Raw genomic sequence first — 55,015 nt, 5'->3', positions numbered from 1 at the left:
AGCATGTCGTCGGTCTTTCGCTTGGCGCAGCAGCACCAATGCGCTTCCGGCGGCGGAATGAGCGAGGATTTGCCCGCCGCTCGGTATCACTGGAACCGCGCTCTATCTATCATCTCGCCGGCGAAGTGCGGCATGAGTGGGAACATAGTATTGCAGAACAGGAAGAGGCGCGCTGGTCCATCACCTTTCGCAGCCTCAAGCCCGGTCGATGACCAACCAACCGGCACTGACAAAATATCCTGTCACGCCTGACAGTCGCTATTTCGTCGTGCGGGGGCGCCTCTGGCGTCTGAGCAATCCCGCCCTTGCCGAAGGTGAGCGCACGCATCTGATCAAGGAATTGATGAACGCCCGGCAACATGTCGGCGAAGCAAAGCGCGCAGGCGATGGCGCTGCGGAACGTCACGCCCGCGACCTCGTCGATGCAGCCAAACGGCGGCTTGGCGAGCGCGGGCTGGTCTGGTGGAGCGATGGAGCACCCGACTATAATCGGCACCTTGCGCGCAACACGCCATATGCGCACTGGTTTGCAGCGCTCGGTCTTGAGGACGAATGACCCGGTTGCAAAAACTGCATTGACCGGCGTTTAATTCGCATTTGCGGGCGCACGGATCTGGCGCCATAGCGTCCCTGCCTTTCAGGCATCCTCTCCTAAAACTCAATAAGGTCGGCCCCGCGGGACCGGCCTTCTTTTTTGCTCGCTGCACCGGCGTTCGGCCTCAGTTCCCTTCCTCACCTTTATGATCGCCATGACCCGAAGCGAGCGCGTCATCACGATCACGCCGTGCCCTTTCCTGACCCTCTGCGATCTGCGCTTTTTCCTTGTCGCTGACAGGCTGAGGGCGTGGCGCGCCCTGTTCGTGAATAGTTGACTTAGCAGCGCCATTTTCTGCGTCGGGCTTCTGGCCCGGCCTTGGTTCTTCCATCGTCCACTCCTACCATTTCAAAGAGGCGCTGAACGTTGAACGGGGCGGTGTCCGCTTCGTTCCGGCAGAACCGCGATGTCCATCAGCTGATCTTCGTCCGTCTGCGCCGCCGGGCTTTCTCACCAAGCTCGATCCAGACTGGCGCATGGTCGCTTGTCTTCTCCCAGCCACGCGGCGCTGTATCGACCGCAGCGGCGATCAGCCGGGCTTTGGCCTTGGCGTTCAGCAGCAGGTGATCGATCCGCAACCCGGCATTGCGTTCGAAAGCGCCGCGCCAATATTTCCAGAAAGTGTAAATGGTCTCGTGCGGATGCAGGTGGCGGAGTGCGTCGGTCCACCCCTGATCGAGGATGCGCTGATAGGCAGCGCGGACCTCGGGCGCGAAAAGCGCGTCATCGAGCCAGCGATCAGGCGCGTAGACGTCCAGATCGGTAGGCATGACATTATAGTCTCCAGCGACCACCACCGGCGCGTCCAGATCGACAAGCGACGCAAGATGCTCGTGCAGGCGATCGAACCAGCGCAGCTTGAAGTCATATTTGGGACCGGGACGCGGATTGCCATTGGGGAGATAGAGACCGGCAATGAGCACACCGCCGACCGCCGCCTCGATATAGCGGCTCTGTTCGTCATGGGGATCGCCCGGAAGTCCGCGGCGCGTCTCATGGATTTCGCCAGCGCGGCTGAGTATCGCGACGCCGTTCCATCGGCTTTGACCATGCCAGATCGCGTCATAACCGGCATCGCGGAGGGCGCTCTCGGGGAAACTCTCCTGCGGGGCTTTCAATTCCTGTAGGCAAACGATGTCGGGTTCGGCTTCATGGAGCCAGCGAAGCAGCACCGGCAGCCTGCCATTAACGCCGTTCACATTATAGGTGGCGATCTTCATAGCTGGGGGCAATCTCAGATCCATGCCTTTGCAGGTGGCATCCACTATTACTCGCCGTGTGTTGCTCCTGTTCCGGTGCGCGCGTCGCGGCCGCTGTCCAGCGGTCTGAAGCGAAGTCGGACCTGGTTCGATTGCAGCTAACGAGCACGCCGGTTTTATCGGCGCGCAAGGAGTGATAGCCTTCCCTTGTGTGTAATCTTTATACAATCAGGAAGAGTGCCGCAGAGGTCGCCGCGCATTTTGGTGTCGCGGCCCCTGTCACGCCGTTCAATGCGCCTGAGGAGGTTTATCCCGGCTATCCAGGGATGGTGGTGCTGGAAGACCAAGGCGTTCGCACCTTGCAATCGATGGTCTGGGGCTGGCCTGTCCGTCTCAAGGGCATGAAGCCCGACTCCAGGCCCAAGCCAGTGAACAATATAGCCGACCTGCGAAAACCCTTCTGGCTGGGAGCCGCACGCAAGAATGAATGGCGCTGCCTCATTCCACTCACCCATTTCGCAGAAGCGGAAGGCCCCAAAGGCGGCAAGACTCGGACCTGGTTCTCGCTTCATGACCGCCCGATCTTTGCATGGGCGGGCCTTTGGCGGGACAGCGCCGAATGGGGCCCGGTTTATTCCGGCGTCATGACCGATTGCAATGACGCCATCCGCCCGGTGCATGACCGCATGCCCGTCCTCCTGCATGAGGATGAATATGACCGCTGGCTGCATGGCACCTTCGAAGACATTGTGGACTTTCAGGATCGATGTTTCCCGGACGATCTGATCGCCATGGAGCGGACCAGCGAGCCATGGAACAAACCACGGTCGTCATCGACCAGACCTGGTCTCCTATGACCGCTGAACAGGAACATTGGGCCGAGGCGCTCTGGGTCGAGAAGCGCTGGGGCGACAAAGCGGCCGAGCATATAGCCACGCGCGTGACCAGCCTCGCCATCGCAGGCGACGAAGCAGGCGTCGAGCGATGGATCGCGATAGCGAGCCGATATGATCAGCTCCAAATGGAGTGTCCTGGCCAAAAACACTGAGTCGGCGTTGCGGTTATCCTGTGCCCGGTCCGCAATCAGGTCATGCCCGCGACCGCCTCGATCAACGGGATGTCCGCAGCCCATCTATTGCCCGCCGGCTGAAGACATCGGCCCCGAACCGTTTTTGCAGATGAACTGCGACCAGGGCCGCATAGCGGCGTTGGCGGGCGCCGTTGGGGCTATGATAGATGCCCACCGCCTTCCAATAGCTGCCGCTCGTCCTCAAAGCATCGAGAAATATCCAGCGTGCCACCTCGGCGTTGAAGCAGGGATCAAATTGCAGCCAGCGACGAACCTCATTCTCGCGCCGCGACAGCAGCGCGGCGATCCTCGGCACCCACCAACTGTTGATCTGCAGCGGTCCCAGGTCATGGCTTTCGTTTTTGTTGAGGATCTCTGCACCGATCCAGCCGGCTTCCTGATCACGCAAGCCCCAGAGCGTTTTTTCAAGCCATAGCTGCCCACGCGCCGCTTGTCGGATGCAGCGCGCGACCTCGGGTTCTGCGGGCTGTGCCGCTGACGCGGTTTCGCACCATGACAACAGCGTCAGGAGAAGCGGAACCACACAGACGCGGCGGCGATCAGCGATCCAGGCCACGGCCGCCCTCCCTTTCATTGCCGCGGGTCTGCTGCTCGCGCGCAGGAGCAGGCGTGTCCCGATTTCGGTGACGGTCGCTCAGTAAAGAATGAAGATGGTGATCGAGCGCCTCAAAAACCTGGTGGACCCGACCAGCGAGTCTGTCCGCCACGCCTTTGGGTTTTGCATTGCGGGTCCAAAGCTCGCGCTTAAGCCGGCGATCGCTGCGCAAGAGTCGCTCCCTGTCCTGATCTTCCTTCAGTTGCCGGAGATGCGATCCTTGCCTGGCGGCCATTCGGTCGCGATGATCACGCTCCAGGCGCCCAAGGCCTTCAAGGCCTGACGTCTTCTCGCCCGATCGTTCTTCGAGCCTCTCGACCAGTTTTTTGGGATCCTGGGTCCAGAGCTTTACCCCAAATCGGGCGCGGGTAATGGCCGTGTAAAAATTCTGGGCGTTCACCAGCGGCGACCCGACAGGCGCCAGGACATAGACCCTGTCATAGGTCCTGGACTGTGCCGAATAGATGGTCTCGGCATAGCCATGATCCCAGGTCCTGTGAAGGGAGAGGTCGATCGTCTGAACCCGCTTGCCGCGATCCCAGCGGATCGTTGCCAGCGAGCCATCGAGCTTCTCGACCGTCCCCCTCTCCGCATTTTTGAGCTGAAGCTCCTTCGAGACCAGGCGCCACTGGATGCGGTCGCCTTCGCTGAGGTCTCTCTTCTCTTCCATGAAGACGTTGACCTGCGAGGCTTTGGTCGAGCGCGGATCCCACAGATGGACGCCGCCCTGCCCATCGACCAACCGGACCAGTTGCCGACCTCGACCGTCCCGGACCATCCCAGCGACGCGGTATTCGCTCGTCCGTCCTAATCCCGCTCCTGGCTGATCGCGGCCGAAGGTCACCACCTGTCCGCCTGAATAAAAGCGCGCCATGCGCTTTTCCTGATCGCTCAGCCCGCCGGGCGTCAGGACCGAAAGCCGGGTCTCCTCCGCCGCGACGACACCTTCGCGCTGGAGGACCTCCCTGATCTTGTAGTTCACGATCAGGCGCGAGGCATTGTCGAGAACAAGAATGTTGGTCGCAGCGCGGCTCCTGGGGCTGAGGCGCGTCCATTCCGCGACCACACCCGCAGCCAGCGTGGCGGCATCCTCACCGCCCACCACCTTGTCGAGCCGGCCAATCGAAGCCGCGTAATCCCCTGCCCGCGCATGCGCGACAGCCTGTCGCATCGCCTCGGTTTCCTGCCGGCGCGACTCGGTCAGTTCGGCCGTTTCCATGCCCAGTTTCTGCATGAGCCAGAAGGCCTTGCCCTGCTCGATCGCGCCGGTCTGCTTGTTGTCGCCAAGGAGAATGAGGCGAGCGCCAGTGGACCGGCTGATTTCCAGCACCCGCAAAGCCTGGCGGCTTCCCAACTGCCCCGCCTCGTCGAGAACCAGCACATGGTTGCCGCTGATCCCATAGCCACCGCCCGCAAGCAGGCTCGCGACCGTGCGCGACTCGATCTGCGCCTTCTCCCCCAGTTCGGCGGCGGCGGAAGATGTCGGCGCCAGGGCGATGAAGGTCCTACCCGGCTGCGCTGCATCTTTCAGCGATCGGACTAGCGTCGATTTTCCTGCACCCGCGACGCCGTGAAGGCCGGTAACCCGATCCCGCGAGGTTCCCATGTCCACCAGCGCCCGTTCCTGCGCCGGAGAAAGCCCAGCCTGCTCCAATATGGGAAGCAGGCGATCGGCGCTCGCCACGGGCCGACCGTCCCCGACTGCAAGCGCCAGATGCATGGCGAGCGACTGCTCCAGCCGCACAGTCTGCCGGGTGGTCCGGCCCCGTGTCAGTATCTCATCCCCAGTCTGGCCACGGGTAGCGAGGAGCTTGCGCCGTTCTTCATGCGCATCGATCAGGGGCCGCAGATCCTGAAACCGGACCTCCCCGACATGGGAGGCTAGCCCCGTGGTATAGAGAAGGCCAAGCGGGTTCACGGCCTCCTTCCCCTCCGATTGCCTTATCCCGAACAGAGCGGCCCGGGCGGCGTCGGCGCGGTCAACCGGGACGGGATGCTCGCCCACGTGAGCGGCGCGTTCCTTCACCGCTTCAAGCGGCCTTTCATGGGCTCCCAGCCGTCCACGCCACTGATCAAGTAGGGCTTCAATCCCGATCTTCACCTTGGCGCCGCGGGTCGCGTAAAAGGACTGGCGACGCGCCGCCTGACCGACAAGACCATGCTGCGCGGCATGGTCAGTGATCTGCTGTGCCCGCTGGGACATCTCCTCGAGGAGCGCCTTTGGGACGCCTCTGATTTCGAATAGACCCAGGCGCGGATCGAAGTCGATCTCATAGCCGAGCTCCCTCAGACCATGGGCAAGCTCATTGCGATAGATCTGTCCACTAGTCATCTGCTCGGCGTACATGGCGCGGGTTTCGAGACTCGCCATCGGATCGCCCGATTGCCGTTTGGTCATGTTGAGGACGACGACATGGGTGTGGAGGTGGGGATCGAGTTCGCGGCTGGCATATTCAGTGAACCGCGCCCACAGCAATCGGCCCGTCGTCTCGTGGACAATGTTGCCCTCCTCCCGTTTTCGCAGCTGGGCATGATCCTCAAGATAGGCGAGCGTCACATCGACCGCTCGTTCATGGAGCTGGACGATCCGCTCGTCGCCCATAGCCAGCGCCATCACCGAAACGGACTTGGGCGCGCTGATCGCGAAATCCCAGCCGGGATGATGCTCGATCCCCTCGTCCCGATGGCGGCCCAGCTGCTGGCCCGCGACCTTGCCAGCCAGCAGGGACCGAAACGTTTCGGCATCGACATCGCCCGATAGACCGAGTTCGCTTGCCAAGCCCCCGCCCCATGAGGACCGCTCCGCCTCACCTTTCGTGTAATAGTCGCCGATTGCATAGTAGCGGGCGATGTTCCCGGGCGAACCCTTCAGACGGCGCGGATGCATCATGCGGGCCTCGCATCATTACGGTCGCCCGATGCGCGCCCGTGTTGCCGAAGGCGGAAGCCGCTCGCCCTTCCAAGGAGCCTGGGCAGTCCGCTAGCCACATTTCCAATATCCCCCTCCGCAGGATTGGGCGAGGGGGCCTGCGGGCTGATCTCATCATCCTGGGGCATGCGCCCCTTTTCCGCTTCGAGGGGGAGTTCGGGCGCTTCCGCCGTCTTCGGCCGTCGCCGCTTGGGTGCCGATGCCAAAGGCTTGGAACCGGACTTGCCTTCCTCTTCCGGGTCAAGACGAATGGGCGGCACCAATCGCTCGACGAACGCGACCTGCGGGCTAGGTAGAACATTGTAGCTATCGGAGAACCGGACGACGGGAAGGTTCCGACCGAACCGAAGGAAGCCCGCGAGATTGGGAAGATTGGTGACCTCGGTGTGCATCACCAGCGGGCGGGTCACCTGCATCCGCGAGAGATTGACCCCGTCGCGCATATCGTTGACGCCATAGGACATGCCCTCATTGGCCTCGACCTGTTCGACCTGCCCGAGATTTTCCGAGACATGCTTCGCAGTGGGGGTGTCGTTGGCGCGCAACGCCACCCATGTCGAGCAATAACCGGTGATCGCCGCGGCATCCTGAATGCCATAGGTTGCCTCGAGTTGCGGGTAGGACTGGAACCCCAAAATTCCGCAGCCACCATATTTGCGCGCCCGGGCGAGGAAGTCGCTCAGCGATGGCAGTTTCTGAAGTGTGGGAAGCTCGTCGATCACGCAATAGAGACGCCGCTTGCGGGCGGGCGGCAGGCTCATGATGGCGCTGATCGCGATGTCGAGCCAGACGGTCACAAGGGGGCGCAAGGAAGGAAGCTGGTCCGCCTTCACTGTGATGAAGAGCCAGCTGTCATCCTCCTCATTGGCGACCCAGTCCCGGATCGAGAAGCCGTCGGCGGTGTCATCGAGATAGGAGAAGCTGCGCATCACCGAGGCCAGTTCAGCCCGGATACCCGCCGACGTACGGTCGCCTTCCATCGAGATGAAGGCTGCGGCATCGGTGCCTTCGGCAAAGCTTGCCAGCGTCTTCAGGGGACTGCGAAGCACGGTTTCCAGGAGCGCGGAAACCAGCGTCCGCTCATGCCGGGCAAGCTTGCGCAGGACCGCCACCAGCGTGCCGCGGGCCGCCTTCGCCCAGAAGGGATCGCCGCCTTTGTCTGGGATCGTCGACTCCGCGATCTGATCATAATGATAGTCACGCGGGACATCGACCCAGGGCGACCAGCAGTCGGCGCGGTCGTCCAGTGGATTGAGCAAAATGTCGTGCCCCGGCCGATAGAATTTCTCGACGAAGGTGCCGGCGGTATCATAGACGATCGCCCGCTTGCCTTGCTTTCGCATGCCGCTCAGCATCTTCACGATGATGTTGGTCTTGCCCGTGCCGGGTGCACCACAGATGAGGATATGCTCAGGCTCGAAGGCGTCGGGAACGGGCACGCCGCCGATCGCAAAGCTGCCCTTCCGGCTGCGCCACAATTGCCGCCGCAGTTGCCGCGCGGTGCCAAAGCGCGCGCCGCGCAGGAACTGATTGGAACCAAGACCCTTCCCCGTACGGGTGAAATAGAACCAGGCCCAGGCCAGCATCAGGAGGGCAAAGACGCCTGCAAGTGCCGCGCCGTACACCAGATGATGCTCCATCGTCTGCAGGGTCTTCCTGGCGATGCGGGAGCCGAGCAAGGCATCGGACGTCGTCCAATATTGGCGACCCGACGGGGTCCGAAAGAGCAGCGGCGCGCCGCCGGGCACGTCGCTTTTGAGCATCGCCTCGGTGATCTTGACGGCGACAAAGCGCTGATAGTCGGTGGACTTCTCCAGCACATACCAGGTGGCGCCGCCGACCCAGATGGCGATCCCCGCCAGCAGGGTCTGGAAGAAGACCTGCGTGGTCATGCGGACATTGTGGACAATGGCCTGCCCGCCCCTCGTCCAGGAGCCCAGTGTGTCGTTCCTGAAGATGCTCACTGGAGTACCTCCTCGGGATCGAGAAGGCCCCGCTCCAGAAGCAGGGCGCGCGCATCGTCCATGCCCTTCTCGAGAATATCGGGCCGGCGCTCGCTAACTGATGCGGCAAGGATGGCGAAGACCTGGATGAGGATCGCCTGCACTTCGTCGAAGCGGCCATGATAGCCCGCCGCGTCCATGCCTTCATAGCGGTTGAGAATGTCCCGGACATAGTCGGGTATGGTCGTGCCAGCCTCTTGAGCACCGACGACGAGACGCCCGAAGAGGGCGTCCTTGAACCTGATGGTAATTCTGGGCAAGCGCCGAACTCCTGTTCGTCGCCTGGCCAATCGTGATGAAGCGCGGCCCTTATAACCGGATTTCAGCTTGATCTCAATTGATTACATGTATTCAGAGTGGCAGCCAAACGGTGCCAAGGCAGATCAAGGACTTACCTACCTGGCCGTCCGAAACGACAGCCAAAGCGTGCCGGGTGGCGTCAATCAGTGCCATCAGCGTAAGACGTGTATTCGGCCGGAAACCCGCGCAAATGCTGGCGATTCGCGCCCGCAGCACCCGTGCGTACGGTGCATTACAAAACGCCCCCGGCGTGCGTCCCCTCCTCGCAGCGCGTTCGCGCGCTGCGCAGGCTTCGAGCCGGAAGGCGCGGGCCTCTTGGAAGAATGGCCATGGGGGCTCAATGTCCCCATGGCCCAGCCCCTGAACAAGCGAAAAGCCGGAGGGGCGCGCGACCCCTCCTGACCTTCAGATTTCATCGACCAGCCTTCCCGGTACGGTGTGGACGATCCGCTCGATGAGCGTCTCGGAAAGCGTCGAATAATCCCCCCCGCCGAGGCGTAGCGCCGTGCGGACCGGCCGGTCCGCATGACATGCGAGCGAGGCGGAAAGGCTCCCCCCTCAGGGATGTCACCCACAAGGACAGCAACAGTCGTCAATGCTGGTCAGCGTGCAGACGCCCGGCTCCTAGTCCGGCTCTTCCTCGCCATCGCCGTAACCGAACTCGGCGGCGATCCGCAGCGCCTTATCCCGCAGCGTGGTACCGACCGCAGCAAGAAGCGGTTCGGCTGCAAAGCCGGAGATAAAATTCATAGGACTGGCCCCAGCGGCTATTCGCGGCGGCGGCGACCTCCTCGAACCGCGCCCTTATTGCTGATAGCATTTTGCCGTCAGTGTGCCCCGTGCTGATGGAATTGTCGGTCATATCATCCCCCATGTTGGAGGCGGGATTGCCCGGTGCGATCCCGCCTCCGTGTCGTGTTCAGTCTATGGCCTTGCCGCTTTCGGGTTCGTCGGGGAGGTTCCCGGCGATGGCCCAGATGAGGGGTTGGGCCTGGATGATGGAACCTGCGACCCGCGCCGCGTCCGCCCAAAGGGACAGCGGAACAAGTCCGCTAAAGCCGATGTCCCGCTCGATCCGAAGCCCAAAGGGAAGGCGAAGGGCCGTGATCTCCGTGAGGCTGAAATAGCCCAGTTCAGGACAGCCAAAGCCAAGGTCAGCGAGCCCGAACATGGCGTCGCCACCCTCGCAAAGCTCGGTTACAAGCCATGTCGCCGCGCCCACGGGATTGAAGAATTTAACCACTGGCACCGGGTCCGGCTCCCTTTCGCCCTTCTCCTGCGCGGCACGGCGCGCGGCGGTGTTCGCCTGAAGGGCCGCGATATGCTGGGGTTCAAGGAGGATCATGCCGTCCTCCCCAGCCACGCGTCTGAGGAGGACCTCCCTTCGATGGTCATCGCTTCCTCGCCCGATTGCGCCGGGGGCAGGAAGCCCAGAAGAAAGTCGGCGGCCTTGCTCGCCTGACTGGCGGCGCGGAAAATGGCGCGGGCATCCTCGCGAAGGACGGAAAGCCACGATCCCAGATAGTCGCTATGGCGGACGGTCGGCACGATCCCCAATTCGGCGCAAAGGAAGGCGCTCCCCATTTCCGCGACCAGTTCCTCGCGGCCATAATCGGGGGTGCCGAATCCGGTCTTGGGCAGGCGGTCGAGGCGCGAGCGATGACCAGAAAAATGGGTCAGTTCATGGAGGACCGTCCGATACCAGTTGATGGGTTCATAATAGACTTCGGGCGGAGGAACGCAGATGTGGTCGGTGGCCGGGGCATAATAGGCGTCGCTCCCGCCGATGCGGATTTCCGCACCGGTCGCATCGATCAACGCTTGCGCGCGGGGGATCAGGACTGCCGCATTATGCGTGGTGCTGATCCGGGCGGGTTCCAAATCCACCCCCTCGATCTGGTCCAGATTGAAGACCGTGAAGCGCTTCAGGAAAGCGACCTGCCGGCCCTCGTCGCCGTCCCGTATCGGGTCGCCGTCCTTGGCCTTGGGCGTGAATTTGTCGGCATAGCAGACGGTCGTGCCCTGCTCGCCCTTGCGGACGTGCCCGCCAAGCGCGACCGCCTGCCGATAGGTAAGCCAGCCCTGCGACTGATAGCCCCGCTCGAAAAGGGTGCTCCAGAGAATGAGTATGTTTATGCCTAAATAGCGCCGTCCGGTTCCGGCGTTGCGCGGCAGGCCAAGCGCTGCCTTGCCATCATCCCAAGGCTTGACCCATGGCAGGGTTCCCGCCTCCAGATCGGCAATGATGCGCTCCGTCACTTCGGCGTAGAGGGTGGAACCAAAGCGCTGCGGCTGATCCTGATAACTCATCGTTCTTACTCCCTTCGCATCGCACCGGCCGCCGGAACGGCGGGGGTGGGCGGCAGGAGCGAACCGACAGGCCCGCCGTCAGAGGCGGGCGGCACCCGCAGGGCCGCAACGCAGTGGAGGAGTTGGGGCTTAAGCCCCGACTTGCGGCTCGCCGCGGTGGGCCTATAGGGCAGCGACGCCCACCCCCGCCTCCCCGGAGGCCGACCAAACCAACCGGCTAACATCACCGCGCCCGGGCGCGGTGGCCGCCCGACCTCTTCGCGCTGCGACCCGCAGCGCTCCGCATTCGCTGATCAAGGCATTGGAATGGACGAAGCGGCGCATCAGGGAAAAACCGTCGCGGGATGCACCTGCTCAAACACCGCCGGGCGGCCGAGCCGCCCGGCGCGATTTCCTCCCAGCATCAGCCCCCGCGATGCACGGCTTCGTCGAGATGGGCGAGCGCGGCAGCGAAATGTTCCTCGACGTCCCAGACCGAGCAGCCAAGACGGAAGGCGATTTCGGGGAAGGTGAAGTCGTCCTTCACGTGGAGATAATAGGTGATGCGGGGGAGATAGTTGAGGGTGGCGAGGCCGATGCGGAAGCGGTCGGCCATGCAGCCTTCGGGCCTGCGGGCAGCCATGAGACGGTTCCTTTCATGCAAAAAGGGCAGGCGGCGGAACGGACCGCCACCTGCCCTGTGGTGATCAGGCGGCCAGTTGCTCCGGCCCTTCGGCCTCGTCCGACACGGGATCGCTCGCCGCTTCAGCAGACGCGTCGGCGGGTTCGATCATATCGAGCGTCGCCTGCCCTTCGGGCTGATCGGGTGCCGGGGCCAGAGCCGCTTCCAGCGCCACCCATTGATCCACCGGCGCGACCCCGCCCCGGCTGGTATAAGCGCTCGGCGGGAAGCTCATCCAGCGTGGCACCCAGCCCTCGCGCTTCTCCCACCCCATCTGGCCATGGAGGCAGTTGAAGATGATCCCGCGCTGGACCTTGCCACTTTCCTTGGCGTTCGACGCCGCCACCTCGGCCCCGGCCACATCGGCAAGAAGATGACCGACAAGCGCCTTGTCGCGTAGCAGTTCGATAAAGGCATCGTCGGCCTCCCAGACCTGCGCCATATCGACCTCCAGCTGACTGCCCAGCAGTTCGATCAGCATGGTTCCCGACTGGAGCGACTCGGCCATCACCACCGCAAGCACGGCAAGAACGTCCTTGTCGGGCAGCGTCATGAGCCTTGCGAAGAGAGGCACGATGTCCGCATCGCAGCCGACAAGACTGGGTTCGTCCTCGTCCAGCGCCAGCATCGCCAGCGCATCGCGCCGAAAGAAATCGGTCGAACCTTCCGAGAGGCAGCTTTCGACGCTTTCGCTGGTCGCATCGTTCCGGCTCTTTTGCGACTGGCGCTCGACCCGCCACAAAGTGGAACCACAGATCGCATGGGCGACCATCAACCGCAGCGCGATGGCAGGAGTTTCCGCGACCTTCGCCGCCACCGCCGCATGACGATGGAGGTTCAGATATTCGGTGAGCGGGGCGCTGAGTTCCGGACGCGCCGGACGCTCGATGCTCTCCCCTTTCTCGATCTTGCGCGCTTCCTTGGTGGTGACATAGCCTTCATGGAAGCTGACGCTGCCGCGTTGGTCGATGCTGATATAGACCCGTCCGCCCTTCTTCTTGGGGCAATGCTCATGTTCCCAGCCATGGAAATAGGCCCCCGGCTCAAGAGTGATGACATCGGCCCAGCCAGCGTCCCGATAGCTGTCCGCCCTGGCCTCGATCGCGACGTTCTGCGCTTCCCAGAACTGGTCGGCGCTGGCGAAGAAACTATCCTCCCCGAACAGGTCCGCTACGATCTCGCCCCTATAGGCTTCGAGCGGGAAGATCGCCGCGCTGGTCGGAATGCTGGCCCCGCCGAACAGCCATTCCTTGAGACGGTGACCGACAGGGACATAGGCGTCCTCATCATCGAGCAGGGCGAGCCATGCCTTCTGCTGCGGCTTCGAGGCAAGGGTCAGATGCCGCACCGTGGTCGCGTCGATCTTCTCGGCGCGATAGAGTCCCCGGATGCGCGGCAGAAGGTTGCCGAGCGCGAGGGTCCGTTTCACCTGCAAGGCCGTAAGCCCAAAGGTGTTGGAAATATCCTCCGGCGTCCGCCCTTCCTTGACGAGGCGGGTGAAGGTTTCCCAGCGAGTCACCTCATCGGGGTCCAACCTCGCGATATTCTCGATGAGCGAGGCTTCGAGCGCGGCGGCGTCATCCCCCGCCGCGATGACGGCGCAGGGAAGCGGATCGATCCCGCCATTTTCCTCAGCGACGACAAGGGCGGCATGATAGCGCCGCTTGCCCGCGACGATCTCATAGGTTTCAGGGGTGCCGTTCTGCCGCACGATCAGCGGCACGAGAATCCCCCTCGCCCGGACGGAGGGCAGGATATTGGCGAGGTCGGGCGCCTTCTTCACGCCCCGCATATTGGCGGTCGAGACGGCAAGATTGGCGATGTCGATATGCTTGAGTTCCATGACGTGGTTCCTTCTCTTGACTAACACCACCGGCCCGGCCGAAGCGGGGTGGGCGGCAAGAGCGAACCGGCAAGGCCCGGCTCCAGAGGCGGGCGGCATCTGTCAGGACCGGAACGAAGTGGAGGAGCTGCGCCGTAGGCCGGCTTGCGGCCCGCCGCGACGGGCCTAGAGGGCAGCGGCGCCCACAGCGCTTTGGACTGGCCGGCTCAAACCGGCACCATCGCGCGCAGCGCGATGACCGCAGTGCGTCAGGGATCGCAGCCCGACGGGGCGAGACGGCGCAGACGGCTCGATGGAGCGGTACGCGGAGCAGAGCCCGGTCCCCGACAGGGAGACGCTCATACCCCTTGAAATCGTCCACGACCAAGCGGTCTAAATAATGGAAACCCCGACCTACGCCTTAAACGCGCTCATTCCCGCCGCCCCGAAAAAATGGGCGAAACCGGGCCGTGCCTCGGGAACGCCCCCCACAAACCTGGCAGGTTCGCACCGCCAGCCCTTGCTGTGCTGCTTGATCTCTCCGCGCGGCATCCACGCGATCAGCATCGGGGCACCGAGGCTTTGCGAGGTGAAATAGGGAATGGCCAGGATCATGTCATTGTGGAAGGCGGTGACGCGCCCGACATAGCCGTATCTCGCCTTGTCGGTCTTTTCGTCGGTTGAATATTTGCCCTTTACCTGAACCGGGCGGACTATCGTCGATCCGCCGGCCGGTCGGCTGACGATCATGTCGAACCCCTTGTCGCGGCGTGGGAAATAGACGTCCCAACCGGCATCGGCGAGTATGCCGGCAACATACATCTCGGCAAAATAGTCGCGGGTTTGCGGCGCGCCGCTCGATCCAGTTGCGTCCCCCATCAGCATAACCGCTGCATTTCCGTATCCCCGATCACAACAGCATCCCCTCAAGATCGGCCAATATGTCGCACGCCGGTATCCCGATGCCCATCGACCGATATTCCGGGAAAGCGACATCTACGAACACTATTGCCTCGCCAAGGACCTGGGAACGCACTTCGTCGTCCGCACCGTCGTTGACCGATTAGCAGGCAACGGCGATCACACCGTAAAGCGCGAAATGCGCGAAGAGCCGAGCGCCGGTACGCACAGCATCGAAGTCAGAGGCGATAACGATACGGTCGAACAGGTAACCCTCGACATCCAGTATAAACGGATTCTCGTGCGCCCGCTGATCGGGAAGCAGAAGCGGTACCCGGCACTCGATCTGACAGTGATCCATGCTTCGGAAGTCGGCACTCCGCCGGGTCGAAAGCCGGTCCGGTGGAAGCTGGTTACCGATCTGAAGGTCAGCAGTCTGGAAGAGGCGATCGAGAAAATCCGTTGGTACGCCATGCGGTGGAAGATCGAAGTCTTCCACAAGGTCCTGAAGTCTGGATGCCGTGCCGAAGACGCCAGGCTGCGCACGCCGATCGGCTTGCCAACCTAGTTGCGCTCTTCTCCACCGTCAGCTGGCGTGTATTATGGGTGACCATGATGGCTTGTGCAGCACCAGACGCCAGTCCGGCAATCGCGTTCACCACATCAGAAATCAACATCCTTGATCGTCTTGTTGCCGATAGCGGAAATCGCCGAGCAAAAGGGGCATGATCCAGCTCTATCTCACCAAACTGGCCCGTCTCGGCGGTTATCTCGCAAGAACTTCAGACCCGCCCCGGGTAACACCGTCGTCTGGCGCGGCCTACGTCGACTTGCCGACGCCCAGATTGGGGTGGGGCTCGAAACTTATGAGTAATCGTAAGCCTCACCGGAGCGATACCGCTTTCCTCAACCCTTATAAATTTCTTGATCCTATTGATCTGGCGAGCCCCGCCGGTTCGGCATCCGAATATCCTCCGAAGTGCCATTGCTTTCCTGTCTATGGGACCGCGGCATGAAGCGTTCGAACAGGAAAGCAGCAGACAGGAGAAAAAGCGCCAAGACTGTTCCGGCAAACACCAGAACATATTGTCCCGCTCCTGCCGTGATCCCTACTGCGGCGCCCATCCAAAGGCTGGCAGCCGTCGTCATGTTTCGAACGTCACCGCCGCGCACGAAGATAAGGCCGCCTGCGATGAAACCAATCGCCTGTGCCAGACCTTGCACGACCCTGACGGGGTCTCCTTCATTGTGCTGTTCAACCATTTCGAGCGCGGAAACGGTTAGCATCGCCGAACTGAGCGCGACGAGACCGTGGGTTCGCAAACCCGCATCATGGCCGCTTCGCTCACGTTCAAAGCCGAGTGCCAGACCGAGGACTGTTGCAACGCCCAATCGCGTCAACGTGGTGGGGAGATCATTCTCAAGCATAGCGACTACCTCCTCTCAGCAACGCGTCTCGCGCCGAAGAGATGCACGGCCTCGGGTTGCGCGCTCGCGGGGCAGCACTAGCTCTTTCGAATATGGCTCAGCTGAGCATTTCTATCCAACGAACCTTTTTTGTGCGGTGAGGGTTTCGACAGTTATCCGAAAAATATCACTTTGCAAAAGTGGAGGGGAGCATGGCTCCGCAACTGAAATTGCTATTCGTGGAGGACGAACCCGACATCTGCACGATCGTCGCGCTAGCTTTAGGGCGGGATTGTGACTTCTCCCTCACCACCTATGCCAGCGGTGTTGAAGCCCTGAAAGATATCGAAAGAAGCGGCCACTCATTTGATTTCGCCCTCCTTAACATGCGGCTGCCCTCCATGACAGGCATCGAGTTACACGAAAAATTACGGCAATTGCCCCAATTGTCTGGCTTGCGCACGGCCATCATCACCGCTGGAGTTCGACCTCATGAGGTTGAAGCCTATGAACGTCCCGGCATTGTGGGCGTTATCGCCAAACCGTTTGACCCGCACGGTCTTAGGGATCGAGTTCGTATGTTGGTAGCCGGTCGCTAACGACGGCTTGTCGATGGCACCTATCGGCATAAAGTGACTTAACCAGGTTAAAGCCTCTTGATCCCAAACATAATCAACGGAACCGCTTGTGGACGGTCTGGTTGTCAACCCTGTCTTATTTAACCGGCAAGGAGGGACACGGTGATCAAAGCGCGTGCCGATGGGATTGCGGATCGTGCCATTTCCAAGGCCACCGCTATTCCTAGGAGTGTTCAGAGCCCTTCCCTCCGCCTGACAATGAAGACATTCATCGAGTGTCCGACAATGGTTGGATCGGCCTTTCCAGCAAGCCACTGGCTCGTGAATCGAATGCTTGAACCAATCGACTGGCAGCGGATCCAGCTATTCGTCGAATTTGGACCGGGAACGGGGGCGTTTACAAGAGCAGTGCTGGCACGCTTGCCTCCCAGCGCAGTCCTTCTCGCGCTGGACACGAGTGAGGCCTTCGTCAATCATCTCAGAGCATCGATCGACGATCCTCGGTTCGAAGCCGTCTGTGAATCTGCGGCGAATGTCGCTGCCGTCCTGAGAGAACGCGGCCTGCCCTCTGCCGATGGCATACTCTCTGGCCTGCCATTCTCCACGCTCGAGCGATACGAAGCCGACTGCACGATGCGCGCCAGTCGCGCCGTTCTCGCATCAAACGGCATGTTTTGCGCCTATCAAATGCGCCGGACCATCGAGCCGCTGCTCGAAACATATATCGGCCCGATCCACTCTGCCTTTGAATGGCGCAACATCCCGCCATGTCATCTTTATTGGGCTGAGGCGGTTCCTAGAAACCAGACCGTAGGAGATCACCGATGAGCGAGCCGACAAACACGCCGTCACAGGCGGCGGAAACATCCATGGATAAAACACCGAGCCAGGGGCCCCTGGGTGACGTTCTACCACAGAAAGGTCCCGATCCCCGTACGCGGGGTGGGCAGCGCCAAGAGGATGTCAACGACCGTCCAGCCGTGGGGAAAGTCAAGCCGGAAGACTATCCAGAGGATCAACGTGCCAAAGGCGCATGAAGATAGGAGAGTGCCATGGAAGACGAAATGCATAGCGATCAATCCGTTCCAACCGCGAAAACCCGTCGTCCCAACATCTTCACCGAAAATCAGCCAGAGGGCGCAGCGCGACGGCCCAGCGATACGCTGGATCGCGAGCCGACGCGCGACCCGGTGAGCGGTGGCGCCATTACGTCCGATTACAATCCCGACACCATGACGAGGCGCGGTGAGGAAAACGACACGCGGGCGGGAGAAGAAATGCAGAAAAGAGGCAAATCATGATCGATGATGATGGTGTCGATCCCCGCTCCAGTGAGCCAGCGGAAGGAGGCGCGGGAACGCCCCCACCGGAACGAGGCTCGCCCACGCCTCCGGACGCAAAATCTGAAAAAGGCGGCGATGACGAACAGGCTGAACCTAAACCTGTGTCGAACCACAATCCGCTCGCGCCGCCTGTAAACATAGAGCCGGGAAGTTGAGCAACTGACGCGCTGGGAGACACGCGATGATTAAAACATACATGGTCGCAAGATGTGACCGAGCAGAGCGGCGCATCATCGTAAAGGCGCACCTCTGCAATCTGCAATGAGCATGCCGACATTCTATATCGATCGGGCGGGGGACAATTTCAGCGCCACGCAGCAACAGATCCTGGAGACGGCCAAGGATGAGTTGCGCACGGCGTTCAGCAAGGAGGAGCGCCATGCCCCGCGGTGATAAGTCGAGTTATACTGACAAACAAAAGCGCAAGGCCGAGCATATCGAGGACGGGTATGAGGATCGCGGCATTCCCAAAGATGAGGCTGAGCGCCGCGCATGGGCGACGGTGAACAAGGAGTCTGGCGGTGGCAAGAAATCCGGTTCGGGGCGAGGCAAGGCCGAGAACCACGCGTCATCGAGCAAAGGCGGGCGTGCCGGCGGAGCTAGCCAGACCAAGGAAGATCGATCCGCCGCTGCGAAGAAGGGGTGGGAAACTCGGCGCAGACAGTCGAAGGCCTAACGATACTCCAGGCCCTGACTGAACTTTAGGTGGCGGACATTGATCGCCATGCCCTGGGGAAATTGGCCTGAACATTCACGCCAATTGGTTGAAGGCGCATCGATCGAGAGCATCAGGATCGTAAAAAGGCGTGCCCCGGTGTCGTTCGTGACTTCCACCTATAGTCACGCCGATCCCAAAGTACAACCGGGTCATCGTGAATTACAGCACCGGAACGCAGCCTGTCGTGCCGCAGCTGCGTCCGGCACTTCAGTGGCTTTCCGGGTCAGAATGGCGCCCCGCATCAACGGTATGCGAGGCTCCCCCTTCCTCATTGGTAATGAATTTCAGATGAAGGGCCGCCCGCCTGTAACAGCGACCGTAGCACCCGTCGTATAACTAGATTCATCGCTTGCAAGCATCACATAGGCTGAAGCCAACTCGCGAGGCTGGCCGGCGCGACCGAACGGAGTATTTTTCCCGAAATTCTTCACGGCCTCCGGCGGCATGGTCGAAGGAATAAGCGGCGTCCAGATCGGTCCAGGCGCTACGCAATTTACCCGGATTTCCTTGTCGGCCAGCAACTGGGCAAGGCCCATCGTGAAATTCTGGATAGCGCCCTTCGTCGTTGCATAGGCAAGGAGATGGGCATTGGGCTGATCGGCATTGATCGACGTCGTATTGATGATCGAGGCCCCGGGGGCCAAGTGCGGCTCCGCCGCTTTGACAAGATAGAACATCGCATGAATGTTCGTGGCGAATGTCTGCTGCCATTCCTCGTCCGAAATGTCGCCGATCTTTTCGAAACTCGCCTGATGGGCGGCGTTGTTGACGAGGATATGCACACCGCCGAACTCTTCCAGAGCGCGATCGACAATCAATCGACAGTGGCCGGCATTGCTGATGTCACCAGGCACCAGCACCGCCTTGCGCCCAGCCTCTTCGACCCACTTCGCCGTTTCTCGGGCATCCTCTTCTTCATTGAGATAGGAAATAAGGATATCGGCACCCTCTCGCGCGAAAGCGATTGCAACGGCGCGCCCGATGCCGCTGTCGCCACCAGTTATAATCGCCGTCTTGCCGCTTAGCTTACCCGATCCCTGATAGCTCGTTTCGCCGTGGTCAGGGCGTGGATCCATAGGCTTGGTCAGCCCCGGCATCGCTTGCTGTTGCTCTGGTTGGGGCGGTCTTGGGTCGGCCATGGTGCGCTGTCCAGATTTGTTGAGATCAAGATTTCAACACGCAAATGCCCACTGAGTTCAACGCGAGCGATCCAACCCAATCTGACCTAAGCAGCGCTCATGCTGAAGCAGGAAGCTAGGCCCGCTCGATCCCAAGGACATTTGGTGTCGTCGCGTAATTGTATCGGCTTTCATGGCTCGGAGCGGTCGGTAGCGTCGGCGAACGCTGCTGCCAGTTCATCGAGCCAGACTGCTGCGGTTCCATCGGATGGTGCTCGCCAGTCTCCGCGCGGCGATAATGCCCCGCCGGATGAAACTTTGGGCCCGTTGGGGATTGCCGATCGCTTGAACTGGCTGATCGTGAAGAAGCGAAACAGGAAATTTTCAAGCCAATGCCGGATCGATGTTAGATCGTAAGAGATTTTGGCATCGTCAGGATAGCCGGGCGGCCATTCCCCCGCATCGGCGTCGCGCCAGGCCTGCCAAGCCAGAAATGCCACTTTGGAGGGCGGCAGTCCGACGCGCGCCACATGGTGAAGGAAGAAATCATTGAGGGCATAAGGTCCAACCTTGCTCTCCGTGCTCTGCAGTGCGCCGCTCGCATCGGCCGGGACAAGCTCTGGCGATATTTCAGTGCCGAGGATAGCAGTCAGGATCGCGTCCGTGGCGGAATCGAATTGTCCGGTGGACACGCACCAGCGTATCAAATATTGGATAAGCGTCTTGGGAACCCCGCCATTGACCGCGTAATGACTCATCTGGTCGCCCACACCATAGGTACACCAGCCCAGCGCCAATTCGGACAGGTCCCCGGTGCCGATGACGAAACCGCCGCGGTGGTTGGCGAGCCGAAACAGATAGTCGGTGCGCAGGCCCGCCTGCACATTTTCGAAAGTGATGTCGTATCGCGGCTCACCAGCGGCGAAGGGATGCTTCATGTCGGACAGCATCTGGTGCGCAGCGGGACGGATATCGATCTCCGTGGCCGTTATGCCAAGCGCGTTCATCAGCGCCCAGGCATTGGACCTGGTTTCTTCACCGGTCGCAAAGCCCGGCATGGTAAAACCAAGGATCGTCGAACGCGGGAGACCTAGCCGGTCGCATGCCTTGGCCGCCACGATCAGCGCATGTGTGGAATCGAGCCCGCCCGAAACGCCGATGATCAGATGCTTACCCGACGTAGCCCGGAAACGGGTGACCAGCCCTTCGACCTGGATGTTGAAGGCTTCGTAGCAGTCGGCATCCAGCGCCATCGCATCGGCGGGGACAAAGGGAAAGCGCCGTTGCGGGCGGTACAGGCCCGAACGATCCCCCTGCGCTGCCCACGAAAACTTTACGGGACGGAACCGCTGTTCGGGGTGGCCGCATGCCGTGACTGTATCGTTGAAGGTTCCGTTGCGCATCCTTTCGAGCCGCAGACGCTGAACATCGATATCGGCCATTGTAAGCTCCGGGTCGTCCCCGAAGCGCTTCGATTCTGCTAACAATTCGCCCAGTTCGTGCACCATTGCCTGGCCATCCCAGGCTAAGTCCGTCGTGCTTTCTCCAGGGCCTGCCGCAGAATAGGCATAAGCGGCCAGGCATCGCGCCGATTGAGAAGCCGACAACATATGCCGATCGCGCGATTTGCCGATGGTGATGTTCGACGCCGAGAGATTACAGAGGATCAACGCGCCCGCCAGCGCGCCCCTCGTCGAGGGGGGTAAGGGCGACCAGTAATCCTCGCAAATCTCGATATGAAAGATGAAGTCTGACTTCTCCTTTGCCGAAAAGATGAGGTCGGTCCCAAAGGGCGCCTGGCAGCCGGCAAGCTCGATATCGAGTTCGGTCAAGCCAGCACCGGACGCGAACCAGCGCTTCTCATAATATTCGCGATAATTGGGTAGGTAGCTTTTCGGGACGACGCCCAGGAGCTTCCCCCGACCGATGGCCAAGGCCGCATTATAGAGGCGCCCCGCACGTCGAACCGGAGCGCCAACGAGCAGGACAGGTAAGTCCCGGCTCGCCTCGATCAGCTTGCCGATTTCCATTTCCACGCGGTCGAGCAGCGCATCCTGCAGATGCAGATCATCGATCGCGTAGGACGACAGGCAGAGCTCTGGAAACAGGACGATGTCGGCGCCGACCGACGCCGCTTTCCGCGCTAAGTCTAGGATTGCATTGGAATTGGCTCCCACATCGCCGACGCTTGCAGTCGGCGTTGCGGCCGCAAGGCGGATCAATCCATGCCCATCGATCGAGGCAAAGCGATCAGGCGTCACGCACAGCGTCCATCATCATATCCAAAGCCACCGTTACGGCTGCGATCCGAATGGGTCCACGGCCTATGGCGCCGAGATGCTCCACCCTATGTCTTGTCGTTCTGCTTCTGCCCGTACAGGCAAAATGAACAAGCCCCTCCTCTCCCCCGTCGTTGGTGGGACCCGCATAGCCGGTGATCGCAAGGGCAATATCGGCGGCTGACTGCCGGATGGTGCCCTGCGCCATTGCAATAGCGACGTCACGACTGACGGCGCCGCACATATCAATCTGATTCCTCGCGATGCCAAGCAATTCACATTTGGATTCTTCGCTATAGACAATGAAGCCACGCTCGAAGGCGTGGCTCGCACCCTCCACGTCGGTAAGCAGAGAGGCGAGTAGACCACCCGTGCAACTTTCCGCCGTCGCGATCTTGAATCGGGCGTCACAACAGGCACGAAGGAGCTTGGAGGCTGCGTCTTCGACCGCAGTCGGCAAGACAGGGGACAGAGTTTCTGCCGGGCTATGAGACACGTTCCCACTCCGCTCACTTACTTGCGTCATTAACCACTTTGATAAAATTTCGTTCCTGTCGACATATGCGTTGGGGCGATCCCGGAGCCGCCGCAAGATTGCCGGGACAGAGTCGACTTCTACCTACGAATGGCGATCAGGTCTGCCCTTCCAAACGTTGGATCTTATACGCAAAATCCTCAGCAACGATGGGTTTGATGATCACCCCGACCACTCGGTCGGCATATAGATCCGCGATGTCCTGCTGGCCGGTTACGAATATCGACGGAATTCCACGTTCCTTGAGCCATGCAGCCGCATCGGGACCGGTGCGTCCATCGGCCAGATCGATATCCACAAGCGCGCCATCTATGTCGGACGCGGCAGCGTCAGCCTTCAGTTGGGAGAAGCTGTCGGCAAAACCCGCCAGAACATGGCCCGCGTCCTCAATCAGATGTTCGATATGAAACACGATCAGGGGATTGTCTTCGATGCAATAAATCCGCAGTGGCTTGCGAACGCCAATTGTGTCTGATGTCATAAGCCCAAAACGCTGTCCGGTGCCTCCGGGTTGCAGGCGACGCGCGCCAATGGCCCGTTAATCTTACATCGAAGGCCCTCGGTAGCGAACATGATGTTGGGCTTGGCACCGAACAGGCCACCGAGAGCCGCACGTAAATAGCGCGTGCCATAGCCGGAGCGCGACGGCGCGACGACAGCCGGTCCACCCATTTCCTGCCACGAGACAGACAGGTCAGGACCCTCGTCCGGCAGTATGTCCCAATGGAATATGACTTGGCCGTTCGGCACGGACAACGCGCCATATTTGATCGCGTTGGTCGTCAGTTCATGCAGGCAGAGCGCCAGCGTCGTTCCCGCCTCGCGTGTCAGCATGACTGACGGGCCGGAGGCATCGATCCGGCTGATCCCCATCTGCCGATAGGGATCGAACGTGAGCTGTGCGATCTCGGCGATCGAGATTGCTTCTCCCTTGGCTTCGAATACCGCGGAATGCACATTGGACAGTGCGGTCAGGCGAGCACCGAAATCGTCTGCAAGCGCCGCCACACTCGTCGCGCCGTTGCGTGTCATTTCGAAGATCGAAAACACGCTGGCGAGGATATTCTTGACCCGGTGGTTCAGTTCCCGCCGAAGTTCGATCTCGCGCTCGATATGATCGCGCACTTCCCTCTGCCGCATTCGCGCCAGCAGCGCCGACTGGATGCCGCTGACCAATTCGACCTGGGTTAGCGGGCGCTGATAGAAAAGCTGGCGTGACCGTGGCCATGCAGTCGCCAACTGGCCACGGATCCGGCTATTCGGTGACGCGCGGTCAAGCAGGACCACAATCGGCATTTCGGACCATGGCGGCTGGGTGTTCAGATGCCGGGCGACGATATCAATGAGGGCCGGGGTCAATGCTTCATGGGTCGTTACGAACACGCCCGGCCCAGCCGCCAGATACCCCGTCAGTTCGTCCGCAGACACGCAGGTCACCACAGCCATGTCATATTCGGCGAGCAACTGACCCAGATAGGCCGCGTCCCGTCGATAGGGCGCTAGAATAAGGACCTGGTCCAGCGCACCCGGTTCGACCAGATCACCGCCACTCATGGCGTCGGCAGCGGATTGAACGGGACGACCCTGACGCCGTCGCTTTCGATCAACAGTTCATGAACATTCAGGTCATGGGGGCCATGGCGTTTCTTGACGACGGTGATGTTGCGTCGCAGACGGCCATCATCTTCAATGATCCGCAGCAGGAGTACGGTATCCCCCAGGAAGCTTACATCGACGTCGATTCCGACATTCTGGCCGAGCAGACCGTGCTGGGCGACGATCAGCATCGTCAGTACGCCCGACCGCGCCAGATATTTTAGGAGGGACTGAATGTCCCGCACCGCCTTCTCGCGGTGCGGCAACGAGTTGAGGTAGCCTGTGAAACTGTCGATGACCACGACGCGGGTCTTGAAATCCTTGACGATCGATTGGGCGATCTGGGCGAATTCGCCGGGCGATATCTCGTTAGGATTGAAGTCCCGGATGATCAGCTGACCGTCCTTATGAAACTGCCGCAAATCCATCCCGAGGCCTTCGGATCGCCGGAAGAAGGTCTCCAGGCGTTCCTCGAACAGGAATAGCGCGACTGCTTCGCCACGCTTGAGCGCTGCGGTTGCATAGAGCGAGGCCATGGTCGATTTGCCGGTCCCGGACTGGCCGATGACCAGAGTGGTTGTGCCCGATTCCTGGCCGCCGCCAAACATGTCGTCGAGCGCATCGACGCCCGATTTGATCAGCTGTGGCTTGCGGGTATCGACGGCTTCGCCCGGAATGATCCGGGGAAAAACAACAACGCCTTCGCCTTGCCGGATCGCCATGTCGTGATAGCCGTCGGCGATCGGCACGCCGCGCATCTTGCTGACCTCGATCCGCCGACGCACCGAGCCATAATCCTGTAACGACTTGTCGAACCGGATGACGCCATGCGCAATCCCTTCTACCTCTTCTCCGTTGGGCGCCGCCTCATTGGTCTGGGTGTCGAGTAGGAGCGCGACGACCTTGTGCTGCGCGAGAAACGCTTTGAAGCCGAGCAGTTCGCGGCGGAACCGGGGCGTATCACCCGTGATAAGCCGGATTTCCAGCAGCGAGTCGTATACCAGGCGATGCGGCTTATGCTCCTCGATCGCCAGCTCGATCGCCTGGCGCGTTTCGTCGAGCCGAAGTTCAGCGGTCTGGAAGATGGTCTGATCGGCGGCGCCGTTTACCGCGTCAGACGCCGACAGTTCCTCGATCCGAATCCCGTCCAACGTCCAGCCATGCGACAGGGCGATCGATTTCAGCTCCGCGGCTGTTTGGGAAAGACTTACGTAGATGCATCTTTCGCCAGCTTCTACGCCCGCACGCAAGAATTGCAGAGCGGCTGTCGTCTTGCCCGCGCCCGGCGCGCCCTGAAGCATGTAGAGGTTGGATGCGGGTAGGCCGCCGCGCAGGATTTCATCAAGTCCTGCCACACCCGTTGCAACCACAGGCTGGGCTTTACGCTTGCTCACAAATGTCTCCTCGTTTGGCATCGGATCGCACAATCACCCCCGCTTTGCCAGTACGATGGAGATCGGTTCTCGCGCCTTCGATTGGAATATGGAATTCTTGTCGCGTTAATCCGGCCGGGATCTCCTTGTCGTTATCCGACCCGGCGAGAAAAGAGATTTTGCGCGATAAAGGATAACCGTTATATCAGCCAGTTCGCCGCCTCTTCACGGGTCTCTACGATAGGGCTGATCCTCTATGTTTCGCCTTTCCGCCTTGACTTGTCCGCCTCATCGATCATCTCGCGCACCTTGCTGGCGACGGCTTCTATGCCAAAGGGTTTGGTGATGACCTGCATGTCGTGACCCAGCAGGCCGTTGCCGACCACGGCATTTTCCGCATATCCCGTGATGAACAAAATTTTAAGATGCGGTCGGCACACTCGCCCGGCGTCGGCGACCTGACGACCGTTCATTCCTCCGGGCAAACCAACATCGGTGATGAGAAGGTCGATACGCAAGTCGGACTGGAGCACTTTGAGGCCGCTCGGACCATCCGCCGCTTCGATAACATGATAGCCGCCATCGGTGAGGACATCGACGATAAGCGAGCGAACCGAAGCCTCGTCATCGATGACCAGCACCGTCTCGCCATGGCCACCAAGATCCACGCGTATCGACTCGCCTTCCTCCTCCGTTTCGGCCACGGTCCCGGAATGACGAGGTAGATAAAGGCATATGGTTGTGCCGACGCCCACCTCGGAATAGATTCGCACCTGGCCGCCCGATTGACGCGCGAAGCCATAAATCATTGAGAGCCCCAGGCCCGTGCCTTCGCCGAGCGGCTTGGTCGTGAAGAAGGGGTCGAACGCCCGGGCGATCACATCGGGCGCCATGCCGGTCCCGGTATCGCTCACGCAAAGCGATACATATTGACCTGGTGGTAACTCGCGTTCGCGCGCCATGCGATCGTCAAGCCACTTATTGGCCGTTTCAATCGTCAGCCGACCGCCGTCAGGCATGGCATCCCGCGCGTTGATGCACAGGTTCAACAACGCGTTTTCGAGCTGGTAGCGATCCACCAATGTCGTCCACAGCCCGCCCGATCCCACTACCTCAATTTCGACCGAAGGACCAACACTGCGGCGCAGCAGGTCTTCCAAGCCGGAGACCAGCCGATTTACATTGACGGGCGTAGGATCGAGCGTCTGTCGGCGCGAAAAGGCGAGCAGCCTTTGGGTTAGCGCCGCAGCGCGTTTTGCAGCTCCCTGAGCCGTCTCGAGATGGCGGCCGATCGCCTCCAACCGCCCTTGCGAGATGCGCAGCTCCAATAATTCGAGATTGCCCAGAATGCCCGCCAGCAGATTGTTGAAGTCATGCGCGATGCCGCCGGTCAACTGCCCTACCGCCTCCATCTTCTGGCTCTGGCGCAGCGCCTCTTCGGTCGCGGCGAGCGCCTCGGCCGCTTCGGTTTCAGCCGTGATATCCCGACCGAACAGATAAAGCAGGCCGCCCTCGGGCACGGTGGTCCAGGCGAAGCGATGGTGGCTGCCATCCTGCGCCCGAAAGACGCTCTGGGATTCTATGACAGCCGCGCCGGGCTGCGAAAGCTCCGCCAGTCGCTTGCGCACGGCCTCCTGCTCCTCGGCCACGAACTCCAGGATATTGCGGCCTACCGTATCAGCCTCGCTCCATCCGAGCACCTTCGTCCAGGATGGATTGACTGCGTTGATGACGCCTTCCGTCGTCACCACCACTTTAACGACGGGCGAGATCGCCCAAATCCGTTCCCGGTCGCGGGCAAGCAGGCGTTCTTGGGTTATGTCGCGTGCAACGGCATGAATGCGGCCGGCATCGGGAACGGCGTTCCAGTCGAGCAGCCGATAGCTGCCGTCCCGGCAGCGATAGCGATTCTCGAACAGGAGGGTAGTAACGCCCTGCGCCAGCTTTGCGACCTCCTTGGCCGTGTCAGCCATGTCGCCAGGATGGACGAAATCGGCAAGGACCCGGCCAACCATCTCACCTTCCTGCCATCCCAGGAGTCGCGTTGCCGTTGGGTTCACCGACCGGATCACGCCGTCGAAATCACACACCAGCATCAGGTCCTGGCTAAGCGACCAGAGCCGGTCACGGTCGCGCCGCTGGGCGGAGACGGCATCGATCGTGGCAAGTGCGCCGGCGATCTGCACTGCGATGAGGCTGGCGAAATCGCGGGCGGCTTCATCGAGCAGTCGATACGGATTCAAGCCAAGAATGAGCGCGCCGATGGCATGCCCCTCTCCCGGCTGTTCGACCGCAAGGATCAATGCGTCACGCGGCGGTATCTGCCACGGTCCGGTCGGCAGGTTTCGCCCTGATCCATCAAGCGCGATGACCGTCTGCTTCTCACCCCGCTCGATCGCCGCAACGGGCCACTGCGTTGCGTCCCCAGAGGCAGGATGGGGGCTGTCGGGCAGATCGAACAATATGAGGTCGGCGAAAGGGAAATCCCGGCTGTCGATGCCAAAATGGACGCGAACCGCCTCCACCACGTCCGATCGGCTTTGCGCCTTGAGCAATGCTGCGGCCAGATCGTTGAGTTGCTTGATCCGTCGTTCGCTGATGACCCTGCCCGTCTCCTCGCTGACAACGCACATAAGGCCTTCCACGGCACCGTGGCCGCCGACGAGCGGACTGTAGGAAAAGGTGTGATAGGTCTCTTCCAGGTAGCCGTTACGCTCGAGGAACAGGAGCAGTTGCTCGTCCCAGGTCGCGACGCCATCGCGCATGACCGACACGATACGATCCTCGACGGCCTCGAACACTTCGTTCCAGACCTGCGACATGGGCTGGCCCAGCGCGGCGGGATGTTTTGAACCCAGTGTTGGAATGTAGGCGTCATTATAGAAAAACGTCAGATCCTCCCCCCAACCAAGCCACATCTCGAACCGCGACATGAGCATCAGCCGGAGCGACGCTTTCAAGCCTTCAGGCCATTGTTCTGGCGACCCTAGCGGGGTTTTCTCCCATTCATGCGCGCGCATGAGGGCGCTCATCCTGGAATCACCGGGGAAAATCTCAGACAGGCGGTCGGTCATGGTCCCCCAAACTACCGATCACGAGACGGTGGCGTAGTCCTAATGACTTCCTTTGGCTTAAGTTCCTTCGGCGCGGTGCTTTGCGCGTTGAACCGAGGGATGTTGGCAACATCCCTTATTATTGCATTCTTATTCTCTACCGTTGGGGGGTAATTCCCACGCTGACCAAGCAAATCTTGCGTGCCCGATCGGCATATTCCCACGGGTTTGTTCGCGGCCTGCCACATAAACCGGGCCGTACCCCTAGGCCCACGACAATTCCTCCTAACCAAGGTTAATTTCCGCGTTTTTCCGTCTGCTCCGAACATTAAAAAATGGAACGCGCCACCAAGAACCGGGTTAACGGTCTATTGCCATCGTCAGCCAGGAGAGCAGCATGAGCGACACGCTTGTTCCGCCGCGCGAAGATGACGCGCCGATCACCACGTCAAAGCAGCGTAATGCCGTCGCTGGTGCGACACCCAGCTTGGTGGAGGGTAAGGGAGACGCGCTGATCGGCAAGACGGTCACGATCAACCGGCCGCGCGCCGAGCTTTTCGCCTTTTGGCGCGACTTCTCTAATCTTCCGCGCTTTATGGAAAATCTGGTTTCTGTCGAAAAGCTCGGTGACCGTCGGTCCCGGTGGGTCGTGAAGGCACCGGCCGGAAAAACGGTCGAATGGATCGCTACGATAACCGAGGAGAAACAGGACGAATTCATCGTCTGGGCCTCGGAAGACGGCGCGGATGTCCCCAATAGCGGGCGTATCGATTTTCGCGATGCACCCGGCGGGCGCGGCACCTGGGTCAGTGCGACGATCCTCTACGATCCGCCAGCCGGCATCATCGGCAAGGTCATCGCCACCATGTTTCAGCGCGAGCCTGCCATTCAGGCGCGGCGGGAACTGCGCCGCTTCAAGCAACTGATGGAGACCGGCGAGGTGGCGACCGCCGCTTGGACTTGTAAGCAGCTGGAAGAGGAGGAGGCCTGATGCGCGCTTTGACTTGGCATGGAAAGCATGACGTGCGCGTCGATACCGTCGACGATCCGGAAATCCTCAACCCGCGCGACGCGATCATCAAGATCACATCGACCGCGATCTGTGGCTCCGATCTCCATCTCTATGACGGGTATATTCCGACCATGAAGGCGGGCGATATCCTTGGCCATGAATTCATGGGCGAAGTTGTCGAGATCGGTCCCAAATCCACGCTGCAAAAGGGCCAGCGCGTCGTTGTGCCTTTTACCATCGCCTGCGGCAGCTGCTTCCATTGCAGCAAGCATCAATATTCGGCATGCGACAATGGCCTGCCAGCGGACAATCAGGATATCGCTCAGGCAGCCTACGGTCAGCCCATGTCGGGACTGTTCGGCTACAGCCATATGACAGGCGGCTATGCAGGCGGGCAGGCCGAGTATGTGCGCGTGCCTTTTTCCGATGTGGGACCGATTGTGGTTCCCGACGGGGTCGACGACGACAAGGTGTTGTTTCTCTCCGACATCTTGCCGACCGGCTGGATGGCTGCCGAAAATGCGCAGATCGAGCCCGGCGACACCGTGGCGGTGTGGGGCTGCGGCCCGGTCGGACTGTTCACGGTGCAGTCGGCTTTCCTGATGGGTGCAGAGCGCGTCATCGCGATCGACCATTTTCCGCACCGGCTCGCCCTTGCGAAAAAGTTCGGCGCGGAGACGATCAATTTCGAAGAATCGAAGACTTATGAGGCGTTGATGGAGATGACCGGCGGTATCGGCCCGGACGCCTGCATCGACAGCGTCGGCCTCGAAGCGCACGGATTTTTTGCCGACAATATCTGGGATCAGATCAAGGTCTCGACCTTCCTCGGCACAGACCGCACCCATTCGATCCGGCAGGCAATCCTTGCCTGCCGTAAAGGGGGGCGGGTCTCGATGCCGGCGGTCTATGGTGGCTTCGTCGACAAATTCCCCTTGGGCGCTTTCATGGAAAAGGGCCTGACGCTCAAGACCGGCCAGACCCATGTTCAGCATTATATGCCCGCGCTGCTCCATGCGATCATGGAGGAGAAGATCGACACGACCTTTCTCATCTCGCACCGCATGCCGCTCGAACAGGCGGCGCAAGGCTACCGGCTGTTTCATGACAAGCAGAACGAAGTGACCAAGATCGTGCTGAAGCCGGGCATGGACCTGGCGCAGGCCGCCTGACCTTTATCCCATAGGAGACTAGCACATGCGTTCTCTTTTCCTTTTCACCGCAAGCGCTCTGGTTCTTGCCGGGTGCAATAGTGCCGATACATCCGATAATCAGGTCGGTGCGAATGCCATTTCCGCCAACAGCGCGTCGGAAATGGCCGATCGGGGCGTAATGGCAGACCCTGTGGCCACGCCGACCGATGCATCTGGCTATCTTGCCAAAGCAAGTGCCGGCGACATGTTCGAAATCGAATCGTCCCAAGCTCTGCTCGAGAAAAGCAAGGATGCCAAGCTGCGCGACTTTGCCCAGATGATGGTGAAGGCTCATCAGCAGTCGACAGCCAAGGTCAAGGCCGCGGCAGCTGAAGCCAAGCTCACCGTGGCATCGCCAAGCCTCGCCCCGGACCAGCAGATGATGCTCGACGAGATCGAGGCCGCCTCGGCCGATGCGATCGATGCCGTCTATATCAAGAATCAGAGGATCGCACATAATGCCGCGCTCGCCCTGCATGAGGGCTATGCCAGCACTGGCGATACGCCCGCGCTCAAAAAGACAGCCGCGCAAATCGTACCTGTCGTCAAGGAGCATATCGCCCATCTCGAGAAGCTCCCGGGCAAATAGGAGGGAGTATCATAGGCAGATTCGCGATCAGCAGACCAGCCATGAAGATGGGCGCTGATCCGCTGTGGTCGTCTCCATGATCGGGCCGGGATTATCGGGACAGCGCGAGAACGACAAATGTAGATGAGCGTTCTTCTTCGTGGCTGCTGCACGAGGCTGATGAAGAGGAATATGCTCATGAAGAAATATGCCTATGGCTGGATCACCGCCCTTTTCTTTCTTGTGTCGATTGCCGGGCACTGGATTTTCGGCTGGTATGCATTCGTAGAGGAAGCGCGTGAACATCAGCAGGTCGCGCACGTCGGCAGCTATCTCGTCGAGATGGGCCGGGATACGTTTGAAAACTGGCAGTCGGAATTCCTGCAACTCATCTGGCAGGTCTTGGGACTTGCCTATTTCCTGTATATCGGCTCTCCGGCGTCCAAGGAGAATGACGACCGCCTCGAAGCGAAAGTTGATGAGTTGATGAAATTTGTCGGCGGCGCGGAGGCCGAAAGGTTGATCGCCACAATCGATGATCGCTATCTTCGGACCCATGGCCACGCAAAGCCTCACGCCCATGATGTAGGACATGAGTGAGGTGTCGGCATTGGGCGCGGCGCTAGATGGCCGGATATTTTTTTCGAGTCGTTCGCTTGGAACAACGTGCGGGTGATCGATTTTTTGTCAGGAGCGAAGCAACAGGAGGACGTTATGGCGACCAATATATTCACCGACGCGATTGCATTGCTGAAAGCTGACCATCGCAAGGTCGAAGAGCTGTTCGATCAGTTCGAGGCGACGAAGGCCGGCACGAAGAAGCAGCAGATCGCGCACCAAATCTGTACCGAACTTAAGATCCACACGTCGATCGAAGAGGAAATTTTCTATCCGGCGTTTCGCGGAAAAATCGAGGACGACACGCTGGACGAGGCCTATGTCGAGCATGATGGCGCCAAGGTGCTGATCAACGATATCGAAGCCGGTTCAGGGGAAGATAATTTCTACGCTGCCAAGGTCAAGGTGCTGTCCGAGGAGATCAAGCATCATGTCCATGAGGAGGAAATGCCGTCGGAAGGCATGTTCGCTCAATGTCGCAAAACGGACGTCGATCTCGTCGCCCTGCGCGACCAGATGATGGCGCGCAAGGAAGAGTTGCTTGCGCTCGCCAAGACCTCCGGCCTGCCAGCTGCGAAGCCCAGCGTGGTAAACCTGATCGCTGCTTGACGCAGACATGTCCGGCCGCCTTCCTGACGGTCGGACATGTGGCGTCTCCGATTGCGTTCGCAACAGTGGTCGGTATCATGGCGGTACTCACTCCGCTGGTGAACGTCGGGCGACAATTCCTTGATACAGTTGCGGTAAGAGATCACGCACGACAGCAAATATTTCTTGGACGGCTGAGGATGCAACGATTTTAAATCCATCCATGCACCGGGCCTAGCCGCATCGAGTATCCTGAGGGTAGCGAGCTCGCCGATCTCGCCACCGCCTATTCTGAAGCTCGCAGGCTGCTCGCCATTTGTGGGCCACAGCGATATTCGAAGGCCTCGATATCGCAATCACGCCCTTCGGCGACCTGCAATTGGCTCCCGGCACCAAAAGGTTCTTTATCAACAAGCTTTTGAAACCGGCAATTGAATACCCAAATCTAGCTGACCAGTGATCTACGCCACGGCACCCGTTCGGTAGGGCTTCGTATGTCGACCGTCTCGCACCGATGGCTACGACTACGATGGACGATTTGATGGCCCCGGAAGATAGAGCGGTGCTTTTACCGCAATCCGACAAGCTTGTTCAGATAATGGGGCTGGGCCCGCGCCATCCCGCTCATCTACGCGTTTGGTGTCTGGCGGGGCAACAGGCAGACGGTGCGAGTTCGGGCAAGTACGAAAGAGGAGTATGAATGGGTGACATAGCGGGATGGGTCGCACTTGGCGCAACATGCCTGGCGGCCCTCATGACAGCATCGAACCTCGGACCGCGTGTGACTGGATGGGGGTTTGTTGTCTTCACGTTCGGCGCGATCGCGTGGATCGTCGTTGGCTTGGCCACGGACCAGACCCAGTTGCTCTGGAGCAATATCTTTCTTGGGGTCGTGGACCTGTTCGGTATCTGGCGCTGGCTAGGCTGGCAGACGCGGATCAGCGACACGGTCGAAGCGGAGCAGGAACGCAGCGAGACCGAAAGCGGGGACACCCTGCTCGCTTTCTCAAAACTGGAAGGCATGCTCGTCATCGGTCCGGACGGATCGACCGTAGCCCATGCCGTCGATGCACTGGCGGCCTGTTCGAGCGGCCACTTTTCGCATCTCATCATTGCCGAAGGCGGCATTGCCGGCGTCGGTGAAACGCTGCGCAAGCTTCCTTGGGACAAAGTCAAGATGGTGGGCGATACGCTTGTGACCGACCTGGACTCTGCGCGCATCCAGCGGCTCGAAAGTTTAGAAGCAGCATAGGGCATGGCACCAAATAAAGAAGCCGCCGCGTCGGCACCGTCTAGCGACTGCTTGAATCCCGTCGATGTCCTGGTGGTTGGCGGCGGTCCGGCAGGCCTCACCGCCGCCATCTATCTGGCACGCTTCCATCTCAAAGTGCGTGTCGTTGATTCCGGTCAAAGCCGCGCAGCGCTGATCCCGCGGACCCGCAACCATGCCGGCTATCCTGGTGGAATTCCTGGGGTGAAGCTTCTTGGCCTGATGCGCGAGCAAGCTGCGGAGTTCGGCGTTACCGTCGAGGATGAGACGGTCGAGGCTTTGCAAATCAATGGCGACGTTTTCCATGCGCGATGCAAAACGCAGTCTATCGCCGCAAGCGCCGTCCTGCTGGCCACCGGCGTCGTTAACAACCGGCCTGAGATGGATGATGCATCGCATCGGACAGCCTTGCAGCAGGGTCTCCTGCGATATTGTCCGATATGCGACGGCTATGAGATCACGGATCGAAAGGTTGCCGTGATTGGCACCGCGACGCATGGCTACAACGAAGCGATGTTCCTTCGCACGTACACGCGCGACGTTGCGCTAATAGCGCCGGATGCGGCCCATGCGTTGACCCTGGAGGAACGCGCTGGGCTGCAAGCCGCGGGCGTCGCTATGATCGACGGGCCTTGTGGTTCGCTTGCGCTGTCAGGTGACGCCATCCTCATCTCAACTCCATCGGGCATTGAGAGGTTTGAGAGTTGTTACCCCGCCTTGGGGTCGGTCATTCGCTCGGAACTCGCGATCGCGCTGGGTGCCGAAGCGACCGAAGACGGCTGCCTGGTCATCGACCGCCACCAACGCACGACGGTTCTGGGTCTTTATGCCGCCGGCGACGTCGCGAAAGGATTGGATCAGATCAGCCACGCCATGGGAGAAGCCGCCGTCGCCGCAACGACCATCCGCAACGACCTGGCGGGCAAGGCCGCCTTGCTTCGATAGCTTACCGCTTCGCTCATGGGGCGGAATGCACGCATCAAGTGCCACGTCTTCGCAGGCTGATGCCCGATACGACGTCCACCCATAGAGGATCTTATGGAACCGCGTATCAAAGGGGCCGAGGGCCTACAGGCCAAAACGCCTTTTTCATCTTCGTTTCGCCATGGAGGATACAGAGCAGAAGAGCTGCCATTTTAACTGTAGAATTGGCACACCAAGGGCGCGTATTAACTTATGTAAGTGAAATAGTTTGGCTCGCTTCAAACATCATCTATTTTACTCATCGCCCGCAACCGTATCTCAAGTTGCAGGTTTGAAGTGATCGGAGGCACGGCTTGTCTCATAGAGCGCGCCACAAATGTTCACAAAAGGAAGCTTCTCATGGCCAAGAAACCCGCGGCACCTCGGAAAGGCGTTATTCCAGCCGACATCGCTCCCGGTGCACCGCTGTCAGGAGAATCTCCCCAGAAGGCCTCTTCCATTCCCGCTGACGCGGCCCTTTCCGAAAGCTTTGCCGAGCCACAGAGTGATGGTGGCGAAACGCACCAGGCAGCGGAAGGCGACATTGCGGTACTCACCACGCAGCAGGGCGTCCCGGTCGCGGACGACCAGAACAGCCTCAAGCAGGGGGCACGCGGGCCAGTGCTCCTGGAGGATCCCCACTTCCGCGAGAAAATCTTCCACTTCGATCATGAGCGCATACCCGAGCGCGTGGTTCATGCCCGCGGCTATGGCGCGCATGGCTTTTTCGAGCTCACAGACAGCCTGGCCGACGTCACCCGCGCAGACATCTTCCAGCGTGTCGGCGAACGCACCCCCGCCTTCGTGCGCTTCTCAACGGTCGCCGGATCGAAGGGATCATTCGATCTCGCCCGTGATGTTCGAGGTTTCGCCGTCAAGCTATACACCAATGAGGGCAATTGGGATCTGGTTGGCAACAACATCCCCGTCTTCTTCATTCAGGACGCGATCAAGTTCCCGGACCTCATTCACGCAGCCAAGCCCGACCCCGATCGCGCCTTTCCGCAGGCGCAGACGGCGCATGACAATTTCTGGGACTTTATCACCCTGACCCCGGAAAGCATGCATATGGTCATGTGGATCATGTCGGACCGTACGATCCCCCGTTCCTTTCGCACGATGGAAGGGTTCGGCGTGCACACCTTCCACCTCGTCGATGCCGAGGGCAATTCAACCTTCGTCAAGTTTCACTGGAAGCCTAAACAGGGTCTGCAGTCGGTGCTCTGGAACGAGGCCGTCAAGATCAATGGCGCCGATCCGGACTTCCATCGCCGCGACCTCTGGGATGCCATCAACGGCGGCGATTTCCCAGAGTGGGAGCTTGGCGTGCAATTGTTCGATCAGGCGTTCGCGGACAGCTTTCCATTCGATGTTCTTGATGCAACGAAGATCATCCCAGAAGAGATCCTGCCGGTGCGCGTGGTCGGCCGACTCGTTCTCGACCGCGTCGTCGATAATTTCTTCGCGGAAACCGAGCAGGTCGCCTTCTGCACCCAGAACGTCGTGCCCGGGATCGACTTCACAAACGACCCGCTGCTGCAGGGCCGCAACTTCTCGTATCTTGACACCCAGCTCAAGCGGCTAGGTGGACCTAATTTTACGCACATCCCGATCAACGCGCCTAAATGCCCGGTCGCCCATTTCCAGCAGGATGGCCATATGGCGATGACCAATCCACGGGGGCGGGTGAACTACGAGCCTAACAGCTGGGGTGCCACGATCGGCGGCCCACGCGAGGATCCGGTCCGCGGGTTCACAAGCTTCGCGGCGACTGAGGATGGCGCCAAACTGCGGATCCGGCCGGAAAGCTTCGCTGACCATTACAGTCAGGCGCGCCTTTTCTATATCAGCCAGCTGCCGATCGAGCAGAAGCATATCGCCGATGCGCTCGTCTTCGAGCTGAGCAAGGTCGAACGACCCGACATCCGTGCCCGGATGGTCTCACACCTGCTCAACATCGACGATGGCCTTGCCGCCACGGTGGCGGATGGCCTGGGCTTGCCGCAACTTCCTGTGCCGGCTCAGGCGGCCCGGCCGACCATTACCGATCTGCCGCCCTCCGACGCCCTCTCCATCGTCAAGAACGGGCCGCCCAGTTTCAAAGGCCGTAAGCTGGGCATTCTGCTGAGCGACGGGGCCGATGTGGGCGTGTTCAAGGGCCTGGTGAAAGCGATCGATAAGGTCGGCGCGATCTATGAAGTGATTGCTCCAAAGATCGGCGGGGTTGCCCTTTCGGACGGCACGAAGGTGGCCGCCAAGCAGAAAATCGACGGCGGGCCCTCCACTCTTTTCGACGCGGTGGCGGTTGTCGTTTCGGACCATGGCGCTGCATTGCTCGCGACCGACGCTGCCACGCAGGACTTCGTGCGCGATGCCTTCGGTCACTGCAAATATATCGGCCTGACCAAAGAAGCCCAGCCGATCTTCGACAAGGGTGGCATCGCTGACGATCTTGACGAAGCCTGCCTCGCGCTTGCGACCGCCAAGGACGCGGCTGCCTTCGTGGAGGCGATCGCTGGTCTGCGCTACTGGCCGCGGGAGTTGAAGGTTGATCTCGATGCCAAGTGAGGCAATAGGTGGCCCAGCGAACGACGATCAGGCGCCTTCGTCACTGCCCTCGCCAGAGCGCATCCAGGAGTTGCTGTTCGATGCGGCGCGGCTAGGTCGTGACGATATGATTGCTGCGCTACTTCAGGCGGGCGCAGACATCACGGCGCTGGACCCGAAGGGTTACACGCCCTTGATTCTCGCAAGCTATCACGGGCATGAAGCCGCGACCGCGGCGCTTCTGGTGCAAGGCGCGCCGGTCGATCAACAGGATTGCGTTCGCGGTAACACGGCGCTCATGGGCGTTGCATTCAAGGGATATACGCAGATTGCCGCACTGCTGCTCGACGCCGGTGCCAACCCCCACGTCACCAATTCGGCGGGTCAGACGGCATTGATGATGGCGGCACTCTTCGGCCATAGCGCGATTGTCGACCTGTTGATCGATCGTGGCAGCGATCCTCATGTTCAGGATGCCGCGGGCAACAGCGCGATCTCGATGGCGGAGACACAAAGCAACAAATTGATGGTCGGACGGCTTAAGGCCAGACGCCGCGTACTCGCGTGAAGTGAGGCGGCCACCAGTGTGTAAGCAGCGCGGTACGCATGAGATCGACGCGGTGGCTCTCCGTAACCGAAGTATGAGCCCGTCATGAAAGGCCACGGGTCCGATGCCGCCAGCGCGGTGCCGTTGCCCTGCACGCCGAACTGAGAAAGGGCTTGTGGCAGATTGCGATGCTGAGCCTTGGCGATCAATCCTCCGATGTCAGAGCCGGTCATGATTTCCTTTGGCCGTTCATCTGGCGCGCAGCGGTCCCGACAGCGGAGGCATTGCCTTATGGCTCGCCCACTGCTGGGACGGTTGCGCGTGCATCCGCGGGAGCTGCAAGCCATAGGGTGCCCGACTCGCCCTGGACGTTGAAAGTGCGATCGGATCCCGGCAAGTGGTGCTCCGCTCCAACCGCGACGTGCTCAAAATGGTACGCGTTACCACGGTGCTGACGCCGTCGCAGCCTCTGCTCATTCCTTATCTTCCACACGACATCTCTCCGTTGGGCACTTGCGACGGTGCGTTCCATGCCCGATTCGCGCCAGCCGAAGGTCGTGTCGAGGCCGCGCAGCGCATGCTTTTAACCTGTCGCCGCCCCAACGTGGACAGGCACCACCCGCTTCACTCCTGGGCAATGCTTACCGCCCGGTCTTGGGGTCGAGCTTGGCATCGAACGGAGCCTTGTCTAGCTTTGCCATAAGGTCGGCGAACACGTCGTCCTTCGCGATCGGAAAGTGGCGTCGGAACCCTTCCCCCAACTTTACCAAGTCCCGCTCAGTCAGAAACCCTATCGACACAATCCTTTCGGACATTTTGCGCTCTCCTCAGTTCACCAACAGCCGACATCGACGGAAGTACCCAGAATTTCGTCCGCGATATGATCGGCACCGAGCTCCAGCACACCGATCCATTTCGATGGGCGCTCAGGCTCCCCCGGCTTCGCAGACGCCCGGACAAGCTTGATCGTGTTTGAGCTCAGCCGACAGCACCTGCGCTGGCGTCGGGGCGAGGCACTTGATGGGGACTACCGGCCCGGCGGACGCGCGATGCGCAAGGGCAAACGGCAGAACAACGACGAGCATGGGTCGGCGGATTCCAAGCGTGGCCAACGGGTGTGCGGGAACGCCCCGCGACACTTCGGCGTTACATCGACGAAGACCCTGGAGGAAGATCGACGTCTTCTCCCGCGCCGCCTTCCTCGTTCTTGATGTCAGGCAGCGCCCTATGCCCTTTGCCGGCATCGATCGGCGGACCGCCCCCTCCCCCTGCACTATCCTCATCATAGTCTTCCGTGCCGATCGCCGTGCCTCCAGCACCCGCGCCGCTACCGGCAACAGCGCCGGATCCTTCCCGGGCTCTATGCCCTCTGTCAGGTCCGTCAGTGTCAATCAAAGGCGTGTTCTTCAACTGTTCCCCGGTCGTCTTCTCACCCCCGCCATATACCGGAGGCGAGAATGGCTTGCTGTCGTCTTTGGTCATGGTCATGAATCCTTTGCAGGTCGAAAGGGCAATCTCGAGCCGTCGGACCAGTTGGCGCTTGACTGGCATGCATGGCGGCGGACCGTTGATGGAACTTCCAGATCGCAGGTGAGGCTAATTGTCCCTGCCCGCCGCTTACGAAACTGGTGATCAGAATGCGACCGGGAACGCTCGCCCCCGGCCACACAGCATCACAGAGTGGCAGCCCTAGCCCGCGCAGCATTATGCCCGCCGTTGCGATAAAGAACGTCGCGGACGAGGTCCCCGTCAATGCCTGCATCGTTCACAGTGACCAATACCCTGCCATCCTTGAGGCCGCTGTTATAATAGGCTGCGTCTTCTTCTTCGATGCCATGCTTGGTGAGCACTTCGTTCAAGCTGCCCCCGACAGCTCCAAGAACAGCGCCAAGGCCGATCGCTTCAGGAACAGCCGAAGCCGCGATGGCGCCGGCGGCGGCCAACGGACCCACACCAGGAATTGCGAGTGCCGCGACCCCCAGACCAGCCCCGAGCGCACCGCCTCCCAGGATGCCGCGAAGGATGTTTCGATGATGCTCATCGGTGATCTCGCCATCCCCTGAGCGCGTCGTCGTTGTGCCACCATGGTGGGCAATGACCGATAGGTCGGTGTCGGTCACGCCTAGCGCGCGCAGGTCGGAAACCGCGCGTTCGGCTTCAGCATGGGTGTCAAAAAGCGCTGATGCTTGAACCATTTCCTCGATCCTCTTCTAATGTCTGGCCATCATTGTGGCTGAGACCTAACGGAGCGGGCGCATGAGTGTTCCGTTGAACACCAGGGAGGGCGCAAATCTGCTGTCAAAGGGGAACGCGCACTGTCAGGCCAGTGCCCTTGAGCGGAAAGGCAAAGTGCGCAGCGTAGACTATCTGGCTCTCGGTCCGATACACGCAATCAAATAGACATTATGATTGGCCGCATGCCAAATTCCTTACAGGCAGGCCAACTGCCGACCGGAGGCTGCTGAACGCCCAAGTACGCGAGTCTTGGAAGGGCGGCCACGCCGCCGGGACGTCCCAAAAGGCCTGGGCGGAGGGACGTGGAGTCCCTTGCGACGATGCTTCGAGCGCAGGTCAGCCAGACGGATAGGTGCCATACAGAACGGTATCCAAATAATTCTTGATCGCGGTAGTGCGTTCGCATGCCGTCCGCCGGAGCATATCTTCATCCTTCACCGTGAAAACGCCGCGACGCGTTGCAATCGTGCCCTCATCACGAAGCTTCTTGACGACACCGGTTACAAAAGTACGCCTGACACCCAGCATCTCTGCCAGCTGTTCTTGGGTCATGGCGAACTCGCAGGCATCAGTGCGGCTCATGGCCGCGAGCAGCCATTTGGTCCAGTATCTCGGCAAGCTCCGCCCAGGGTGGGACGCCGCCACGCGAAGAGGGAAGATCCTCCATGATGAGGAGATCGCCATCCTGTGCGATCACGCCAGGCACTGGCACATTGCGAAGCGCTAGGTGCCGCAGCATGCGCGCCTCGATCGAGACATCTGGCGCCTGTTTCGCGATGGCCGTGTCGCCATTGCCGAGATCGAGCCGGAAGACGCCCGAAAGGTCGCCACCCGAGAGCCGAATGACCGCGCGCACCTGGCGGCCCAGAAGTGTAGAGGCGCGTATCAGCATGGCAGGGACAAAGCTCGCCTCAACCCGTCCCACCTCCATCCAGAAACAGCGGCGTCCCCCATCATGGATACCTGCCTCCCGCTCATGTCAGGATCGCGCGCTGCCATTGCCTTTCCCCTTCCATGCGCTCTCATCCCTTGGGCGTCACGAGACCTCGACAGGCGCCACAAACTGGCCGGGAGCGCGCTTGCCGACATGGACCCGGTCCGCGGTCACCCGCTCGCCCGTCTCGAGATTGAAGGTCGCCCAAGGCATGGGCATGCGTCCGAAAGTCATCTTCTGGATGGGCTGGCCCGTCGCCGAGTTCATGATGGTTGCTATGATGCTCATGTCGCCCCGATAGCGGCGCGACGGCGTGGGTGTAAGCCCTTCATATAGGCCGATCTGCCGGGGCGGTCATCACGCACTGCCAGCGAGGCCCAGCTTTGAATTCCACCGCGTCAGTAACAACGTCCCTTCATCGAGCCAGCAACGCCGGGATCAGCAAAACCATGTTTGCCCCCCAGATTGCCAAAGCGCTCTACCCCGACCTTGCATCGGCATGAAATCGTGCCACATTCGACATCGGCGGGCAGACCCATAAGGAAAAATGGATCATGCCCAAACAGAATGACCGTGAGCGCCTGGCCGACCTCGAAGCGCGCCAGCGCCGATTGCAGGAGGAGATTGCGGCGGCGCGCAGCGCGCTTCGCGCAAGATATGGTGCGATCGTTGTCGAGCTTCCCATCGAGGCGGTCGGCGAGCGGGATTTTCGCGACATCCTGCAGCACGCGATCCGTGTCGGCGCCCCTGCCGCCGTTCAGGCGCTCAAAGCGCTGCCGCCCGCTCCGGAGCCAATATCTCCCGCTACTAAATCCGCGGTCCCATCCCAAGGCCAGAAACCGACCCCCGCCCGGATCGTCTCGCCGCCACCGGCTCTGTCTCAATCGCCCTCTGAAAAGCGCTGAACAATGGCTTCGGGCAGGAAAGTCGCCGAGTCGCCCCCTCGACGGCCGGTCACCGTTTTGGCAACGAACAAGGCCACAATTCGCATTACAGGAACCAGTATCCATGTCGCTTTCCGACCTCATCGCCACGATCGCAACCAATGAAGGTCTAGCCAAGACCGACGTCAAGAAGGTCGTCGACGGACTTTTCGCGCAGATTGCCGAGGCGGCCGAAAAGGATGAGGAGGTTTCCGTACCCGGCTTCGGCAAGTTCAAGGTGAAGCACAGCGCCGCGCGCGACGGCCGCAACCCTTCCACTGGCGAGACGATCAGCATCGCGGCCTCCAGGAAGCTGGGCTTCACCCCTGCCAAGGCCCTCAAGGACCGGCTGAACGGCTGAACCGGACGGGCTCGGCCGACTAAGGCCGCACCTCGATCAGCACTCCGGAAGCAGCGCCGGGCCGATCAGATCGATCGTCCGGCGCTTTCTTTATGGGGCGCCATAGTTCCGCGCACTTGCTGTCCGGATGCGACGCGAGTCGCGGTCGCGATAATGCCTTCCCCCTCCTTCCGTTCAAGCTTCCTGCCAATGCTGCCCTTCGTCAGCCTCGCCCGCTTAACGGGGACGTCCCCGTCACGCCAGCGATGCCTTGATAGGGTCGCGACGGCGTATTCGCCCGGTTCACGACCCTCGGGAAAGTCGAAGTGGATGAGGGTCAATGTGGATGAAAGCTCATCATCCCGGAAACCGTCTGGGAAAAATCGTTGCGACGCTGCAACGGTCATTCATGAAAATGTCACAAAATCCCGTTTCGGACGAAAACCCACTACCATCGGTGGTGAGGGAAGATACCCTCAAACGGTCCCGTAGAGCGAAGGATTCCAGCCGGTTGCACAAGCAGGCTGAGGGCAAGAGCCACGCGGTGAGCGGGACATGCGACCGGAAATGCCCCGGCGCGTGCAACGCAGATGGCGCGTCCTTGCGCGCCACCCTGCCTGGAGAGAAGACTGCCCAAAGGCGCTGCCCCTAGTGAGGAGAACGCCCATGTATATCGGTCCACAGCTCAGCGAGTTCATTGGCAATTGCCGGATCGTGGAAGACGAATTTGCCTTGAAGGCCCTGCTTTGCGACATCACGCCATCGATCGGCTGCGAGCAGTTCGCGCTCGTCAGCCATGTCGATCTGGTCGGGCCGCCCCGCGAAGCGACCATCATCATGAACTATCATGAGGGATGGGTCGAACGCTCGCTGCTCAGCAACTATTATATTGACGATCCGGTCCACGCGGCCAGCACGCGGACGGTCACCGCCTTTCTCTGGAGCCTCATTCCCTCGATGATCAGCCTGACCCAACGTCAGCTGCGCATCCTCGACGAGGCCCGCCCCTTCGGCCTCGTCGAGGGCCTCACCGTTCCAGTGCATTCGCCCGGCGAATATCGCGGCACCTGCTCCTTTGGAGGACGCGGGCCGATCGAGCTTACCGCGCAACTGCTGGGCGCGGTGCAGGTCATCGGCATGTTCGCCTTCGAAGCCGCGCGGCGGATCCAGTGCAAGCGCTGGGGCCTTGCGACCGGCAACGATCGCGTGCCGACGCTCACTCCCAGACAGCTCGACTGCATCGCGCTTGTCGCCTGCGGCAAGACGGACAGGGAAATCGGCATCATCCTCGAACTCTCCCACCACACGGTGCGGGATTATGTGGAGGATGCGATGCGGCGCTACGATGTCTTCAAGCGCACGGAGCTTGTAGCGCGATGCCTTTTCGACGGGCAGATCTGCTACAGGTCCTTTTGCCGCTCCTAGACTGACGCGGAGAAGCCCGGGCGTTGGGCATCGGCCTGGCCGCTGCTGCCCCTGAATGGCCCGTAACGGCAGACATGAGGTCTGACCGAATGCGCCCGCATGCGCCCGGAGCGCCGCCGTCGCCTGTCACGCCATAACGGCGTCCAATGACCCACATCCGTGGGCCGATGATGCCCCTGGTCATCGCTGCCCGCCATCCCCCTTTTTCGCGGGATGGCTCCCCTCCCCCATCTGCGCGAACCTCGACCGGCAATAGGCAACAGCAGATAGGGAGCCAGAATGACCCATATCATTGAGGGCAGTCGCGAGCAGGAACATGCAGCGCTGCGATCGATGTACGCGGCGCGCAAGAGCGTCTTCGTCGATCTTCTGGGCTGGGATGTCCCGGTTCTCGAGGGCCAATATGAGATCGACCAGTTCGACGGGCCGCAGACCCTCTATCTGATCGCGGCCGAGCCGGACGGCACGCATCTGGGCTCCATGCGGCTGCTGCCCACCAGCGGCCCGACGCTGCTCGGCGACATTTTCGATTTCCTGTGCGAGGCCGGTCCCCCGGCCAGCCAGGCAGTCTGGGAAATCTCGCGCTTCTGCCTGTCGCGCGACCTCATGGCCGCGCAGCGACGGCAGGTCCGCAACCGGCTGGTGACAATGGCGGCGCGCTTCGCGCTCGACAATGGCATCGAGCACTATTGCTGCGTCGCCGACATGCCCTGGTTCAGCCAGATCCTGTCCTTCGGTTGGGAATGTCGCCCGCTCGGTCTCCCGCAGATGCTTCCCTGCGGCATGACGGGCGCCATGGAGATCAGCATCGACGAGGACACCCCGTCGCGCATGGCCGAAGCGGGCGTCTGGCAGGACACACCCGTTCATTTCGCGGCTGCTGCGGCGGCCTGAGGAGAAGCGACCATGGCAAATTTACCCGACATTGCCCCGCTCGCCGATCGTCACGCGAGCGCCCTGCTCGACCAGGGCTATTGCATCATTCCTGCCGCCCTCCCCGCCGCCTCCGCCCGAGACCTCGCCGAGGATCTCTCCGCGGATTTCGAGAGGGCTGCGGCTTCCACCGGTCCCTTCTACGGCAATGACACGAAGAGGTTCGGCAGCCTGCTCAATCGCTCTCCGCATGCCCAGGCCTTCGTCCAGCATGACCTCATACTGGCGGTAGTCCGCAGGATCCTTGGCCCCTGGTGCGACCATGTCGCGCTCAACCTCACCCAGGCGATCGAACTCATGCCCGGCTCGATCGAGCAGGTGCCGCACCGCGATCAGGACATGTGGCCGTGCAGCCGCTTGGTTGATCCCGACCTCCATGTCGAATTCCTGGTCAATGTGATGTGGCCCTTCACATCCTTTACCACGGACAATGGCGCCACGCGGCTCTGGCCGGGCAGCCACCGGCGGCAGCAGGAGATGATCCTTGATCCCGACGACGCGATTGTTGCCGAGATGGAGCCGGGTTCGGCCCTTCTGTTTCTCGGATCGACGCTTCACGCGGGCGGCGCCAACAGGACCGACAACCCCCGTCGCGGCATGATCGTCAGCTATGCGCTGGGTTGGCTCAAGCCCTATGAGCTGCAGTGGCTGGCTTATCCACCTGACGTGGCGAGGCAATTCGACCCGGACCTTTCGGACCTCGTCGGCTATCGCATCCATCGTCCGAACCTCGGCAATTATGAGGGCCGCTGTCCCTCAACGATGCTGCGCAATCCCGATGCCAAGGTCGGCGCCGTCGACGCGCTGGGCGACGAGCAGCATGCGCTGATCGAGGCCTATCGCCGCGAGGGACTGTCGTCTTCCGTCGCTCCGTCCTGAAGAAAGGCGGACACGCATGGACATGACAAGGAAAGGCGAGCCCATCGGTCCGCAGGAATCGGAAAAGGCTCGACGCCAGGATCGCGCGCGGATCTGCCGGGCCCTCATGGAGGAACGGCGGCTGGTGCAGGCAGCCTTTGGGCAGAAATTATGTGCCAATTTCAACTGGGATATGCTGCTTGAACTTTATGAAGCGGAGAGCGAAGGACGGGACGTCTATCAGTCTGCGCTCTGCCTCTCGGCCGGCATACCGGATTCCAGCGCACACCGTTGGGCAGCAAAGCTTGCCGCCCGAGGGGTGTTCGCACGCCGGCATGACGATATGGACAAGCGGCGGATTATCGTCACCATGACGGACGACACCCGGCACGCTTTGGACCGTATCATGGACGGGCTTGCACGATGGGCCCCGTGAGCCGGGAGTTGCGTCGCCGCCGCGCATCTCATATGATGCGTGATGACAGATGCGACAGGGATGATCCGATGCGTACGACGCTGGTCATAGATGATGATGTGATGGAAGCCGCGCGCGCCATCGCGGAGCATCAGAACCGTTCGATCGGCCAGGTCGTTTCCGATCTGGCCCGCCGCTCGCTGCGCGCCCCCGAAGCCGCACGCAGCCGCAACGGCATCGCTCTCCTCGCCGCGAAACCCGGCGTCGTGGTGACGCCAGAGATCGTCAATGCGCTGCGAGACGAGGCGCCGTGACCTATCTTCTCGACGTCAATGTGCTCGTTGCTCTGATCGATCCCAATCATGTCGGCCATGATGCCGCGCATCACTGGTTCGAGTCCATCGGCGCCAGGGCCTGGGCGACTTGCCCCATCACCGAAAATGGGGTCGTCCGCATCGTGGGGAACGTCAAATATCCCTCGACTCCCGGTTCGCCAGCCGAGGTGGCGCGCATCATCGGGCAGATGCGGCAGTTGCCAGGGCACAGCTTCTGGGCTGACGATATCAGCCTGCTGGCCGACGAGCGGGTCGACGAGAGCCAGCTTCTCACCTCTGCGCAGGTTACCGACACCTATCTCCTCGCGCTTGCCGTGGCGCATGATGGCAAGCTTGCCACGTTCGACCGGCGGCTTTCGCCCCGGGCCGTCAGCGGCGGCAAGGCAGCCCTTCACCTCATCGGACATCAATGATGCGCACGGACCTCGACCATCTCCCCGCGGCCAAGCAGCGCGAGCTCGAGGAGGTCGTTCGCATTCTGTTCGCGGAATTTCGCGAGGCGACCGAAAATGCGACGGGCCGGCGGAAATCGGCGCGCATCCTCAAGATCATCCTGTTCGGCTCCTATGCGCGAGGCGACTGGGTCGATGCGCCGTTCGACGCCAATCAGTACAAGTCGGACATGGATATACTGGTGGTCGTCAACCAGAAGGAGATGGCCGACGTCGCCGCATACTGGTCGGTAGCGGAGCAGAGGCTTTTCGACGCCTACCTCATCGAGAAGCGGATCAACACGCCGGTGCATTTCATCGTCCATTCGCTCCAGCAGGTGAACCAGGGCCTTGCCCATGGCCGGGTCTTCTTCATGGAGATCGCCGAACAAGGCATCGCACTTTATGACGGAGACAGTCGCGAACTAGCCAAGCCCAAGCCCAAGACGCCTAACCAGGCGCTGGAGGCCGCCCAGGAATATTTTGACGAATATTTCCCGGACGCGATGAGCAATTTCGAACTCGCAAAGGTTGCGGTTGAGCGAAATTTCCACAAACAGGCGGCGTTCCTGTTCCATCGAACTACAGAGGCACTGTATCAGGCCATCCTGCTCACGTTGACGTTCTATACGCCTTACGATCACAATGTCGCGTTCCTGCGACTTCAGGCCGAGGGCCGGGACAAATCTCTATTCGACGTCTGGCCGCGCGGTACCCGGAAGGAACGCGCGATGTTCCAGAAGCTCAAGGACGCCTATGTGAAGGCGCGGTACTCCAAGCATTACCGGATCACCTCTGAGGAATTGAACTGGCTCGCCGAGCGGATCGAAATTCTGGGGCAGCTGACCCACCAGATATGCACGGCTCATATCGCGAATCTCCGCAAGAATGCTGCCCACTGAGGCGATGGAATATAGGGCTGCTGCATCGTGAATAGTGCGTTGGCATTGGCTCGGACACCTTTTCCAACGTCAAACCCAGAGGCCCCACAACGGCAAGGACGGGGACTTTGTGATCTGTCCGGTTTTGGACACCGGAAAGGTGAAAGCCGCCGTTCTTCGCGCGGTCTAGTGGCGGCTTTGAGGGCAACAGCTGGGACAAGCGCGTCAACCTTTGGACGGGAGATCGCGTCGCGCTTTTAGCTCGGCTCTGATGTCGGCGGGTGGACGATTCCAGTCGTCGGCCTCGGTATCGAACCGGAGCAGGAACTCGAAGAAGACATTATGCGTGCGCTGGGCAGCGGATGCCGCTGTTGCGCCTTTTGCTGTCTGGGCCGCGATGAAAGATTCGATCTGGGCAGTATAGCGCTGCATTAACCCGTTCAGAAGCGGTTGCAGCAAATCAACGACCGCTTGCGCGAACAAGACAGCATCCTCTTCCGATGGCAGGTAACCTTGGTGTACCACTCGGTTCCGCAGGTTCACATGCTTCTGGGCGAGAAGCGGTGGAACCGCGTTGTTTTCGAGCTGATAGAGCCCGATGTACATTCCGAGTTGGCGTTCAGATTGACTCGAAACGTGCTTCCAGGTGGCATCGGCGGTCGCCGGATCGATGTCTTTTGCGCGCGAAACTACGTCGATATAAAATTGCAGCGTCCTTTCGTAGGAGGCCATGAACGACGCGATGGCGTCGCGAAAGTAGCCGTCGACAATGGCCTGCATTCCTGTCTCGGCAAGAAGTTCGAACAGCATTGTTCCGGTCACGATGTCATGAACGTGCCCATGGGCGCATCTGAAGCTATAGTAGCCCTGCTCACTGAACGCTGCTGTTATCCGGCGGCCCGGCGCGTCCTTCGGGCATTTCCAGCAGTGAAATTCCAGTTTCATCGATATTCTCCCGTGCTGGCTAACCCATGCGCCCGTATGCCAAATCGTTAAGTTGTCCAAACTTATCAAAGTCGTTCTTGCCTCCGGCGGGGAAAAGCAGATAGCGTCTCGAAGAAAGGGGGAAGACATGGCGGATCATTCGGCTGCAGATTCGGCGAGCGGATACTTGTACCAGTGTCGGTACGCCCTGCTGGCTGCCCTGAGGCGCCAAGACGTTACGCCCGGTCTGGAGGTGTCGATCGAATGCTTCGACGACATATCCTTTTCGACGGACGGATCCCCCATTGAATTGCTGCAGGCCAAGCACAGCCTGCGACCCAAAGCGATGGGCGACAAGGCAAGGCAATTTTGGAATACCATTGGGATCTGGACGAAGCGGGTGATTGATCACCCCGCCGAGCTAGGGAAGGTGCGACTGACCTTCGTTACAACGTCCAGGCTAGGTCCTGATACCGCTGTGTCGCTTCTCCGCCCTGACCCCAAGACACGGAATGTTGCAGGCGCGGCCACGAAGCTGGCGCTGGCTGCGGAGGAATCGAAGAACACCAAGGTTGAATGGGCAACGAAGCTGTTTCTGGAGCAGTCGCCGGAGATGCGCGAGCAGATTCTCGACATGGTAGAGATGCTCGACGCCTCGCCGACTATCGTCGATGTTTCCGATGCCCTTGCGTTGAGCGTGAAGCGTGCTTGTCGCCCCGATCACCTCGCGGCATTCGTCGAGCGGCTGGAGGGTTGGTGGTTTGGGATCGTAATCGACGCGCTCTCGACGCTGGGCGGCAAGCTAATACCAGTCTCGTTGATCGATTCGAAGGTGGACGATCTGCGGGAGGAGTTCGGACCCGAGCGCCTTCCGCTCGACTACGGAGCAGCAGACCCTTCCGCCGAAGCAATCGGTTTTCTAGAGAACCGCCCCTTCGTGGAACAGTTGAAGCTTATCGGCCTCGGGCCCACGGGCCAGAAAATGGCCATCATCGATTACTTTCGCGCGCGTGAGCAGCGGTCCCGGTGGGCCCGCGACGGGTTGCTGAGGCAGAACGAGCTCACGGATTACGGTCGGCAGCTAACCGAGCACTGGCAGCGTCGTAGGGGTGTGGCAGAGGCACGAGTAAAGACGGGCATGTCCGAGGCGGAACTCGCCGGTATCGGCATGGACGTGTTCTCCACGACGACCAACAACTGCATTCCGATACGAGAGGTTAGCGAAGCATACGTCTCGCAAGGATCCTACCACATGCTGTCGGATGAGCGACGGATCGGATGGCATCCGGAATTCACCGAGCGGCTAGGCGGCACGAGCGCGGGAGGCGACGATGAACCCGGCGTGGAATGAGAGGTCAATTGAGGACCAGACCCTTTTCAACCCTGCTTTTTGCGCCATTCTGCTACGCACGGCGTGCCGCGGTTACCAAGAAGGAGGCGGCGACGGGCGCGCGATGCCCCTGGCCCATTGCTTCCTTGTCCTTCCGATCGTCCTGAACGCCGGGATGCGAGGTGCTTTGCCGACATTGAAGACGAGGATGACAACGTGGGTCACGTCGCATCCTGAACATGCCAGCGAATTTGCCGACAGGTCGCGCGAACTAGTCGGTACCGCGCGCGAGGCCATACAGTTCGGCTGCACGCAGGACTGGCTCACGATCGCTGGGGATGGACTGCGACCGGGCCCGCATCGGTTCCGTCCAGACCCGCCGCGTCTCGCCACGGACACGGACGATGTTCGTGCTTGTTACGAAGCCGCCCGTTTCGTCGGCCGCTGGCTCCCTAAGGACGACCGCCAGTCCACTATACTCTCGATGCTTGGAGTGACCCCTTGAGCCTTAGAATACTGGAAATCGGCGTTTATGGACATAACGGCGAACTGAGCTCGGTGAGCCTTAACCCTTCCGGCCTGAGCATCATCACGGGCGCGTCGAAAACCGGAAAGTCGTCGCTCATCGACATCATTGAATTCTGTTTCGGCCGCGATCAATGTCATGTCTCGGACGGTGTAATTCGTCAGCATGTGGCTTGGTACGGCATACTGCTCGATCGGGGAGGCAGTCGGGTATTTCTCGCTCGTCGCAATCCCAAACCGCCGAAAACCCGCGATCCTGACGTTTACTATGCGGTAGGGACCGATTTGCAGATGCCCAACACCGTTGGCTGGAAGCCCAATCTGAGCGTTGACGACATCGAGACCATTCTCACGTCGTCTGTTGGTATCGCCGAGAATCAGACAACCGTCCCAGATGGTCAGACCCGCAAGCCGATCAGCGCCAACATCCGTCATGCCCTGATGTTCTGTATCCAGGATCAGGACGAGATCGACAGTCGTAAGATCCTTTTTCATCGGCAGGGTGAACCGTTCCTTCCGCAGACGATCAAGGACGTATTGCCCTATTTCCTGGGAGCTATTGATGAAGATTTGCTGCGCCACAAAGTCCAGTTAGATATCGAGAAGAAGGAACTCAGAAAGCTGCAAAAGGCGGCGGATGAACGACAGCAGCTGGCAAACATGTCGATCGCTCGCACCGAGGATATTTTCCGTGAAGCCCAATCCGTTGGATTGCTTCCGTCGGGGCCGCCGCCTGCCAGCGATGTCGCGCTCACAGACCTGCGTGCGATCAATCCCGTTATACAGGAGGTTCCCGTGCCTCCAGACTCGACGGAGCCGATCGCAATTCTGCGTCGTGAGCGGTCATCGCTTCGGCGTGAGCTGACTGCGGTCAAGGAGCGCCTGCGCCAACTCAGAAACGTCGAGGATGTGGCCGGTAGTTTCGCGCGCGAAGCTGAGGAACAGCGGGGCCGGTTGGCGACGCTGGGTCTAATTGCGAAGGGCGACGTTGAGACCTGCGCGCTGTGTGGATCGTCCGATGTGCACGTCCCTTCCGCCATAGAGATGAATGAAACTCTCAACGGCATCGACGAGCAGCTAAGCCAAGTCCAACGCGAGGTGCCTCGGCTTCAAGAAGCGCAGGCTGACCTTGTTCTAAAGCAGAACGACATAGAGGACGGTCTTAAGCGTAACCAGGGCCGGATCGACGCTCTCGCTAAGCTGGACGATGCGTTTCGGACGGAACGGGATGGTCAGCTCCGGCTGGCTCGTACTCTGGGCCGGATCGCCTACTTCCTCGAGACCCTCCCACCACCGCCCGCTACTTCGGTTTCGGCCGACGAGCTTGACGAGGTCCGCAGGCGCGTCGCTGCACTGGAGAGACTCGTCGATCCCGAGAACACCGCAGAGCGCCTTACGTCGATACTGAACCTGATCGGCGAGTTCATGACGCAGGATTCTCAGAAACTGGATCTGGAGCACAGTGGCAGCAGGCTGCGCCTAGATATTCGACAACTCGCCGTTATCGCGGACACGCTCGACGGGCCCGTTCCGCTCTTCAGAATGGGCAGTGGAGAAAACTGGGTAGGCTATCACGTCCTAGCCCATCTCGCCCTGCACCGATGGTTCAGGCAGAAGGATCGTCCTGTCCCAGGTTTCCTTTTCTTCGATCAGCCCTCGCAGGCGCATTATCCGGCAGAACGGGATCGCGAAGGCGACATCTCCATTCTTCCGGACGCGGACCGTGAGGCGGTCTTCAAGCTTTTCAAGTTGATGTTCGACGTCGCAGAGGAACTGTCGCCCCATTTTCAGCTGATCGTCACCGACCATGCTGACCTCAGGGATCAATGGTTCGCGGATGCGGTTGTCGCCCGCTGGCGAGGTGAGGGACTCGTGCCTCAGCATTGGATCGATTCACGTCGGTGACGTGGTTCGATTGCAATTGCCGCGCTCGTGGCAGTGCGGTGCTTTGCCGGCGCCAAGACACAGTAATTGATCGCAGGAAGTGCAGCTTCCTTGAGATTCTGATCAAGAAATCTGAAGAACTGAAGAGACCAGTCAGCAGCCTTGTATAAGGAACAGAGCTATGGGGGACGGTGATGTCTAAGGCAGAACCGGAGAGGTTTTTACTTTATATCGATATTCTCGGCTTTTCCGAGATGACGAAAAATGATCCGCGCAAGGTCGCGCGGACGTACTCTATTTTAAACAAGTTAAACGCCCACAAGGACGACGCTTTCAAGACGATCGTGTTCTCAGACACGGTACTCGTCTACAATCCTCGAGAGGCCCGAAATGATGAAGAGAGAAATTTCTTTGTATGGTATTTAACTGAGTTTGCAGAGGACCTGTATCATAAGCTGGTAGGCCAAGATATTTGGTTCAGGGCGGTCCTACTAGCGGGCGATTTCCATCACTACCGACTTGAAAACGTTGAATGCTTTTACGGCATGGCGCTGATTCAAGCTTATCTCGCTGAAAAGCGGTTGCCGATGATGGGTTTAGCCCTTCATTCGTCCTGTCTGCCCTACAGCCGCTTCTTTAGGCTCGCGCCTTTCGCCGATGATTTCTCGTTTGTCTATCTAAGCCGTCCTCTCGAATACCTGCACGAGGCATCCGGTGATCAGTATCCTGTCCCGAGTTCGATTGTTTCCGATCATTCTCCAAACTTACCAGAGGGCGTGCGCTACCTCTCGGACATTTATCGATTGATGCGCTCGCATGACGACCCGATCGTACGGGCTAAGGCGCTCACCACTTGGGATTTTCATGCGCGCCGATATCCCGGCATGGTCGCAGCATTGATCGCGAACGATTTCGATTTAGGAGCCTTAGCCCCACCGGGTACATGGGCCGACGAATCCAAGGCTCTGGAAGACAATATCAAATACTATAAGCGTGCGGGCGCAGGGACCGAGATGTCCATGAGCTTCACAAATCGACGTACTACTAAGCCGAAGCGCTCGCCAAGGGAGGATCGCTGATGGATGCGAAGATTATGGATCAACGTCGGCCCCTCGACCAGTGCCGCTGCCTTTCGATATCGCGCTGACCTTGAAGCTGGACGATCTGATCCGGAGACCTTGATGCCCCAAATGAACAATGCGGAAATTGAAGCAGGGATAAGAAGCGGTACCATTTTAGGCTTGGCGATTGACACCTCGATCTTCGACAGGTTTGGCTGCGACCTCAAGCATCACAGGCTTTTACCGCTTCAGCAACTGGCCGGCAGCAAGCTTCAACTGCTGCTGCCTGAGGTCGTCGCGCGCGAGATTGTCGATCATATCAGCCGGCGGGCTCTCGAGAGCCGCGCTAGTCTGGTGAAGGCGCTGACCGACTTTCGCCGCTATTGGCAGACGGATGAGCCTAAAGATCCACCACTTCAGGATTCATATGTTGAGGCCCAGAAGCAGGTCGACCAATTCCTTGCTCTAACAGATGGCAAGCAGATATCTCTATCCGGGGCAAAAAACCTCGCCGCGGAGGCAAGTGACCTCTACTTCGCCTGCAAGCCTCCCTTCGAACAGCGCGAGCAGAAGAAATATGAATTCCCCGACGCCTTGGCGCTGCTAAGTCTGGAAGCTCTGGCCGAGCGGCGCAACAAGGAAATCCTATGCGTAAGCGCGGACAAGGGGTGGCAATCTTATTGTGCCGGGTCCGCCCGCCTTATCTGCGTGGAAGAACTCGAAACGGCATTGGCCTGCATCAACAGTTCGGGCCGTGCGCGTGCCGAGGGAGTGTGGCGCCTTTTACGGGAACGCGGAAAGAACCACTTCTTCTATGAACCGATACGTGCCGCATTTCGCGCGCGCTTCCGCGTGCTAGATTTTGTGCCCGAAATCCAGTCGACTTTCGAATATGAGGCAAAGCCCGAACTTGAAGATCTCGACGAAATCGATTTCAAGACCGCCGGTGAGCCGGTGGTGGTCGAAGCCGACGCCGAAAGCGTAACTTTCGTATTCAAGGTGAAAGCCCGCGTTATCTTCATCGCTGACTTCTCTTTTTATGCCTCTCACACGGTACAGGATGAAGGCATGGAATTCGCGGCTGCACGGCGGGACGTCGCGCGAACGATCGAATATGAAGTGCTGCTGACAGTCACGCGTGACGAGCATGTTTTGGGTGAAGTCCGGCAGGTGTTTGTCGACCGGCCCAAATTGCGCGTTGATTTCGGAGTGATCGATCCATTCAATCCCTGACTTTTAGGAAGAGTATCGACCTGCTGCCAGTGATGGGCGGGCTCCCGATTTCATGCTCAGCGCAGATGCTGGAGCATCGCTTCCTCGACCTCAGACGCGATCTGAGAAGCGGTCATGAGCATCGATCCGGCGCATGGGAAGCACCAGCTCGCGCTTGTAGATCTCTGTCTTGAGAAACAGGAGCTCGGCCTCCTGCAGGGCTTCTGGAACATCGATATACCAGCTTCTCGGCTGGGATCCCGGCTCGCCATTCCAACGGTAGCCCCGCACCTTCAACACGTCCTTCGTTTCGTACGGCGAGTTTTCGGCCCATATCCGAACGTTGGGAAGGCGAGCTGCATCGAGCAGCCGACTGAGGCCGCTGACCCGGGAACGGGGAAGCGGCGCCGCGAGCAGCTCGATCGTCGCGAGACAGTCATGCACGGCCCGGTGGCGCTCGTAAAAGAAACCGGCTGCTTGGGCGAGATAACCCAATTTCGTGCCCTCATATCCCTCGGCCGCCCAATCGATCTGGCTAAGCGAGCACGCCCATGGCTTGGCTGTCAAACGGCGTTCAAAAGGGACCCCCGATCGGCGTCGAAGAGGGACCCCCTTTTCAGATAATATGATGCTGGTTTGTTGAAGATGGCCTTGCGCTG

General features: G+C 60.3%; 59 protein-coding genes and 2 pseudogenes (1 of these 61 cut by a window edge). 33 read left to right on the top strand and 28 right to left on the bottom strand.

What is annotated here, in order from left to right; all coding sequences use genetic code 11:
• Positions 1–212, top strand: partial view of an alpha-ketoglutarate-dependent dioxygenase AlkB gene (locus tag A7Q26_RS14075; RefSeq protein ID WP_066860749.1) — the 3' end only. It extends 358 nt beyond the left edge of the window; 212 of the gene's 570 nt are visible here — the last part of the coding sequence; its start codon lies off the left edge, out of view; it ends in the stop codon at positions 210–212.
• Positions 209–556, top strand: coding sequence for a hypothetical protein (locus A7Q26_RS14070; RefSeq protein WP_066860746.1), 348 nt, complete (start codon positions 209–211; stop codon positions 554–556). Before A7Q26_RS14075 ends, A7Q26_RS14070 begins: the two co-directional genes overlap by 4 nt.
• A gap of 163 nt (positions 557–719) precedes the next feature.
• On the opposite strand, the gene A7Q26_RS25200 is transcribed toward A7Q26_RS14070, so the two are convergent.
• Positions 720–926 carry a hypothetical protein gene (locus tag A7Q26_RS25200; protein WP_157102556.1) on the bottom strand — a complete coding sequence of 69 codons (207 nt, stop codon included), beginning with the start codon at positions 924–926 and terminating at the stop codon, positions 720–722.
• 82 nt (positions 927–1,008) lie between these two features.
• Entirely contained in the window at positions 1,009–1,815 is an 807-nt protein-coding gene (xth, locus tag A7Q26_RS14065; RefSeq protein ID WP_066860743.1) for an exodeoxyribonuclease III, read from the bottom strand.
• A gap of 188 nt (positions 1,816–2,003) precedes the next feature.
• Here xth and A7Q26_RS14060 point away from each other — a divergent pair, with 188 nt between their 5' ends.
• Positions 2,004–2,651 carry an SOS response-associated peptidase gene (locus tag A7Q26_RS14060; protein WP_066860740.1) on the top strand — a complete coding sequence of 216 codons (648 nt, stop codon included), beginning with the start codon at positions 2,004–2,006 and terminating at the stop codon, positions 2,649–2,651.
• Positions 2,606–2,842, top strand: a complete 237-nt coding sequence (locus A7Q26_RS14055) for a DUF6961 family protein (RefSeq protein ID WP_232313802.1) — start codon at positions 2,606–2,608, stop codon at positions 2,840–2,842. Before A7Q26_RS14060 ends, A7Q26_RS14055 begins: the two co-directional genes overlap by 46 nt.
• Positions 2,843–2,903: 61 nt before the next feature.
• Here A7Q26_RS14055 and A7Q26_RS14050 read toward each other — a convergent pair whose 3' ends face one another.
• The 10 genes from A7Q26_RS14050 to A7Q26_RS14010 all read right to left on the bottom strand — a co-directional run bounded on the left by A7Q26_RS14050 (position 2,904) and on the right by A7Q26_RS14010 (position 14,383).
• Positions 2,904–3,440, bottom strand: a complete 537-nt coding sequence (locus A7Q26_RS14050; protein ID WP_232313801.1) for a lytic transglycosylase domain-containing protein — start codon at positions 3,438–3,440, stop codon at positions 2,904–2,906.
• Positions 3,424–6,369 (bottom strand): MobF family relaxase, encoded by a 2,946-nt coding sequence (gene mobF, locus A7Q26_RS14045; protein ID WP_066860731.1) that lies wholly within the window; start codon positions 6,367–6,369, stop codon positions 3,424–3,426. The genes A7Q26_RS14050 and mobF overlap by 17 nt, the downstream gene beginning before the upstream one ends.
• Complete coding sequence (locus A7Q26_RS14040; RefSeq protein WP_066860728.1) at positions 6,366–8,372, bottom strand: type IV secretion system DNA-binding domain-containing protein; 2,007 nt, start codon at positions 8,370–8,372, stop codon at positions 6,366–6,368. The genes mobF and A7Q26_RS14040 overlap by 4 nt, the downstream gene beginning before the upstream one ends.
• Positions 8,369–8,671, bottom strand: a complete 303-nt coding sequence (locus tag A7Q26_RS14035; RefSeq protein ID WP_066860725.1) for a hypothetical protein — start codon at positions 8,669–8,671, stop codon at positions 8,369–8,371. The genes A7Q26_RS14040 and A7Q26_RS14035 overlap by 4 nt, the downstream gene beginning before the upstream one ends.
• A gap of 664 nt (positions 8,672–9,335) precedes the next feature.
• Positions 9,336–9,461 carry a hypothetical protein gene (locus A7Q26_RS26170; RefSeq protein ID WP_269747258.1) on the bottom strand — a complete coding sequence of 42 codons (126 nt, stop codon included), beginning with the start codon at positions 9,459–9,461 and terminating at the stop codon, positions 9,336–9,338.
• A 169-nt stretch (positions 9,462–9,630) separates the two neighbouring features.
• On the bottom strand, positions 9,631–10,056 hold the full coding sequence (locus tag A7Q26_RS14030) for a DUF2958 domain-containing protein (RefSeq protein ID WP_066860723.1): 426 nt from the start codon (positions 10,054–10,056) through the stop codon (positions 9,631–9,633).
• Complete coding sequence (locus A7Q26_RS14025) at positions 10,053–11,021, bottom strand: ArdC family protein (protein ID WP_066860720.1); 969 nt, start codon at positions 11,019–11,021, stop codon at positions 10,053–10,055. Before A7Q26_RS14025 ends, A7Q26_RS14030 begins: the two co-directional genes overlap by 4 nt.
• A gap of 403 nt (positions 11,022–11,424) precedes the next feature.
• On the bottom strand, positions 11,425–11,643 hold the full coding sequence (locus A7Q26_RS14020) for a hypothetical protein (protein ID WP_066860717.1): 219 nt from the start codon (positions 11,641–11,643) through the stop codon (positions 11,425–11,427).
• A gap of 64 nt (positions 11,644–11,707) precedes the next feature.
• Positions 11,708–13,525, bottom strand: a complete 1,818-nt coding sequence (locus tag A7Q26_RS14015) for a ParB/RepB/Spo0J family partition protein (RefSeq protein ID WP_066860716.1) — start codon at positions 13,523–13,525, stop codon at positions 11,708–11,710.
• Positions 13,526–13,918: 393 nt separating this feature from the next.
• Positions 13,919–14,383, bottom strand: coding sequence for a hypothetical protein (locus A7Q26_RS14010; RefSeq protein ID WP_157102555.1), 465 nt, complete (start codon positions 14,381–14,383; stop codon positions 13,919–13,921).
• 220 nt (positions 14,384–14,603) lie between these two features.
• Here A7Q26_RS14010 and A7Q26_RS25610 point away from each other — a divergent pair, with 220 nt between their 5' ends.
• Positions 14,604–14,972 (top strand): hypothetical protein, encoded by a 369-nt coding sequence (locus tag A7Q26_RS25610; RefSeq protein ID WP_198162941.1) that lies wholly within the window; start codon positions 14,604–14,606, stop codon positions 14,970–14,972.
• A 362-nt stretch (positions 14,973–15,334) separates the two neighbouring features.
• On the opposite strand, the gene A7Q26_RS14000 is transcribed toward A7Q26_RS25610, so the two are convergent.
• Entirely contained in the window at positions 15,335–15,832 is a 498-nt protein-coding gene (locus A7Q26_RS14000) for an MgtC/SapB family protein (protein ID WP_066860711.1), read from the bottom strand.
• 191 nt (positions 15,833–16,023) lie between these two features.
• Between A7Q26_RS14000 and A7Q26_RS13995 the strand changes: the two genes are divergently transcribed.
• The 6 genes and pseudogenes from A7Q26_RS13995 (at position 16,024) to A7Q26_RS13980 (ending at position 18,408) form a co-directional block, all read left to right on the top strand.
• Entirely contained in the window at positions 16,024–16,410 is a 387-nt protein-coding gene (locus tag A7Q26_RS13995; RefSeq protein ID WP_066860708.1) for a response regulator, read from the top strand.
• Between the two features lie 141 nt (positions 16,411–16,551).
• Positions 16,552–17,217 carry a class I SAM-dependent methyltransferase gene (locus A7Q26_RS13990; RefSeq protein ID WP_084439133.1) on the top strand — a complete coding sequence of 222 codons (666 nt, stop codon included), beginning with the start codon at positions 16,552–16,554 and terminating at the stop codon, positions 17,215–17,217.
• Positions 17,218–17,441: 224 nt separating this feature from the next.
• Positions 17,442–17,690, top strand: a complete 249-nt coding sequence (locus A7Q26_RS13985) for a hypothetical protein (RefSeq protein WP_066860705.1) — start codon at positions 17,442–17,444, stop codon at positions 17,688–17,690.
• Positions 17,687–17,887 carry a hypothetical protein gene (locus A7Q26_RS25605; RefSeq protein WP_198162940.1) on the top strand — a complete coding sequence of 67 codons (201 nt, stop codon included), beginning with the start codon at positions 17,687–17,689 and terminating at the stop codon, positions 17,885–17,887. Before A7Q26_RS13985 ends, A7Q26_RS25605 begins: the two co-directional genes overlap by 4 nt.
• A 79-nt stretch (positions 17,888–17,966) precedes the next feature.
• Positions 17,967–18,125: pseudogene (locus tag A7Q26_RS24635) on the top strand (DUF3175 domain-containing protein); the annotation flags it as partial.
• Positions 18,112–18,408 carry a plasmid stabilization protein gene (locus A7Q26_RS13980; RefSeq protein ID WP_066860702.1) on the top strand — a complete coding sequence of 99 codons (297 nt, stop codon included), beginning with the start codon at positions 18,112–18,114 and terminating at the stop codon, positions 18,406–18,408. The pseudogene A7Q26_RS24635 and the gene A7Q26_RS13980, both read left to right, overlap by 14 nt.
• Before the next feature lie 326 nt (positions 18,409–18,734).
• Here the strand turns inward: A7Q26_RS13980 and A7Q26_RS13975 are convergent, their stop codons facing one another.
• The 7 genes from A7Q26_RS13975 to A7Q26_RS13945 form a co-directional block, all read right to left on the bottom strand.
• Positions 18,735–19,589, bottom strand: coding sequence for a glucose 1-dehydrogenase (locus A7Q26_RS13975; RefSeq protein WP_066860699.1), 855 nt, complete (start codon positions 19,587–19,589; stop codon positions 18,735–18,737).
• A 170-nt stretch (positions 19,590–19,759) separates the two neighbouring features.
• Positions 19,760–21,829, bottom strand: a complete 2,070-nt coding sequence (locus A7Q26_RS13970) for an NAD(+) synthase (protein ID WP_066860696.1) — start codon at positions 21,827–21,829, stop codon at positions 19,760–19,762.
• Positions 21,819–22,373 (bottom strand): CinA family protein, encoded by a 555-nt coding sequence (locus A7Q26_RS13965; protein WP_066860693.1) that lies wholly within the window; start codon positions 22,371–22,373, stop codon positions 21,819–21,821. Before A7Q26_RS13965 ends, A7Q26_RS13970 begins: the two co-directional genes overlap by 11 nt.
• 106 nt (positions 22,374–22,479) lie before the next feature.
• Positions 22,480–22,863 (bottom strand): response regulator, encoded by a 384-nt coding sequence (locus tag A7Q26_RS13960; RefSeq protein ID WP_066860690.1) that lies wholly within the window; start codon positions 22,861–22,863, stop codon positions 22,480–22,482.
• Positions 22,860–23,828, bottom strand: coding sequence for a sensor histidine kinase (locus A7Q26_RS13955; protein WP_198162939.1), 969 nt, complete (start codon positions 23,826–23,828; stop codon positions 22,860–22,862). Before A7Q26_RS13955 ends, A7Q26_RS13960 begins: the two co-directional genes overlap by 4 nt.
• 104 nt (positions 23,829–23,932) lie before the next feature.
• A complete protein-coding gene (locus A7Q26_RS13950) occupies positions 23,933–25,372 on the bottom strand; it encodes an ATPase domain-containing protein (protein WP_066860797.1) in 1,440 nt (479 codons plus the stop codon).
• Positions 25,373–25,605: 233 nt separating this feature from the next.
• Positions 25,606–28,290, bottom strand: a complete 2,685-nt coding sequence (locus tag A7Q26_RS13945) for a hybrid sensor histidine kinase/response regulator (RefSeq protein WP_066860794.1) — start codon at positions 28,288–28,290, stop codon at positions 25,606–25,608.
• A 511-nt stretch (positions 28,291–28,801) separates the two neighbouring features.
• Here A7Q26_RS13945 and A7Q26_RS13940 point away from each other — a divergent pair.
• The 9 genes from A7Q26_RS13940 (at position 28,802) to A7Q26_RS13900 (ending at position 37,731) form a co-directional block, all read left to right on the top strand.
• Positions 28,802–29,395, top strand: a complete 594-nt coding sequence (locus A7Q26_RS13940) for an SRPBCC family protein (RefSeq protein ID WP_066860684.1) — start codon at positions 28,802–28,804, stop codon at positions 29,393–29,395.
• Entirely contained in the window at positions 29,395–30,588 is a 1,194-nt protein-coding gene (locus A7Q26_RS13935) for a zinc-dependent alcohol dehydrogenase (RefSeq protein ID WP_066860681.1), read from the top strand. The genes A7Q26_RS13940 and A7Q26_RS13935 overlap by 1 nt, the downstream gene beginning before the upstream one ends.
• 25 nt (positions 30,589–30,613) lie before the next feature.
• Positions 30,614–31,198: a DUF4142 domain-containing protein gene (locus tag A7Q26_RS13930; RefSeq protein WP_084439130.1), complete on the top strand. Its 585-nt coding sequence runs from the start codon at positions 30,614–30,616 to the stop codon at positions 31,196–31,198.
• 177 nt (positions 31,199–31,375) lie between these two features.
• Positions 31,376–31,777, top strand: coding sequence for a DUF6766 family protein (locus A7Q26_RS13925; protein ID WP_066860788.1), 402 nt, complete (start codon positions 31,376–31,378; stop codon positions 31,775–31,777).
• Between the two features lie 114 nt (positions 31,778–31,891).
• On the top strand, positions 31,892–32,404 hold the full coding sequence (locus tag A7Q26_RS13920; protein WP_066860679.1) for a hemerythrin domain-containing protein: 513 nt from the start codon (positions 31,892–31,894) through the stop codon (positions 32,402–32,404).
• A gap of 679 nt (positions 32,405–33,083) precedes the next feature.
• Positions 33,084–33,635 (top strand): PRC-barrel domain-containing protein, encoded by a 552-nt coding sequence (locus A7Q26_RS13915; protein ID WP_066860678.1) that lies wholly within the window; start codon positions 33,084–33,086, stop codon positions 33,633–33,635.
• 3 nt (positions 33,636–33,638) lie between these two features.
• On the top strand, positions 33,639–34,598 hold the full coding sequence (locus A7Q26_RS13910; protein WP_066860675.1) for an NAD(P)/FAD-dependent oxidoreductase: 960 nt from the start codon (positions 33,639–33,641) through the stop codon (positions 34,596–34,598).
• 378 nt (positions 34,599–34,976) lie between these two features.
• On the top strand, positions 34,977–37,184 hold the full coding sequence (locus tag A7Q26_RS13905; RefSeq protein ID WP_066860672.1) for a catalase: 2,208 nt from the start codon (positions 34,977–34,979) through the stop codon (positions 37,182–37,184).
• Complete coding sequence (locus A7Q26_RS13900) at positions 37,174–37,731, top strand: ankyrin repeat domain-containing protein (protein ID WP_084439129.1); 558 nt, start codon at positions 37,174–37,176, stop codon at positions 37,729–37,731. The genes A7Q26_RS13905 and A7Q26_RS13900 overlap by 11 nt, the downstream gene beginning before the upstream one ends.
• Before the next feature lie 1,125 nt (positions 37,732–38,856).
• Here A7Q26_RS13900 and A7Q26_RS13895 read toward each other — a convergent pair.
• The 6 genes from A7Q26_RS13895 to A7Q26_RS25595 form a co-directional block, all read right to left on the bottom strand.
• Complete coding sequence (locus A7Q26_RS13895) at positions 38,857–39,192, bottom strand: hypothetical protein (protein WP_157102553.1); 336 nt, start codon at positions 39,190–39,192, stop codon at positions 38,857–38,859.
• A gap of 191 nt (positions 39,193–39,383) precedes the next feature.
• Positions 39,384–39,905 carry a hypothetical protein gene (locus A7Q26_RS25195; RefSeq protein ID WP_157102552.1) on the bottom strand — a complete coding sequence of 174 codons (522 nt, stop codon included), beginning with the start codon at positions 39,903–39,905 and terminating at the stop codon, positions 39,384–39,386.
• A gap of 376 nt (positions 39,906–40,281) precedes the next feature.
• Positions 40,282–40,527 (bottom strand): helix-turn-helix domain-containing protein, encoded by a 246-nt coding sequence (locus A7Q26_RS13885; RefSeq protein WP_066860663.1) that lies wholly within the window; start codon positions 40,525–40,527, stop codon positions 40,282–40,284.
• Positions 40,514–40,837: a hypothetical protein gene (locus A7Q26_RS25600; RefSeq protein WP_066860659.1), complete on the bottom strand. Its 324-nt coding sequence runs from the start codon at positions 40,835–40,837 to the stop codon at positions 40,514–40,516. Before A7Q26_RS25600 ends, A7Q26_RS13885 begins: the two co-directional genes overlap by 14 nt.
• 144 nt (positions 40,838–40,981) lie before the next feature.
• Entirely contained in the window at positions 40,982–41,167 is a 186-nt protein-coding gene (locus tag A7Q26_RS24630; protein WP_084439127.1) for a hypothetical protein, read from the bottom strand.
• Positions 41,168–41,277: 110 nt separating this feature from the next.
• Positions 41,278–41,607 (bottom strand): hypothetical protein, encoded by a 330-nt coding sequence (locus A7Q26_RS25595; protein WP_066860657.1) that lies wholly within the window; start codon positions 41,605–41,607, stop codon positions 41,278–41,280.
• A 280-nt stretch (positions 41,608–41,887) separates the two neighbouring features.
• Between A7Q26_RS25595 and A7Q26_RS13870 the strand changes: the two genes are divergently transcribed.
• From A7Q26_RS13870 to A7Q26_RS13830, 8 genes are all read left to right on the top strand, one after another.
• Positions 41,888–42,163, top strand: a complete 276-nt coding sequence (locus tag A7Q26_RS13870; RefSeq protein ID WP_066860654.1) for an HU family DNA-binding protein — start codon at positions 41,888–41,890, stop codon at positions 42,161–42,163.
• A 645-nt stretch (positions 42,164–42,808) separates the two neighbouring features.
• Positions 42,809–43,567: a LuxR family transcriptional regulator gene (locus tag A7Q26_RS13860; protein WP_066860650.1), complete on the top strand. Its 759-nt coding sequence runs from the start codon at positions 42,809–42,811 to the stop codon at positions 43,565–43,567.
• Between the two features lie 279 nt (positions 43,568–43,846).
• On the top strand, positions 43,847–44,461 hold the full coding sequence (locus A7Q26_RS13855; protein WP_066860648.1) for an acyl-homoserine-lactone synthase: 615 nt from the start codon (positions 43,847–43,849) through the stop codon (positions 44,459–44,461).
• Positions 44,462–44,473: 12 nt separating this feature from the next.
• Complete coding sequence (locus A7Q26_RS13850; RefSeq protein WP_066860645.1) at positions 44,474–45,379, top strand: phytanoyl-CoA dioxygenase family protein; 906 nt, start codon at positions 44,474–44,476, stop codon at positions 45,377–45,379.
• A 16-nt stretch (positions 45,380–45,395) separates the two neighbouring features.
• Positions 45,396–45,794 carry a hypothetical protein gene (locus A7Q26_RS13845; RefSeq protein WP_084439125.1) on the top strand — a complete coding sequence of 133 codons (399 nt, stop codon included), beginning with the start codon at positions 45,396–45,398 and terminating at the stop codon, positions 45,792–45,794.
• 68 nt (positions 45,795–45,862) lie between these two features.
• A complete protein-coding gene (locus A7Q26_RS25190) occupies positions 45,863–46,087 on the top strand; it encodes a CopG family transcriptional regulator (protein WP_066860643.1) in 225 nt (74 codons plus the stop codon).
• Entirely contained in the window at positions 46,084–46,521 is a 438-nt protein-coding gene (locus tag A7Q26_RS25185; protein WP_066860640.1) for a TA system VapC family ribonuclease toxin, read from the top strand. The genes A7Q26_RS25190 and A7Q26_RS25185 overlap by 4 nt, the downstream gene beginning before the upstream one ends.
• Positions 46,521–47,441, top strand: coding sequence for a nucleotidyltransferase and HEPN domain-containing protein (locus A7Q26_RS13830; protein ID WP_066860779.1), 921 nt, complete (start codon positions 46,521–46,523; stop codon positions 47,439–47,441). Before A7Q26_RS25185 ends, A7Q26_RS13830 begins: the two co-directional genes overlap by 1 nt.
• 204 nt (positions 47,442–47,645) lie before the next feature.
• Here A7Q26_RS13830 and A7Q26_RS13825 read toward each other — a convergent pair whose 3' ends face one another.
• Positions 47,646–48,365, bottom strand: coding sequence for a hypothetical protein (locus A7Q26_RS13825; protein WP_066860637.1), 720 nt, complete (start codon positions 48,363–48,365; stop codon positions 47,646–47,648).
• A gap of 127 nt (positions 48,366–48,492) precedes the next feature.
• Between A7Q26_RS13825 and A7Q26_RS13820 the strand changes: the two genes are divergently transcribed.
• From A7Q26_RS13820 to A7Q26_RS13800, 5 genes are all read left to right on the top strand, one after another.
• Entirely contained in the window at positions 48,493–49,695 is a 1,203-nt protein-coding gene (locus tag A7Q26_RS13820) for an ABC-three component system protein (protein ID WP_066860634.1), read from the top strand.
• The gene (locus tag A7Q26_RS26325; RefSeq protein WP_066860631.1) at positions 49,676–50,179 is read left to right on the top strand and encodes a three component ABC system middle component; all 504 of its coding nucleotides are present in this window, start codon (positions 49,676–49,678) and stop codon (positions 50,177–50,179) included. Before A7Q26_RS13820 ends, A7Q26_RS26325 begins: the two co-directional genes overlap by 20 nt.
• Complete coding sequence (locus A7Q26_RS13810; RefSeq protein WP_066860628.1) at positions 50,176–52,104, top strand: DUF3732 domain-containing protein; 1,929 nt, start codon at positions 50,176–50,178, stop codon at positions 52,102–52,104. Before A7Q26_RS26325 ends, A7Q26_RS13810 begins: the two co-directional genes overlap by 4 nt.
• A gap of 173 nt (positions 52,105–52,277) precedes the next feature.
• Positions 52,278–53,162 carry a hypothetical protein gene (locus A7Q26_RS13805; RefSeq protein WP_066860625.1) on the top strand — a complete coding sequence of 295 codons (885 nt, stop codon included), beginning with the start codon at positions 52,278–52,280 and terminating at the stop codon, positions 53,160–53,162.
• A 111-nt stretch (positions 53,163–53,273) separates the two neighbouring features.
• Positions 53,274–54,377 (top strand): PIN domain-containing protein, encoded by a 1,104-nt coding sequence (locus A7Q26_RS13800; RefSeq protein WP_157102551.1) that lies wholly within the window; start codon positions 53,274–53,276, stop codon positions 54,375–54,377.
• 90 nt (positions 54,378–54,467) lie between these two features.
• Here the strand turns inward: A7Q26_RS13800 and A7Q26_RS13795 are convergent.
• Positions 54,468–55,015, bottom strand: a pseudogene (locus A7Q26_RS13795) (hypothetical protein); the annotation flags it as partial.

The organism is Sphingobium sp. TCM1, assembly GCF_001650725.1.
GTDB lineage: Bacteria > Pseudomonadota > Alphaproteobacteria > Sphingomonadales > Sphingomonadaceae > Sphingobium.
This window is presented reverse-complemented; position numbering and strand designations above follow the sequence as displayed.

Bases quoted from the DNA above. Each gene is read 5' to 3' on its own strand.
- A7Q26_RS14070 (WP_066860746.1), top strand. From the start codon at position 209: ATGACCAACCAACCGGCACTGACAAAATATCCTGTCACGCCTGACAGT.
- A7Q26_RS25200 (WP_157102556.1), bottom strand. From the start codon at position 926: ATGGAAGAACCAAGGCCGGGCCAGAAGCCCGACGCAGAAAATGGCGCT.
- xth (WP_066860743.1), bottom strand. From the start codon at position 1,815: ATGAAGATCGCCACCTATAATGTGAACGGCGTTAATGGCAGGCTGCCG.
- A7Q26_RS14055 (WP_232313802.1), top strand. From the start codon at position 2,606: ATGGAACAAACCACGGTCGTCATCGACCAGACCTGGTCTCCTATGACC.
- mobF (WP_066860731.1), bottom strand. From the start codon at position 6,369: ATGATGCATCCGCGCCGTCTGAAGGGTTCGCCCGGGAACATCGCCCGC.
- A7Q26_RS26170 (WP_269747258.1), bottom strand. From the start codon at position 9,461: ATGAATTTTATCTCCGGCTTTGCAGCCGAACCGCTTCTTGCTGCGGTC.
- A7Q26_RS14030 (WP_066860723.1), bottom strand. From the start codon at position 10,056: ATGATCCTCCTTGAACCCCAGCATATCGCGGCCCTTCAGGCGAACACC.
- A7Q26_RS14025 (WP_066860720.1), bottom strand. From the start codon at position 11,021: ATGAGTTATCAGGATCAGCCGCAGCGCTTTGGTTCCACCCTCTACGCC.
- A7Q26_RS14020 (WP_066860717.1), bottom strand. From the start codon at position 11,643: ATGGCTGCCCGCAGGCCCGAAGGCTGCATGGCCGACCGCTTCCGCATC.
- A7Q26_RS14015 (WP_066860716.1), bottom strand. From the start codon at position 13,525: ATGGAACTCAAGCATATCGACATCGCCAATCTTGCCGTCTCGACCGCC.
- A7Q26_RS14010 (WP_157102555.1), bottom strand. From the start codon at position 14,383: ATGGGGGACGCAACTGGATCGAGCGGCGCGCCGCAAACCCGCGACTAT.
- A7Q26_RS25610 (WP_198162941.1), top strand. From the start codon at position 14,604: ATGCGCGAAGAGCCGAGCGCCGGTACGCACAGCATCGAAGTCAGAGGC.
- A7Q26_RS14000 (WP_066860711.1), bottom strand. From the start codon at position 15,832: ATGCTTGAGAATGATCTCCCCACCACGTTGACGCGATTGGGCGTTGCA.
- A7Q26_RS13995 (WP_066860708.1), top strand. From the start codon at position 16,024: ATGGCTCCGCAACTGAAATTGCTATTCGTGGAGGACGAACCCGACATC.
- A7Q26_RS13985 (WP_066860705.1), top strand. From the start codon at position 17,442: ATGGAAGACGAAATGCATAGCGATCAATCCGTTCCAACCGCGAAAACC.
- A7Q26_RS25605 (WP_198162940.1), top strand. From the start codon at position 17,687: ATGATCGATGATGATGGTGTCGATCCCCGCTCCAGTGAGCCAGCGGAA.
- A7Q26_RS13980 (WP_066860702.1), top strand. From the start codon at position 18,112: ATGCCCCGCGGTGATAAGTCGAGTTATACTGACAAACAAAAGCGCAAG.
- A7Q26_RS13975 (WP_066860699.1), bottom strand. From the start codon at position 19,589: ATGGCCGACCCAAGACCGCCCCAACCAGAGCAACAGCAAGCGATGCCG.
- A7Q26_RS13965 (WP_066860693.1), bottom strand. From the start codon at position 22,373: ATGACGCAAGTAAGTGAGCGGAGTGGGAACGTGTCTCATAGCCCGGCA.
- A7Q26_RS13960 (WP_066860690.1), bottom strand. From the start codon at position 22,863: ATGACATCAGACACAATTGGCGTTCGCAAGCCACTGCGGATTTATTGC.
- A7Q26_RS13955 (WP_198162939.1), bottom strand. From the start codon at position 23,828: ATGGCTGTGGTGACCTGCGTGTCTGCGGACGAACTGACGGGGTATCTG.
- A7Q26_RS13945 (WP_066860794.1), bottom strand. From the start codon at position 28,290: ATGCTCATGTCGCGGTTCGAGATGTGGCTTGGTTGGGGGGAGGATCTG.
- A7Q26_RS13940 (WP_066860684.1), top strand. From the start codon at position 28,802: ATGAGCGACACGCTTGTTCCGCCGCGCGAAGATGACGCGCCGATCACC.
- A7Q26_RS13935 (WP_066860681.1), top strand. From the start codon at position 29,395: ATGCGCGCTTTGACTTGGCATGGAAAGCATGACGTGCGCGTCGATACC.
- A7Q26_RS13930 (WP_084439130.1), top strand. From the start codon at position 30,614: ATGCGTTCTCTTTTCCTTTTCACCGCAAGCGCTCTGGTTCTTGCCGGG.
- A7Q26_RS13925 (WP_066860788.1), top strand. From the start codon at position 31,376: ATGAAGAAATATGCCTATGGCTGGATCACCGCCCTTTTCTTTCTTGTG.
- A7Q26_RS13920 (WP_066860679.1), top strand. From the start codon at position 31,892: ATGGCGACCAATATATTCACCGACGCGATTGCATTGCTGAAAGCTGAC.
- A7Q26_RS13915 (WP_066860678.1), top strand. From the start codon at position 33,084: ATGGGTGACATAGCGGGATGGGTCGCACTTGGCGCAACATGCCTGGCG.
- A7Q26_RS13910 (WP_066860675.1), top strand. From the start codon at position 33,639: ATGGCACCAAATAAAGAAGCCGCCGCGTCGGCACCGTCTAGCGACTGC.
- A7Q26_RS13905 (WP_066860672.1), top strand. From the start codon at position 34,977: ATGGCCAAGAAACCCGCGGCACCTCGGAAAGGCGTTATTCCAGCCGAC.
- A7Q26_RS13900 (WP_084439129.1), top strand. From the start codon at position 37,174: ATGCCAAGTGAGGCAATAGGTGGCCCAGCGAACGACGATCAGGCGCCT.
- A7Q26_RS13895 (WP_157102553.1), bottom strand. From the start codon at position 39,192: ATGACCAAAGACGACAGCAAGCCATTCTCGCCTCCGGTATATGGCGGG.
- A7Q26_RS25195 (WP_157102552.1), bottom strand. From the start codon at position 39,905: ATGGTTCAAGCATCAGCGCTTTTTGACACCCATGCTGAAGCCGAACGC.
- A7Q26_RS13885 (WP_066860663.1), bottom strand. From the start codon at position 40,527: ATGAGCCGCACTGATGCCTGCGAGTTCGCCATGACCCAAGAACAGCTG.
- A7Q26_RS25600 (WP_066860659.1), bottom strand. From the start codon at position 40,837: ATGCTGATACGCGCCTCTACACTTCTGGGCCGCCAGGTGCGCGCGGTC.
- A7Q26_RS24630 (WP_084439127.1), bottom strand. From the start codon at position 41,167: ATGAGCATCATAGCAACCATCATGAACTCGGCGACGGGCCAGCCCATC.
- A7Q26_RS13870 (WP_066860654.1), top strand. From the start codon at position 41,888: ATGTCGCTTTCCGACCTCATCGCCACGATCGCAACCAATGAAGGTCTA.
- A7Q26_RS13860 (WP_066860650.1), top strand. From the start codon at position 42,809: ATGTATATCGGTCCACAGCTCAGCGAGTTCATTGGCAATTGCCGGATC.
- A7Q26_RS13855 (WP_066860648.1), top strand. From the start codon at position 43,847: ATGACCCATATCATTGAGGGCAGTCGCGAGCAGGAACATGCAGCGCTG.
- A7Q26_RS13850 (WP_066860645.1), top strand. From the start codon at position 44,474: ATGGCAAATTTACCCGACATTGCCCCGCTCGCCGATCGTCACGCGAGC.
- A7Q26_RS13845 (WP_084439125.1), top strand. From the start codon at position 45,396: ATGGACATGACAAGGAAAGGCGAGCCCATCGGTCCGCAGGAATCGGAA.
- A7Q26_RS25190 (WP_066860643.1), top strand. From the start codon at position 45,863: ATGCGTACGACGCTGGTCATAGATGATGATGTGATGGAAGCCGCGCGC.
- A7Q26_RS13830 (WP_066860779.1), top strand. From the start codon at position 46,521: ATGCGCACGGACCTCGACCATCTCCCCGCGGCCAAGCAGCGCGAGCTC.
- A7Q26_RS13825 (WP_066860637.1), bottom strand. From the start codon at position 48,365: ATGAAACTGGAATTTCACTGCTGGAAATGCCCGAAGGACGCGCCGGGC.
- A7Q26_RS13820 (WP_066860634.1), top strand. From the start codon at position 48,493: ATGGCGGATCATTCGGCTGCAGATTCGGCGAGCGGATACTTGTACCAG.
- A7Q26_RS26325 (WP_066860631.1), top strand. From the start codon at position 49,676: ATGAACCCGGCGTGGAATGAGAGGTCAATTGAGGACCAGACCCTTTTC.
- A7Q26_RS13805 (WP_066860625.1), top strand. From the start codon at position 52,278: ATGTCTAAGGCAGAACCGGAGAGGTTTTTACTTTATATCGATATTCTC.
- A7Q26_RS13800 (WP_157102551.1), top strand. From the start codon at position 53,274: ATGAACAATGCGGAAATTGAAGCAGGGATAAGAAGCGGTACCATTTTA.